The organism is Streptococcus sp. HMSC074B11, from assembly GCF_001808705.1.
Classification (GTDB): Bacteria; Bacillota; Bacilli; order Lactobacillales; family Streptococcaceae; genus Streptococcus.
Genome location: NZ_KV794270.1, coordinates 1,139 through 58,809, shown reverse-complemented (window position 1 = coordinate 58,809; position 57,671 = coordinate 1,139). Strand labels below are relative to the sequence as shown.

Sequence of the window (57,671 nt, the reverse complement as noted above, 5' to 3'; positions counted from 1 at the left end):
TACTTGAAAGGAGTCAAGTTAAGCAAATGACAGCAATTGTAGAATTAAGAAATGCCACAAAAATTGTGACAAATGGCTTTGACGAAGAAAAGATTATTTTAAACGATGTTTCACTTGATATTTATGAACATGACTTCATCACAATTTTGGGTGGAAATGGTGCAGGCAAGTCAACCCTATTTAATAGCATTGCGGGAACTTTACCTTTAACCAGTGGTAGCATTCGTATCATGGGTGAGGATGTGACTCATTTTAGCCCTGAGAAACGTGCCAAGTATCTCTCTCGTGTCTTCCAAGATCCCAAAATGGGAACTGCCCCTCGTATGACCGTTGCAGAAAACCTCTTGATTGCAAAGTTTCGTGGGGAAAAACGTGGACTTTTTCCAAGAAAATTGTCATCCTATAAGGAAGAATTTCAAGCGACCATTGAGAAGGTGGGAAATGGTCTAGAAAAACACTTGGATACACCGATTGAATTTTTGTCTGGTGGACAAAGACAGGCTTTGAGTCTATTGATGGCGACCTTGAAGCGTCCAGAACTCCTTTTGTTGGATGAACATACAGCAGCCCTTGACCCTAAAACAAGTGTGGCCTTGATGGAATTGACAAATGACTTTATCAACAAGGACCATCTAACAGCTTTGATGATTACTCACCATATGGAAGATGCTCTCAAGTATGGAAATCGCTTGATTGTTATGAAAGATGGACAAATCATCCAAGATTTGAATAAGGATGAAAAAGCCAAGATGAAAATTTCCGATTACTATCAACTTTTTGAGTAGATAATTTTTAAATCAAGCATCCTTAAAAACTTAGAAGTAGGCTTTTGCTTCTAAGTTTTTTGGTGAATTTTAAATATTACTTTTTTCCTTTTCGTCAGTTTTACTTTAGAGTATAATCAGTATAAGAATCTTAAACATTGATAAAAGTAAGGAGATAAAAATATGGCTTACACACAAGAAGATTTTCAAGAATGGATTTTTCAAATTGGATTTAAGATGGACTATTTTACTAGGGAGTTTGCAGAGGAACAAGGCCTTCATTTAGACTATAGCATGAAGTCTTTGGATGATTTGGAGGCCTGGATCTTGGCTCACTACGAAGACCACCATGTTTTGATAGCAGACCGCCAGATGTTGGATTATTTGACCGTTTATATCGGTGAAACCTTCCGTAAGCATCTAGGAGGTAAATGGTTTATTGACCTTAAAAATAAAAAGAATGCCTATTATTCTATGCCTGTATTGACTGATCCATCCTATAGAGGAGAAGTTTATATAGCACCAATGACTTTTGCAACGGCTTGTATCAGTAGAAAAGATGGTCAGTATATTAGCAGAATATTGAAAAATAATCTCGAAGATCAAGTGAAATAGATAGTAATCAGATGTTTAAAACGTTAAAATAGAATAATGAAGGTATAAATGAAATTAGAACTAGAAACTAAAAATGAAGAATGGGTAGAAGTCTTTAAAGGTTTGATTCCTGTAGATAACTATAGGTTAAAGGTCTTGTTGACAAATTTGTCAGATGGTCAAGAAATTAGGCTGATTGGAGAACAGAACCGTTTTAAATTATCATGTTTTTGTTATGATGAAGCACGATTTTTTAGCAGGGAATTGTATTTATCTGCAATTTTGGATAAAGAGATGTTTAAAAAATTTGAAAAAAATAATTTCCAAAATATCATTTATGAAGTCAAAAATAGTCAATTAGTGAATAAACTCGGATATACAGCCTATGGTAGTGCAGGAACGCTGTATTCACAACATTATATCATCATAACTCAAGATAGTGTAGTGGAGATTCTTGTGTCAGCGAATTCTGAGTTAAGTATCAGTCAATACTAGAAAATTTGCTAAATAAACATGTACACCGCTGTAGTACAATTATCAGAAAATAGAACTTGGAGAATTGATATGGAAAAATGGACGAAAATTAAACCGGGCTTTATTCCTTTTGGTGACTATGGTATCGAGATAAATATAGATGGGGATACTCTAATTGCCTACTTGGAAGATTCAGAAAAATTTAAATTTACCTTTACAAAAGTTTGGGCTTTCCGTTCAGTCTACGAAAGTTTAGAATTAATAGATAGTTACTGGGAGCAAGGATTAGCAAAGAACAGACCACTTTATCTGACCAACTATATCTATGAAGTCGAGAATGCAGAATTTGGTGACTTGGTCGCTTCTGCAAATATAGTTAATAAAAAGCTCCATCACTACAAATTAATGTCGACGCATTTTTTAGTGGATATTGTATCTGAAAATGATGTAAAAGTGGAGAAAGTGACTAGCTAGTTTTATGAAATAGTCTCATGTAAAGTGTATGAAATGGTTTACTTTTTTTCAGAAATAAGCTATACTAGTTAGAGTAAACTGTGATAAAATGGAGGTATTGTCTATGGTTGACAAGAGACTCATCGAAGAGATCAAAAACAATACCAATATTGTCGAAATCATAGGAGAAGTGATTTCCTTACAAAAATCTGGACGGAACTTTTTAGGGCTCTGTCCTTTTCATGGTGAAAAGACTCCTTCCTTTAACGTGGTCGAGGATAAGCAGTTTTACCACTGTTTTGGATGTGGTCGTTCTGGAGATGTTTTTAAGTTTATCGAGGAGTATCAGCAGGTAACCTTTGCGGATGCGGTGAGGATCTTAGCTGAGAGACTTGGGATTCAGATGGCAGCGCCTGTTCAAGGTTCTGTACAGCCTAGGTCGCCGCATCAAAATCTCTACGATATGCATGACAAGGCTGCACGGTTTTATCATGCCATCCTCATGACAACTAAGATGGGTGAGGAGGCTAGGAACTACCTCTATAAACGTGGCTTAACAGATGATGTTCTAAAGCATTTTATGATTGGTTTGGCTCCAGCAGAACGCTCGTATCTCTATCAACGTTTAGCTGATGATTATAGCGAAAATGACTTGCTGGATTCAGGTTTGTTTTATCTATCTGAAAGTAACCAATTTTTTGATACCTTTCATAATCGCATTATGTTCCCGCTCTCAAATGATCAAGGAAAGGTGATTGCCTTTTCTGGTCGAATTTGGCAAGAGACCGATTCTCAAACGGGAAAGTATAAAAATAGTCGAGCGACGGCAATTTTTAACAAAAGTTACGAATTATATCATTTGGAGAGGGTAAAAAAAGGCTCGGGCAAGGCTCCTGAAATCTACTTGATGGAAGGGTTTATGGATGTCATTGCGGCTTATCGTGCTGGTATTGAAAATGCAGTTGCTTCTATGGGTACCGCACTGACGAGTGAACATGTGGAGCATCTGAAACGCTTTACTAAAAAGGTTATCGTCACTTATGACGGAGATAAGGCTGGGCAAACTGCCACAGCGAAAGCCTTGGATGAGCTTAAAGATTTACCTGTCCAAGTCGTCCAGATTCCTGACGCAATGGATCCGGATGAATATTTGCAGAAAAACTCTCCTCAAGACTTGGCTTATCTATTAACCAATACACGCATTAGTCCTGTTGAGTTTTACATTCATCATTTCAGACCTGAAAATAGTGAAAATCTACAAGCCCAGATTGAATTTATAGAGAAAATTGCCCCCTTAATCGCCAAGGAACCCTCTATCACAGCTCAGAATTCCTACATCCACATTTTGACGGATCACTTGCCATCTTTTGACTATCAGCAAGTCGAACATATTGTCAATGAAAGTCGTGTCAGACAGAGAAAGGAGAAGGTCAAGGAGACCTATAGTCCGAGTCCTGTCACTATGTCTGTTACCAAGCAGCTGACAGCAGTGATGAGAGCGGAAGCTCATATCCTCTACCGAATGATGGAACATCCCTTGGTGCTTAATGACTATCACTTAAGAGAGGATTTTATCTTTGAAACTCCAGAGTTTCAAACCTTGTATGGACTATTGATTGATAATGGAAGTATCTCATCTGAGGATTTGGCTCATCAGACCAGAGAAGTGGAGAGTGCTTGGTATCAAGTCCTAGCCTTAGATTTGCCACCTGAGATGTCCCCTCACGAGTTAGCCGAAGTGGAAGAGTCTAGAAAAAGAGCTCTTTTGAATCAGGAAAATCTGCAAATTAAAAAGAAAGTTCAGGAAGCTAGCCATGTCGGTGATACAGACACCGCATTAGAAGAGCTAGAACGCTTAATTGCCCAAAAAAGAAGAATGGAGTAAGAATGGCAACAAAACAAAAAGAAGTAACAACCTTTGACGTCCAAGTAGCGGAATTTATTCGCAATCATAAAAAAACTGGTACAGCAACTGATGATGAAATCAATAACGCCCTCGTAATTCCCTTCACTTTAGATGTGGAAGGTATTGAGAATCTTTTGCAACGCATTCAAGATGCTGGTATCTCAATTACGGACAACGAAGGAAATCCAAGTGCGCGTGTTTTGAGCACTGAGGAAGAACCAGAGTTGACTGATGAAGATTTGATTGGTTCAACCTCTGCTAAGGTCAATGACCCTGTCCGTATGTATTTGAAAGAAATCGGAGTTGTGCCTCTGCTTACAAATGAAGAGGAAAAAGAGTTGGCCCTTGCTGTTGAAGCAGGTGATATCGAAGCTAAACAACGCCTTGCAGAAGCTAACCTTCGTTTGGTAGTATCTATTGCTAAACGTTATGTTGGACGTGGAATGCAGTTCCTTGACTTGATCCAAGAAGGAAACATGGGCTTGATGAAGGCCGTTGATAAATTTGACTACTCTAAAGGGTTCAAATTCTCAACTTATGCGACTTGGTGGATTCGTCAGGCTATTACTCGTGCCATTGCTGACCAAGCTCGTACCATCCGTATCCCAGTTCACATGGTGGAAACCATTAACAAGCTTGTTCGTGAACAACGTAATCTTCTTCAAGAGCTGGGACAAGATCCAACTCCTGAACAAATCGCTGAACGCATGGATATGACACCTGACAAGGTTCGTGAAATCCTCAAGATTGCCCAAGAGCCGGTTTCTCTTGAAACACCAATTGGTGAAGAGGATGACAGCCACCTTGGTGATTTTATCGAGGATGAAGTGATTGAAAATCCAGTGGACTATACAACTCGTATTGTTTTGCGTGAGCAGTTGGATGAAGTGTTAGACACATTGACTGACCGTGAAGAGAATGTCTTGCGTCTCCGTTTTGGTCTTGATGATGGGAAAATGCGTACCTTGGAGGATGTTGGTAAAGTCTTTAACGTAACGCGTGAACGTATCCGTCAGATTGAGGCCAAAGCTTTGAGAAAACTTCGCCAGCCTAGTCGAAGCAAACCACTTCGTGATTTCATTGAAGATTAAGTTAAGGGAGAGTGAAGATGGCTTACACAGAAGAACAGATTGAAAATATCAAAACACGTATTTTGACAGCACTAGAAGAAGTGATTGACCCAGAGTTGGGGATTGATATCGTCAATCTAGGTTTGATCTATGAGATTCGTTTTGATGGCGATACAGGTGAGACTGAAATTGATATGACCTTGACAACCATGGGTTGTCCCTTGGCAGATCTTTTAACCGACCAAATCTATGATGCTATGACGGATGTTCCAGAGGTTACTAACGTTGAAGTCAAATTAGTTTGGTATCCAGCTTGGACAGTTGAGAAAATGAGCCGTTACGCTCGTATCGCTTTAGGCATCAAGTGAGTAAATTATAAAAAGAGAAATAGTGTAGACGCCAGGAAATTCCCAGCTTTTATGCTATCTCTCTTTTTATTTGCTGATTTTATTTGAAGAAAATGGTATAATGGTTACTATGGAAAAAGAGAAATTGCGCATCAATATGCTAAGTTCAAGTGAAAAAGTGGCGGGCCAAGGTGTGTCTGGTGCTTACCGTGAACTGGTACAGCTTTTAAAACGAGATGCGAAAGACCAACTGATCGTAACAGAAAATCTTCCAATCGAAGCGGATGTTACTCATTTTCATACGATTGATTTTCCTTATTATCTCTCGACCTTTCAGAAAAAACGTTCTGGGCGTAAGATTGGCTATGTTCACTTCTTACCTGATACCTTGGAAGGTAGTTTGAAGATTCCATTCTTCTTAAAGGGGATTGTCAAACGCTATGTATTTTCTTTTTATGACCGTATGGAGCATCTGGTTGTGGTCAATCCTACCTTCATTGAAGATTTGGTGGCTGCTGGAATTCCACGTGAAAAAGTGACCTATATTCCTAACTTTGTCAACAAAGAAAAATGGCATCCGCTTCCTATAGAGCAAGTTGAACAACTTCGTAAAGATATGGGAATTGATGAGAATCAGTTTGTAGTCGTTGGTGCAGGTCAGGTTCAGAAGCGTAAAGGAATAGATGACTTTATCACTCTAGCTGAGGAATTACCGGATATCACTTTTATTTGGGCTGGTGGCTTCTCTTTTGGGGGAATAACCGATGGTTATGAGCGCTATAAAAAGATTATGGATAATCCTCCTGAAAATCTAATTTTCCCAGGGATTGTAGATCCAGAACGGATGAGAGAACTCTATGCCTTGGCTGATCTTTTCTTGCTTCCAAGTTATAACGAGCTCTTTCCAATGACTATTTTAGAAGCTGCGAGTTGTGAAGCACCCATTATGCTTCGTGATCTAGATCTTTACAAGGTCATTCTTGAAGGAAATTACAGACCAACAAGTGATGTAGAAGAGATGAAAGAGGCTATCTTGGAATATCGAGAGCATCCAGAAACACTAAAAGAATTAAAAGAAAAGGCTAAGGCCATTTCAAGAGAATATTCAGAAGAGCATCTTCTTGAAATCTGGCTAAAATTCTATCGGGAGCAAGCAGCTTTAGGAAAAAAATGAGGTAGTATATGCGAATTGGATTATTTACAGATACTTATTTCCCGCAGGTCTCGGGTGTTGCGACCAGTATTCGAACCTTAAAAACAGAACTTGAAAAGCAAGGACATGCCGTCTTTATCTTTACAACAACAGACAAGGACGTTAATCGTTATGAAGACTGGCAGATTATCCGTATCCCTAGTGTTCCTTTCTTTGCCTTTAAGGATCGTCGTTTCGCCTATCGTGGATTTACAAAAGCTCTTGAGATAGCAAAGCAATACAAGCTGGATATTATTCATACGCAGACTGAGTTTTCTCTTGGTTTATTAGGGATTTGGATAGCGCGTGAATTGAAAATTCCAGTCATTCATACCTATCATACCCAGTACGAAGATTATGTTCACTATATCGCTAAAGGGATGTTGATTCGTCCAGGTATGGTCAAGTATCTTGTGAGAGGCTTCCTTCATGATGTTGATGGAGTGATCTGTCCAAGTGAGATTGTGCGAGACCTTCTATCAGATTATAAGGTCAAAGTAGAAAAACGAGTGATTCCTACAGGGATTGAGCTAGCCAAGTTTGAACGACCTGAGATTGGACCAAAACATATCGCCGACTTACGGGTTAAACTAGGTATTAAGGAAGATGAAAAGATGCTTCTTAGCCTTTCACGTGTCTCTTACGAGAAGAATATTCAAGCCGTTCTGGCAGCATTTCCAGATGTTCTAAAAGAAGAGCAAAATGTTAAATTAGTCGTAGCTGGAGATGGTCCTTATCTGGAAAATCTCAAGGAGCAAGCATCAGATTTACGGATTCAAGATTCTGTTATCTTTACTGGTATGATTGCTCCAAGTGAGACCGCACTTTACTATAAGGCTGCTGACTTCTTTATCTCAGCTTCAACTAGTGAAACTCAAGGCTTGACCTATCTTGAAAGTCTTGCAAGTAAGACTCCGGTAATAGCTCATGGAAATCCCTATCTTGATAACCTCATCAATCATAAAATGTTTGGAACGCTTTATTATGAAGAGAGAGATCTAGCAGGGGCTATTTTAGAAGCTTTAATTGCAACTCCAAAGATGGATGAGAAACTTTTGGCTGAAAAATTGTATGAAATTTCAGCTGAGAATTTTGCTAAGAGAGTGCATGAATTCTATCTAGATGTTACTATTTCAAATAATTTTGAAAAAGAATTGACTGCAGATGAACCTGTTACGAAACGCATTTTAAAGACAGTATTCTATATACCACAACAAGCAGTGTCTATGCCGGTCAAGGGTTCAAGACGTATGTTGAAAGCTTCTAGAAAACAGTTGAGTCATTTAAGAAAATATTTGAACGATTAATCGAATCAAAGAAAGGAAATAAAAAAATGAAAAAGAAATTTATGAGAAGTGGTAGAGATCAAAAAATCGGTGGTGTATGCGCTGGTTTAGCTAATTATTTTGATATTGACCCTACAATTGTACGTGTGATTTGGGGAGTTCTAGCTTTCTGTTATGGTGCTGGACTTATTGCTTACTTGATCTTGTGGGCAATCGCTCCTGTATCAGATGAATTTTAAGATTAGAGTATTATAGTAAAGGAGAAAAAATGGCATTTGGTGATAATGGGAAACGTAAAAAAACTTTCTTTGAAAAACTAACAATGTTTGTCGTGTTAATCATGTTATTTGTAACCCTAGCAGGTATCTTTGCTACAGCCATTGGTGTATTTAGCAGATTTTAAAATGCTAGATTTTCTAGCAAGTAGTAATAGTTGGTGACTGGGATTTCCCAGCCCTTTTTAGAGTGAGAAAAGAATATGAGTATGTTTTTAGATACAGCCAAGATCAAGGTCAAGGCTGGAAATGGTGGCGATGGGATGGTTGCCTTTCGCCGTGAAAAATACGTCCCTAATGGCGGTCCATGGGGAGGTGATGGAGGCCGTGGTGGTAACGTTGTCTTTGTTGTAGATGAAGGTTTACGTACCCTGATGGACTTCCGTTACAATCGTCATTTCAAAGCCCAATCGGGTGAAAAAGGGATGACCAAAGGAATGCATGGTAGAGGAGCAGAGGACTTGATTGTTCGAGTGCCTCAGGGTACAACTGTACGTGATGCAGAAACTGGAAAAGTTATCACTGACTTGATTGAGCACGGCCAAGAGTTTATCGTTGCTCACGGTGGTCGAGGTGGCCGTGGAAATATACGTTTTGCAACACCCAAAAATCCTGCTCCTGAGATTTCTGAGAATGGAGAACCTGGTCAGGAGCGCGAGTTACAGTTAGAACTTAAAATTCTTGCTGATGTTGGTTTGGTTGGATTCCCTTCAGTTGGAAAATCAACTTTGCTCAGCGTAATTACCTCTGCAAAACCTAAAATTGGTGCCTACCACTTTACCACGATTGTACCAAATCTTGGTATGGTCCGTACTCAATCAGGTGAGTCCTTTGCAGTGGCAGACCTCCCTGGATTGATTGAAGGTGCTAGTCAAGGCGTGGGCTTGGGAACTCAGTTTCTTCGCCATATTGAGCGTACTCGCGTTATCCTTCACATCATCGATATGTCAGCCAGTGAAGGTCGCGATCCTTACGAAGATTATCTAGCTATTAACAAAGAGTTGGAATCTTACAATCTTCGTCTCATGGAACGTCCCCAAATCATTGTTGCTAATAAGATGGATATGCCAGAGAGTCAGGAAAACCTTGAAGAATTCAAGAAAAAATTGGCAACTAACTTTGATGAGTTCGAGGAATTACCAGCGATTTTCCCAATCTCAGGTTTGACCAAGCAAGGTCTTGCACCTTTATTAGATGCAACGGCAGAACTTCTTGATAAGACCCCAGAATTCCTTCTTTATGATGAGTCAGAAATGGAAGAAGAAGTTTATTATGGCTTTGATGAAGAAGAAAAACCATTTGAAATTAGTCGTGATGATGATGCAACTTGGGTACTTTCAGGTGAAAAACTCATCAAACTCTTTAACATGACTAACTTTGACCGCGATGAGTCTGTTATGAAATTTGCTCGTCAGTTGCGTGGTATGGGAGTTGATGAAGCTCTTCGTGCTCGTGGTGCCAAGGATGGAGATTTAGTTCGTATCGGTAAGTTTGAGTTTGAATTTGTAGACTAGGAGATAGCGATGGGAGATAAACCGATATCTTTCCGAGATGCTGATGGAAATTTTGTTTCTGCAGCAGATGTCTGGAATGAGAAGAAGTTAGAAGAACTGTTTAATCGCCTCAATCCAAATCGTGCTTTGAGACTAGCAAGAACTAAAAAGCAAGCTGAAAATAACAAATCATAAAATAAACCCGTGATGATTATCATCACGGGTTTTCTGGTTTACTGACTACTTTTGGAATGGAATTTCAAGACTAGACTGTGCAAGGTCGACAGTCAAGTGATAGTCTGTATTGTCACGTACAGTAATCTCAAAGTCAGTAGTATAAAGAACGAGTCGGATTGTATCGTCTTTTTCTAGTTTGTAAATTGTTGGTTGGAGTTCAAATTGGAATTCCATCCATTCATCTGGCTTGACTTCTTCAATTTTCAATAAATCATGACGATTTTGAAGATTGAGATAGCCTTTGGTGATAACACGCTGTGCATTTGGGCTAAATGGTAGTTCGCAAAGGTTTTCCAGCATATGGTAACGGCCATTATCAATAGTACGAGCAGCCAAAACTCCTGGATATGGTTGTAGGTATTTCTTTTGACCAAGTTCGAGAAGTTGGGCAGATAGTAAGCCTTTGTTTGTACTTGATTTGAGACGGAGGTTTAGTTTAACACGCCCATTGAGATGAAGTTCTTCTGTCACTGGCAGGTCAATCGTAACTTGATTGACTTTCCCTTGATAGAGTTCATTGTTAAAGGTTTGATAGGTTTTTCCAAAACGTTCAAAGTCTGAGTCTTGATAGTGGTTTTGAATGACAGCTTCTTCAGTACCTAATGTGAAAGTTTTTTGGTCAGTTTGATTTCCGAAATCATCTAATGTCATCCATGTTTGAGGAGCTGTATTATCTTGCCAAACGACTCTTGGAAGTCGGTAATCAGTTTCATGCCCCAATAATTTCTGCGTCAAAAGAGCATTCATGGATTCACGGAAATCAATAGACTGCCAATTGTTCATATATACATGGGCACCGTTATGATAAAAGAGATGTTTCTTAATATTGCTTGGAAGAGCATTGAACATTTTATAGACATGTAGTGGTTTGACATTCCAGTCTTGTGAACCGTGAGTAAAGACAACTTCAGCCTTAACCTTAGAAGCGTTAAGGAGGTAGTTTCTGTCATGCCAAAATTGGTTATAATCCCCAGTTTTACGGTCTAGATTTTTCTTCAGTTCTTCTATAGAATCTTTATGAGCCTCGTTTCCACGAATATAGTCACCAGCTAAGAGATTACGAGAATAAGTTAATTCATCTAATGAATCGAAGTCCTCCCCTGGATAGCCACCAGGGCTTGTTACCAGACCATTTTCTCGGTAATAGTTGTACCAAGAAGAAATACCGGCTTCAGCAATGATGACCTCTAAACCATCAACTCCTGTAGTAGCAAGACCATTAGACATTGTTCCTAGATAAGAAAGACCAGTAGTTGCTACCTTACCATTGGACCAGTCAGCCTTGACTTGACGTTTACGATTATGGTCTGTAAAGGCGCGACAACGGCCATTGAGCCAATCAATGACATTTTTATAGGCTTCAACTTGTCGGTAGTCACCATTAGTCATCTGACCTTGAGAATCCTTTGTACCAAGACCAGATACGTAGATATTTGCAAATCCTCTTGGAAGGAAGTAGTCGTTAAGTGTGTAGCTGCTATTGATATGAGTGAGTTTTTCTTCAGCTTCTAGAACGAGGTCTGCTTGGCCAACAGGCTCAATAAAACTAATCCTTGGCTCTTCTAAGCTAATCTCGTGTGGTTCTTTGACTTCTAGTTCAGCTTCCATTTTGTAAAGTGCCTTATCACTAGCTTTATCATTGGTTCCTTGATGGTAAGGACTTGCAGTCATGACTGCTGGAATTTTGCCATTGTAAGTCGGACGGATGATGCTAACCTTGACTAAATCAGGTAGACCATCATTATCAGAATCAATACGAGTTTCTACATAAACAACTTCACGAATAACATTGTTAGTTGAGAAAGTAGCCAAACTCTTTCCATTGAAGTAGTGGTAATCATTGTCCTCAGGGATAAGACCATCACTAACTAGCTGATCAATCAAGGTATTTCCCTTTTTAGTGCGCGTGTTAAGGAGTTGATAGAGATTGTCAATCAAATCTCCGTATACAATAGGAAATGCCGTTTCTTTATGAAAAGCTAGACCATCTTCAAAGTCTATTAAGTAGTTGAAACCAAGTAACTGAAAGGCAACAGTATAGAAAATTTCTGAAGTTAATTCACGATCAGAATTGAAGAAAGTGAGTAGATCAGTTTCTTTGTCAACCGCTAAAGTTGAGAGGGGATAATCCGTATTTTTGTAATTGAAAAAATAAGTTCTAACAAAAGCTTCAAACTGTTCTTTATCAGAATTTGATTGATCAAGCTTGAACCCAAGGTTGGATAATTCCTGTAAAGCTTCTTGCTGGCTTACAGGATAGTAACTGAATTGATTAAAACGCATAGATGCCTCCTTTGAAGAATCATTAAATTTATTATATCAAAAAAGAAGGGAAAATGATAGAATCAGCTGGTTTGGAAAGATTAAATTGCTAGTATTCTAACAGAGTTTAAGAGAGTGTTTTAACAAGCCCTATCTTGATTTTTTGAGTATCCTAAAAGGTTATGCTATACTAGAAATATGTTAGATTTGGAGAAATATGGTGTGACCATGTGGGAAGAGGACAAGATTTTCTCTTTCCGTCAAAAATTATTAGCCTGGTATGACGAAAACAAGCGTGATTTACCCTGGAGACGAAGCAAGAATCCTTATCATATCTGGGTATCTGAAATTATGTTGCAGCAGACTCGTGTTGATACCGTCATTCCCTATTATGAACGATTTTTAGAATGGTTTCCAACCGTAGAAAGCTTAGCAAATGCCCCTGAGGAACGCTTACTAAAAGCCTGGGAAGGACTTGGCTATTATTCTCGTGTCCGCAATATGCAAATAGCCGCTCAGCAGATTATGAGTGAATTTGAAGGCAAGTTTCCGTCAACTTATGAGGATATTTCGAGCTTAAAAGGGATTGGTCCTTATACAGCTGGTGCAATTTCTAGTATTGCCTTTAACCTTCCACAGCCTGCAGTAGATGGCAATGTCATGCGTGTTTTGGCACGTTTGTTTGAAGTCAATCATGATATTGGAAATCCTAGCAATCGAAAAATATTTCAAGCGATGATGGAAGTTCTAATAGATCCTGATCGTCCAGGTGATTTCAATCAGGCTTTGATGGATTTAGGTTCAGATATTGAGGCTCCTGTTAATCCAAGACCTGAGGAGAGTCCTGTTAAGGAGTTCAGTGCTGCTTACCAACATGGGACCATGGATTGCTATCCCATTAAGGCTCCAAAGAAAAAGCCAATCCCTATTTTTCTAAAGGCTCTTGTGGTGCAAAATAGTCAGGGGCAGTTCCTATTAGAGAAGAATGAGAGTGAAAAACTCTTGGCAGGATTTTGGCATTTTCCCTTGATTGAAGTTGATGAATTTTCAGACCAGACTCAGGACTTGGACCTTTTTAGTCAAGTAGCGGAATCAATTTTACAGCTTGGACCATCTCCACAGGAGAGTTTTGAACAAGACTATGATTTAGAAGTTGATTGGCAAGATCTACGTTTTGAAGAGGTCAAGCATGTTTTTAGCCATCGTAAATGGCATATCCAGATAATTGCAGGGCGAGTTGCTGAGTCGCAGGAATACGCTGATAGAGAAGTCCTTTGGTTACGTCCAGAAGAATTTAGCAATTATCCCCTAGCCAAACCTCAGCAAAAGATCTGGCAAGCCTACTTGAAAAGAAGCTGCTAGTATCGGTCTTTCGTGTCTTCTTTACATTTTTTTGGTATAATGAGATAAGGAAAAAGGTGACTAAATGAAAAAAATACTAATTGTAGATGATGAAAAACCCATCTCAGATATTATAAAATTTAATATGACCAAGGAAGGTTATGAAGTTGTAACTGCTTTTAATGGTCGTGAAGCTCTTGAACAATTTGAAGCTGAGCAACCAGATATTATTATCTTGGATTTGATGCTTCCAGAGATTGATGGACTTGAGGTCGCAAAAACTATTCGTAAGACAAGTAGTGTTCCAATTATCATGCTTTCAGCAAAGGATAGCGAGTTTGATAAGGTTATCGGACTAGAACTTGGAGCGGATGACTATGTGACTAAGCCATTTTCAAATCGTGAACTACAGGCCCGTGTTAAAGCTCTTCTCCGTCGTACAGATCTTGTTTCAGTCGATAACCAAGAACCTGAAACGAAATTACAAAGTCTGCAGATTGGAGATTTGGAGATTTTACCAGATGCCTACGTGGCTAAGAAATATGGTGAGGAGTTAGACCTAACCCACCGTGAATTCGAACTCTTACACCATTTAGCTTCTCATCTTGGTCAAGTTATTACCCGAGAACATCTTCTTGAAACTGTTTGGGGATATGACTATTTTGGAGATGTCCGTACAGTTGATGTAACCATTAGGCGTTTGCGCGAGAAAATTGAAGATACACCAAGTAGACCTGAATACATCCTAACTCGTCGTGGAGTGGGATATTACATGAGAAATAATGATTGAAGTAATTAAACAAACAATTTTGACGAGTGACTTTATCTTTATCCTCATCCTAATTGGCTTTATTATGCTAGTGACTTTTCTTCTGCTTGAGAGCCGTCGCGATAATATTCGCCTTAGACAATTAAACCAGAAGGTTAAGGATTTGATTGCTGGTGATTATTCTCAGGTTTTGGATATGCAGGGAAGTTCAGAGATTACCAATATCACAAACAATCTTAATGATTTGTCAGAAGTAATCCGTTTGACTCAGGAAAATCTGGAACAAGAGAGTAAAAGGTTGCATAGTATCTTGTCCTACATGACAGACGGGGTACTTGCGACCAATCGTCGTGGCCAGATCACCATGATCAATGACATGGCTAAGAGACAACTTGGAGTTGAAAGGGATGATGCTCTTAATCAAAATATCTTAGAGTTACTCAAAATTGAAGAAGAGTATGAGCTGAGAGATCTCATTACCCAAAGTCCTGAATTGATGATTTATTCCCAAAATGTGAATGGCGAGTATATCAGCTTGCGCGTGCGTTTTGCCTTGATTCGTAGAGAGTCCGGCTTTATCTCTGGTTTAGTAGCAGTCCTACATGATACGACTGAACAAGAGAAAGAAGAGCGTGAGAGAAGGCTTTTCGTTTCGAACGTTAGTCATGAGTTGCGTACACCTTTGACAAGTGTAAAATCTTATCTTGAGGCCTTGGACGAAGGAGCCCTGACAGAACCAGTTGCCCCTGATTTTATCAAGGTTTCTCTGGATGAAACCAACCGTATGATGCGGATGGTGACGGACCTCTTGCACCTCTCACGGATTGACAATGAGACCAGTCACTTGGATGTTGAGTTGATTAACTTTACTGCCTTTATCACTTTTATTCTCAATCGTTTTGATAAGATGAGAAGTCAGGATGATGAGAAGAAATACGAGTTGGTGAGAGATTATCCGATTAACTCCGTCTGGATTGAGATTGATACAGATAAGATGACTCAGGTGATAGATAATATCCTAAATAACGCCATCAAATATTCACCAGATGGTGGAAAAATCACTGTAAGCATGAAGACTACAGATGATCAGATGATTTTGTCTATTTCTGACCAAGGTTTAGGAATTCCAAAGCAAGATTTGCCGAAGATTTTTGACCGTTTCTATCGAGTAGACAGAGCAAGAAGTCGTGCCCAAGGTGGAACAGGACTGGGATTGGCTATCGCCAAGGAAATCATCAAGCAACATAAGGGCTTTATTTGGGCCAAGAGTGAATATGGCAAGGGCTCTACTTTTACCATCGTACTTCCATACGATAAAGATGCCGTGAAAGAAGAGATTTGGGAGGATGAACTAGAAGACTAGAATGAGTGATATCGGTTTTAAATACAGTATTTTAGCATCGGGTTCCAGTGGAAATTCATTTTACTTGGAAACGCCAAAAAAGAAAATTTTAGTAGATGCGGGACTATCAGGCAAAAAAATTACAAGCCTCTTGAGTGAAATCAATCGTAAACCAGAGGATTTGGATGCTATCTTAATAACCCATGAGCATTCAGATCATATCCACGGTGTGGGCGTCCTTGCTCGTAAGTACGGCATGGATCTTTATGCCAATGAGAAAACTTGGCAGGCTATGGAAAATAGTAAGTATCTCGGTAAGGTTGACTCGTCACAAAAGCATATCTTTGAAATGGGGAAAACTAAAACATTTGGAGATATCGACATTGAGAGTTTTGGAGTTAGCCATGATGCAGTTGCTCCCCAATTCTATCGTTTTATGAAGGATGACAAGAGCTTTGTTATGCTGACGGATACAGGCTATGTTAGTGACCGTATGGCTGGCATTGTCGAGAATGCAGATGGCTATCTGATCGAGTCAAATCATGATGTGGAAATTCTGCGAGCAGGATCCTACGCATGGCGACTCAAACAACGCATCCTGTCTGACCTTGGCCACCTCTCAAATGAAGATGGAGCAGACGCCATGATTCGCACACTAGGTAATCGTACCAAGAAGATTTACCTAGGCCATTTGTCTAAGGAGAATAATATCAAGGAGCTAGCCCACATGACCATGGTCAATCAGTTAGCTCAGGCAGATCTGGGAGTAGGAGTAGACTTTCAAGTTTACGATACTTCACCAGACACCGCAACCCCATTGACTGATATATAAAAAAAGAAGGCCTATGCCTTCTTTTTTATAGACTATCTTACAACCCAGCAAATTCTTTGATTTCTTGAGCTGACATTGAAGAGTCGCAACGGACATTGATTTGTCCATTTTTAACATGAACGAATCCTGGTACAGTTGGGATTTCGTAGCGTGAGCGGAAGTCTTGTAAAGCTTCAAGTTGGCTTGGTTCTTCACTGTTGATGAAGTAGATGTGTGCTTTAGTTTCAGCTACAACACCAGCCAATGTACCAGCAAATTTACGACAGTAAGGACAAGTTTTGCGGCCGATAAAGAAAGTTGCTGTTTCTTGATTGTCGAGCGCTTCTTGAGCACGCGCAACTGTTGTCACTTCAAGATCTTTGATATTTTCTAAAAATTGTTCCATGAGAATACCTCGTTTTTTTGATAAAACTAGTATGCCATAAAAATGCTAAAATTGCTCAGTTTTGATACGGAAATAGATGGTGGGACAGAAATCAGTAGACTAAGTCTGATTTTCTAGTCCTATATTCCTGTGTCTTTAAAGATATAGAAACTGAAGTTTTGCTCAAAAGAGCTAAAAGAAGACATAAATTACAGTCAGCTTTTACTTCATCATCAAAAATAAAGGTCAGGATTTTTCCCGACCTTTAGATAGTTGCTTTATTTTACAAAAGCATTGATTTCAGCTTCGATGTTAGCAATCTTAGCTTGTGAATCTTCGTTGCTTTCACCAACAACTGCAATGTAGAACTTGATTTTTGGTTCTGTACCTGAAGGACGAACTGCGATCCAAGAACCATCAGCAAGTGTGTATTTCAAGACATCACTTGGAGGAGTAGTCAAGGCTGTTACAGTACCATCAGCGGCAGTAGAAGTTTGTGCTTTGAAGTCTTCTACGACAGTGATTTCTGTTGCGTTCCATTCTTTTGGACCATTTTCACGGAATTTAGCCATGATCGCTTTAATTTGCTCAGCACCGTCAACACCAGAAAGAGTAACAGAGATTGTCTTTTCAGCATAGTAGCCGTATTCTTTATAGATTTCTTCGATACCGTCAGCAAGGGTCAAACCGCGTGAACGGTAGTAGGCAGCAAGTTCAGCAACGACAAGAACGGCTTGGATAGCATCTTTATCACGTACAAATGGTTTAATCAAGTAACCGAAGCTTTCTTCAAATCCCATCATGTAAGTGTGATTGTGTTTTTCTTCGAATTCTTGGATTTTTTCAGCGATAAATTTGAAACCTGTCAAAACGTTGAACATGGTTGCGCCGTAGCTTTCAGCAATCTTCGTTACCAAGTCAGTTGATACGATAGATTTACATAGGGCTGCATTTTCAGGAAGAGTTCCAGCGTTTTTGTGGGCTTCCAAGATGTATTTTGCCATGATAGCACCGATTTGGTTACCTGAAAGGTTGAGGTAGCTACCATCTTTTTGAAGAACTTCAACACCAACACGGTCAGCGTCAGGGTCAGTTGCTACAAGAACATCTGCACCAACTTGACGACCAAGCTCTTCAGCAAGGGCAAAGGCTGCTTGGCTTTCTGGGTTTGGAGATTTAACAGTTGAGAAGTCAGGGTCAGCAGTTGCTTGTGCTTCAACGACTTGAACAGAGTCAAATCCTGCTTGGGCAAGAGCACGACGAGCCAACATTTCACCAGTACCATGAAGTGGTGTGTAAACAATCTTCATGTCTTTACCGAATTCTTCAATCAAGGCTGGGTTGATGTTCACATCTTTGACTTCTTTGAGGTATTCTACATCGACAGCTTCGCCGATAACTTCAATCAAGCCAGAAGCTTTTTCAGCTTCCACATCAGCAACTTCTACCGCAAATGGGTTTTCGATTGCACGGATATAAGTAGTCAAAGCGTCTGCGTCGTGTGGAGGCATTTGTCCACCGTCTTCACCGTAAACCTTATAACCATTAAATGGAGCAGGGTTGTGGCTAGCAGTAATCATGATACCTGCAAAGCAGTTGAGATGACGAACGGCAAATGAAAGTTCTGGAGTTGGACGAAGACTTTCAAAAACATAAGATTTAATACCGTGTTTAGCAAGAACTGCTGCAGATTCAAAGGCAAATTCTGGAGAGAAGTGACGGCTATCATAAGCGATGGCTACACCACGTTCTTTTTCGTTTCCACCTTTTGACTCAATCAAACGAGCCAAACCTTCAGTTGCTTGACGGACAACGTAGATGTTAATGCGGTTAGTACCAGCACCAATCAATCCACGCATACCTGCAGTACCAAACTCAAGATTGGTATAGAATGCGTCTTCTTTAGTTTTCTCGTCCATGTTTTCCAAATCTTGACGAAGGTAGTCTGGAAGTTCTGCGAAATCAACCCATTTTTGGTAGTTTTCTTGGTAAGACATAGGAAATCTCCTTTAATATATAATCTGATCGCCTTCATTATACCATGATTTGAAGTTTTAGTAAAACGTTAGCATGAGTTAAAATGTAAGAAATTTACTTTTATTTAGGTACTTCAAAATTTGATTATATTTTTAAGTTTATATTATTTTTTTACAAAATTCATTAGTCGTAGACAGAGGCAAAATATAAATTTGTAATGAATAAATGAATATTTTGTTAAAAAGCAAGTGTTAAGAATATTTCTGTTTATCACTTGATACATAAGGGAATTCTTTAATGTATCAAATGAATTTCTTTAAAAAAAGTAGAAAATATTACATAAATTTAAGATATTTTTAATAATTTCGGTTTCTATTTTGACTTTTATATTGTGTATGGTAGAATATAATAAATCATTAAAGGAGATTTTCTATTTATGAACAAAATTCTTAAGCATTCTGCTTTAGTTTTATCAGCATTAGCGCTAGTTGCTTGTGGATCAAACAAAAAAGCAAGCGATAACGGTACTGCATCAAACTCCAACTTTGAAGTTTCGGTTAAAGATGGAATGTATGTTTTGCCCAAAGATGAAGATTCCTCTTCTCATTACCTTGCTCTTCAAGTAGAAATTAAAAATAATCGTGATAAAAAGTTTAGTTTTACAAACAGAGATATCACACTCTACAATGAAAAAGATGAAAAGGTTGAACCAATCCAAGTTTATGAATCAGATAGTAAAACTAAATTTATGGACTATGGTGATAGCCTCTCTAAAGGTAAGAGTGTAGCTGGTTATGTTGTTTACGAAGTTGATAAGGATGCTAAATATGAGCTTCACTTTGCACCAAGCTTTTATGAAGATGTAAAAGAAAATGCAAAAGAGAATAATGACGTAGCTATCAAGGTTGATCCAAGTAAATATGAAGATCATATCGATGAAGCTAAAGAAGCAATGAAAAAATATGTTGATGCTGTTTTTCTTGATGGAGAAAATACTGGAGGAGCATCAAACGTAAGTTTCACTAATGATAAAACTCAAATTGTCGCACTCGAGGACAAAAAATCAGATAAGTCCGAAGACAAGAAATCTGAAGATAAAAAATCTGATGAAAAGAGTTCTTCTAACGAAAACGATGGTATCTCAAATGATGTGAAGACTGACAGAGAAGAATTCATTAAGAAATTTATCGAGTCATTTGGTAAAGGATTCTACAACTACAAACCATCTGATTCTGAACTTCGTACATTTGCAGAAGCCTATATCAAAGCCAATGCTAAAAGAGCAAAAGTTGATTATAAAGTAAAAACTTACCTACCTGATTATGCAGTTATTTATGTAAGACCTGAAACAATCGACTTAGATAATTTGAACGTTCATGAATTAAGCCGTAAATTCTATGAAGAAAATAAAGGAAAATATAGCAACTACTCAGAAGCTATGAAAGCTGGTGAGAAATACATTTTAGAGAATGCACCAAGTCAATTTGAGTCAACTCCTCTTGATACTAGTGATAATATGAAAAGAGAAGGGTATGAAATTAAAATGACTAAGAAAGATGGTAAATGGACTATCGATACATCTTCTAAGAACTATGATTTAAAAGATATGGCTCGCACATTCCGTGGAGGTATCGGTTACTAATATAAAAAGTTCGGGTGAAAAGCTCGAACTTTTTTAGTTAGAATTGTTAAAAATGAAAAAAGATAGTAAAATAGTTACATGATTATTTTACAAGCTAATAAAATTGAACGTTCTTTTGCAGGAGAGGTTCTTTTTGATAATATAAACCTACAAGTAGATGAAAGAGACCGAATTGCCCTCGTTGGAAAAAATGGTGCAGGAAAGTCTACATTACTCAAGATATTGGTTGGAGAAGAGGAGCCAACCACTGGTGAAATCAATAAGAAAAAAGATATTTCCCTCTCTTATCTAGCACAGGATAGTCGCTTTGAGTCTGAAAATACAATTTACGATGAAATGCTACATGTATTTGATGACTTGCGTTGTACTGAAAGACAACTTCGACAGATGGAGTTGGAGATGGGGGAAAAAACTGGGGCAGAATTAGACAAACTTATGTCTGTCTATGATCGCCTATCAGAAAATTTCCGTCAGGCTGGAGGATTTACCTATGAAGCCGATATTCGCTCTATCTTAAATGGATTCAAGTTTGACGAGTCCATGTGGCAGATGCGAATCGCTGAGCTTTCCGGTGGTCAAAATACCCGTTTAGCCCTTGCCAAAATGCTCCTTGAAAAGCCTAATCTCTTGGTCTTGGACGAGCCGACTAACCACCTAGATATTGAAACGATTGCCTGGTTAGAAAACTATTTGGTCAACTACAGTGGTGCCTTGATTATCGTCAGCCATGACCGTTATTTCCTCGATAAGGTTGCAACCATAACACTTGACTTAACTAAGCATTCTTTGGACAGATATGTAGGAAACTACTCAAGTTTTGTGGAGCAGAAGGAGCAAAAACTCGCGACTGAAGCTAAGAACTATGAAAAACAACAGAAGGAAATCGCTGCCTTAGAAGACTTTGTTAACCGAAATCTTGTTCGAGCATCGACAACTAAACGTGCTCAATCTCGACGCAAGCAACTGGAGAAAATGGAGCGCTTGGACAAGCCTGAAGCTGGCAAGGAATCAGCTAATATGACCTTCCATTCTGATAGAGTATCTGGTAATGTTGTTTTGACAGTTGAAAATGCTGCCATTGGCTATGATGGTGAAATTTTATCAGAACCCATCAACCTCGACCTTCGTAAGATGAACGCTATTGCCATTGTTGGTCCTAATGGTATTGGTAAGTCAACCTTTATTAAATCCATTGTGGACCAAATTCCCTTTATCAAGGGTAAAAAGCGCTTTGGTGCCAATGTTGAGGTTGGTTACTATGACCAGACTCAGAGCAAACTGACACCGAGCAATACAGTCTTAGACGAACTCTGGAATGATTTCAAATTGACACCTGAACTTGAAATCCGTAATCGCCTAGGTGCCTTCCTTTTTTCTGGTGACGATGTTAAGAAATCTGTTGGAATGCTCTCAGGTGGTGAGCGAGCTCGTTTGCTTCTTGCTAAACTGTCTATGGAAAACAACAACTTCTTGATTCTGGATGAGCCGACCAACCACTTGGACATTGATAGCAAAGAAGTTCTGGAAAATGCATTGATCGACTTTGATGGAACTCTTCTCTTTGTCAGCCACGACCGTTATTTCATCAACCGTGTTGCCACTCATGTGCTGGAATTATCTGAGAATGGATCAACACTTTATCTTGGTGATTATGACTATTATGTTGATAAAAAAGTAGAGCTAGCAGCTAGCCAAGCAGAAGAAGCGGCAGCTGTTGACCAAGAAAAAGAAGTTTCTCCAGTTAATGACTACCATGCCCAAAAAGAGAGTCAAAAACAACTGCGTAAATTGATGAGACAAATCGAAAGTCTTGAGACAGAAATAGAAGAATTGGAAACGCAAGCCCAAGCTATCTCTGAACAAATGCATACCACCAATGATGCAGATGAACTCATGCAATTACAAGCAGAACTTGATGAGATCACCCAGCGTCAGGAAGAAGCTATGTTAGAGTGGGAAGAATTATCGGAGCAGGTGTAAAGATGGAACATCTTGGAAAAGTCTTTCGTGAATTTCGAATCAGTAAAAATTACTCTCTAAAAGAAGCTGCAGGAGAGGCCTGTTCGACCTCTCAATTATCCCGCTTTGAATTGGGGGAGTCGGATCTGGTTGCATCTCGTTTCTTTGAAATATTAGATAATATTCATGTGACGATTGAGAATTTTATGGATAAGACTAGAAATTTTCAACATCATGAGCATGTCGGCTTGATGGCTCAGATTATTCCACTTTACTACTCAAATGATATTGCAGGTTTTCAAAAGCTTCAAGAAGAACAACTTGAAAAGGCTAAGAGTTCAACAAATCCCCTCTATTTTGAGCTGAACTGGATTTTGTTACAAGGTCTGATTTGTCAAAGAGATGCTAGCTTCACTATGAAGCAAGGTGATCTGGATAAGGTGGCAGATTATCTTTTCCAAACAGATGAATGGACCATGTATGAGTTGATCCTCTTTGGCAATCTCTATAGCTTTTATGATGTGAAATATGTTACTCGCCTTGGTAGAGAAGTGATGGAGAGGGAGGATTTCTACAAAGAAATTGGACGCCATCGAAAACTGGTCTTGATTTTAGCTCTTAATTGTTACCAGCATTGTTTAGAACATCTTGCTTTTGAAAATGCCAACTACTTTGAAGCTTATATAGAGAAGATCATAGGTAAGAGCATCAAACTCTATGAGCGTAATGTTTTCCACTTTCTTAAGGGATTTGCTCTTTATCAGAAGGGGCAAAAAGAAGAAGGTTGTAAACAAATGCAGGAAGCCATGCATATTTTTGATGTGCTAGGTCTTCCGGAGCAGGTAGCTTACTATCAGGAACATTACGATAAATTTGTAAAAGATTAATTTCCCAAATATGGGAAAAATGAGAAACTCCTTCAAGTTTTGATACAATAGTTTCAAAATTTGAGAGGAGTTTTTATGAATCGATATGCAGTACAGTTGATTAGTCGTGGAGCTATTAACAAACTAGGAAATATGCTCTATGATTATGGAAATAGTGTTTGGTTGGCATCGATGGGAACGATTGGGCAAACCGTTCTAGGGATTTATCAGATTTCTGAACTCGTTACATCCATTCTAGTCAATCCTTTTGGTGGAGTGATTTCAGATCGTTTTTCCCGTCGCAAGATTTTGATGACGACCGACTTGGTTTGTGGAATTCTTTGTCTGGCTATTTCTTTTATAAGGAACGACAGCTGGATGATTGGAGCATTGATCTTTGCTAATATTGTTCAAGCGATTGCCTTTGCATTTTCTCGCACTGCTAATAAAGCTATTATAACGGAGGTTGTAGAGAAAGACGAGATAGTGACCTATAACTCTCGTTTGGAGTTAGTTTTGCAGGTTATTGGTGTTAGTTCTCCTGTGCTTTCTTTCCTTGTTTTACAATTTGCAAGTCTTCACATGACGCTCTTACTAGATGCACTGACTTTTTTCATTGCTTTTGCTCTAGTTGCTTTACTTCCAAAAGAAGAACCAAAGGTTCAAGAGCAGAAGAGTTTCACTGGGAAAGATATTTTTGCGGATATCAAAGATGGCTTGCACTATATCAGGCATCAAAAAGAAATTTTCTTTCTCTTGTTAGTGGCTTCCAGTGTGAATTTCTTTTTTGCAGCTTTTGAGTTTTTGCTCCCTTTTTCAAATAAACTCTATGGTGTAGAAGGAGCCTATGCGACTATCTTAACCATGGGTGCAATTGGCTCAATCATCGGAGCACTGATAGCAAATAAATTTAAATCGAGCATGAATACACTTTTATTCTTATTGATTTTAACAGGAGTAGGAGTTTTCATGATGGGCTTGCCACTACCTAATTTTCTCACTTTTTCAGGAAACCTAGTTTGTGAATTATTTATGACAATTTTTAATATTCACTTCTTTACTCAGGTACAAACCAAGGTTGATGGAGACTATCTTGGGAGGGTATTGAGTACCATTTTTACACTGGCAATTCTCTTTATGCCGATTGCGAAAGGTGTAATGACATTTTTACCAAGTGTGCAATTAGTTTCCTTTTTAATCATCGGACTCGGAGTTATTCTTCTTTCGTTGGTATCAATGATCTATATTCAAAGACAAGGGTAACACAGAAAAAAAGCAACGGTACCGTTGCTTTTTTTGTTTTCATCAATCCACCCTGAGGGAATCGAACCCCCATCTCAAGAACCGGAATCTTACGTGATATCCATTACACTAAGGGTGGAAACTTTAATTATTATATCAAAAAAGAGAGCTGAACTCAAGTTTTTTCTAAGCTCAGTAAAAGGAGAATAAAAAAAGATTCAGTATTGAACCGAATCCTCTATATTATTATTTTTTCTCAAGAAGAGCTTTGATTTCTTGAAGAACTTCCAACTCAGTTGGACCAGCAGGTGCCTCTTCAGCGACTTCTTCTTTTTTACGAAGATTTTGAGCTTTTTCCATTGCTTTAATCACAAAGAATAGAACAGTACCAACAACTAGGAAGTTGATAATAGCACTCAAGAATTTACCATATGTAACCCCATTCCATGCAAGCTCAGCGATGTTTTGTACTTTCGCAGCTTCCAAGGCTGGGTTCAATAGGAGTGGAGTGATGATATCATTAACAAATGAAGTAACGATAGCACCAAAAGCAGAAGCGATGATCACACCGACAGCAAGGTCTACAACATTACCGCGGAGCAAAAATTCTTTAAGATCTTTTAACATTTTCTTTTTCCTTTCGAAATTTTTACAATCTAAATTATAACTTAATCATCTGTTGAATGCAAGAAGTATGCTTATTGTTTTTTAAAAACAAAAACTTTACTGAAGATGTAATTGAGGACTATGATAGTAACTTGTGCAAAAATAGTCTCAATTGTATTGATAGTATTGAGATTATCACCTACAAACTGACCGATAATATTGGGGAAACTCGTCACAAAAATAAAGGTCAGAAGTAGGTCTAAGAGGAAGGTTACGAATCTTGCAGTCGTAAACTTTATCAGACGCTTGAACCAATTTTTTCGTTTCTGTTTAAAAACAATGGTATCGTTGGTGAAAAAAGCAAACAAAATTCCAGTTATATTTCCCAGAGCAGTCGCCCATAATTCTTGTTGGAAAAAGTAAAAAATAGTGATACGAACAATGATAGAAACAAGTGTAGTTGCAACTCCAAAAAATAAGTAGGAGAGGATTTCATTGTCGAAAAATTTTTTTATGGATATTTTCATAAAAACAGTATAGCATAAAGGACATAAATGTGCTATACTTGTAAGGTTGGCTTGCTCAACCCTTGGTGCTTAGCTTCTTTCACCAAGCATATTTTACGCGGGTTAATCGCTAAAGGAGAAAACATGAAAAAACTAACTATCCGTGATATGGCAGATATTGCCATTGTCGCAGCAATTTATGTGGTTTTGACAATCACACCACCCCTTAATGCTATCAGTTACGGTGCTTATCAGTTCCGTATTTCTGAAATGATGAATTTCCTTGCCTTATACAATCCTAAGTACATTATCGGTGTTACTCTTGGATGTATGATTGCAAATTTCTTCAGTTTTGGAATCATCGATGTCGCAGTTGGTGGAGGCTCTACGCTTGTCTTCCTAAGTTTAGGAGTATGGTTGTTTAGCAAATATAGTAAAGATTATCTTTTTAATGGATTGATCCGAAAAGATCATTTCTTCTTTTCAATTCTTTTTTCGATTTCAATGATCACCATTGCTGCTGAATTGAACATCGTAGCAGAAGCACCTTTCTTCTTTACTTGGTTTACAACTGCTATCGGAGAATTCGCTTCACTCATTGTTGGTGCTATTCTTATCGGAAAAATCGGTAAACGTCTTGATTTGACCAGATAAAGATATCACATCAAATATTATTAAAAAGGGCTGAACTTTGTTCAGTCTTTTTCCTTGTCCACCAACCTAGAAGCTCAAAAAAAGTGGTATAATAAAGAAAAAAGGGATTATTTTAATATGTATAGTTATCGTATTTCAGTTTTTGAAGTCCTTTGGAAAAATCAGGTCATTAGATTTTTGTTAATTTTTTTAGCACTATTTTATTTCTATCTTTTTTTCCAAAGAGTTAAGACATCCTTAAAAAGTGGTGGGAGTATGTTGGATCCTTTTCATATTGCAAAGGGAAGATTATACATTCACACGATTATTCTTTTTAGAAAAAGGATTGTTCCTCTAGCTGAAATTAGACAGATTGATATTGATTACATTCGAGGGAGAAGAATGAATGGGGACAGGTATCATCTGTATTTTACAAGGAAAGATGGAAAATCTTTTACTTTTCATTTTGGGAAAAGCAAAAGAAACGAGGAGTTAGTGAAAAATCTTGCCAATGTGGCCAAGAAGTGCCATATTAAAATCTATTATTATTAAGAGTCGATTGCTAAAATTGAATTGTTGTCACTTGTGACAATTGTCAAAGCCAGGAGAGTAGCTAATATGAATCAACTACAAGTAATAAGAGAAGATAAACAACTAAGATTTTTATTGATGCAAGAATGCGATATTCTCTTTTATGACCAGTTGAAAGAGGTTGAATTTTCTCAGAACAATGAAGTTTATTCTCTTTCGCCCATAGCCTTTGCTAAAGACGGTAGTGGGGGAGAATATGTAATTCTTGAGGATGAGAGTATCGGCTTTATAGGGAGTGAAGGCCAAGTTGGGAGAGTGGCAGAAAGCCTTGATGACCTGCTTACCTTCTTACTTCATGCTGATTCTATCTCAGACTTTTCCTGTCGTTTGCTCTATCAAAACAAGGATTTATTGGTAAAATTCAGTCAGGGATTTATCGACAAAGCACGAGAAAATTATCAGTCAAAAGGTGAAGATTGGGATAAAGTGAGAACTGGACTTGCACAAAAGTTGGGACTCGAATTTCACCCTGAGAAACTGCAAGAGTTAGCCCTAAAATTTTATCAATCAGCGATAAGAACTCCACTATTTACTTGTAAATATGGTCATGGTGAGAATGAATATATTTGTGATTCTGTTTTGTCAGATATTGTGGGCTTGTGGCTTTCAGAGCTGGTTGGGTTGACTGCAGAAGAAATTGAATCTTTTGCTGCTAGTAAAAACATTCAAATGTAAAGGACAAAAATTTATTTCCACTTAAAATATTTTATATTATAATATTAACAATGATATTTTAAGGGGTTTATATGAGTTCGTCAGAATTTATTTCAAAGATTGATTATTATTGCCATAAGAAAGAAAGTTTATTTGACCAAAGTAAGTTTAAATATGCCATTCGCTCGATGTTTGCCGGTGCTTTCTTAACCTTTAGTACAGCCGCTGGTGCCATAGGTGCTGATCTACTCAATAGCATCGTTCCAAGTGCTGGATATTTCCTATTTCCCTTTGTATTTGCATGGGGACTTGCTTATATCGTTTTCTTGAATGCAGAGTTGGTTACCTCAAATATGATGTACTTGACAGCTGGAACATTTTTGAAGAAGATTGATTGGAAAAAAGCCTTTATCATTTTACTTTATTGTGCTTTTTTCAACTTAGTTGGCGCTCTGTTAGCAGGTTGGTGCTTTGCTAATTCATCGGCTTTCTCACACCTGACACACGACAGTTATCTTTCAAAGATTGTAGCCAAGAAGCTGGCACGACCTAGTGAGTTGGTCTTGTTGGAAGGGATTTTGGCAAATATGTTCGTAAATATTGCCATTCTATATTCAATTTTGGTTAAGGATAGCAATGCCAAGCTCTGGATTATCTTGTCAGCTATTTCTATGTTTGTCTTCTTATCTAACGAGCATATTGCAGCCAACTTTTCATCTTTTAGCATTATCAAATTCAGCATTGTAGCTGATCAGATTGCTAACTTTGATATTCCAAATATCCTACGTCATTGGAGTGTTACCTTCATTGCTAACTTGATTGGTGGAGGATTCCTGATAGGTTTACCATACGCTTATCTTAATAGAAATGAAGAGACCTATGTTGATTAGGACAAGCTTTTGAAAATAAAATGAATATTAATAATTGAGGAGGTCGGGACTAAAAATCCAGACCTCGATTTTTTTGTCCAAAGAACCTTTTGATAAAAACGTTATTTTCACTGTCTATAAATTCAAACATATTATTAGTACATGGACTTTAGCTGAAAACTAAAGAGACTCTTTTGTAAATTCAGTATAAAACAAAACGAAAACATATATTAAATATATAGAGTAGAGAATTTGAAAATAAAGAGTTGAAAACATTAAAGATGCTGATACAAAGCAAATGGAAACGATTGCTAAAAGTGATAAAAATTTTGTAAATAGAATTAAGAAAGCCTTCCCATAATTTCGATTTTATGTTATAATATTCACAAATAAAAGTTTTAGGAGTTTATATGGTTTCTTCAGAATTTATCTCAAAAATTGAGTTTGCTTGTAAGAAAAAGGAAAGTCTTTACAGTCAAAGTAAATTCAAGTATGCTATTCGTTCAATGTTTGCTGGTGCATTCTTAACATTTAGTACAGCAGCTGGTGCAGTTGGAGCTGACTTGATTAATAAGATTGCTCCAGGTAGTGGACGTTTCCTCTTCCCATTTGTTTTCGCTTGGGGATTGGCTTACACTGTCTTCTTGAATGCTGAATTGGTAACATCTAACATGATGTTCTTGACAGCTGGTAGCTTTTTGAAAAAGATTAGCTGGAGAAAAACAGCTGAAATCCTTTTATATTGTACACTCTTTAATTTGATCGGTGCTCTTATAGCAGGATGGGGCTTTGCCCATTCAGCGGCTTATGCAAACCTAACACATGATAGCTTTATTTCTGGAGTTGTGGAAATGAAGTTGGGCCGTTCAAATGAACTAGTCTTGCTTGAAGCTATCTTGGCTAATGTCTTTGTAAATATCGCAATTCTTTCATTTGTTTTAGTAAAAGATGGTGGTGCTAAACTTTGGTTGGTTCTTTCAGCAATTTACATGTTTGTATTCTTAACAAACGAGCACATTGCCGCAAACTTTGCATCATTTGCTATCGTGAAATTCAGTGTTGCTGCTGATTCAATTGCAAACTTCGGTATTGGAAATATTCTTCGTCACTGGGGTGTAACCTTTATTGGTAACTTTATTGGTGGTGGTCTACTGATGGGATTACCTTACGCCTTCTTAAATAAAAACGAAGATACATACGTAGATTAAAAGTTGGATTCATTCCAACTTTTTCTTTTTGTTTATCCATGCTATAATGAATGTAGAATAGATAAATATAGAGGAATAACATGAACGAGATTAAATGTCCCAATTGTGGCGAAGTATTTACAGTCAATGAAAGCCAATATGCAGAACTACTTTCTCAAGTTCGCACTGCAGAGTTTGATAAGGAATTGCATGAACGAATCAAGCAAGAATTGACTTTAGTAGAGCAAAAAGCTTTAAATGAACAACAGGCAAAACTGGCTCAAAAAGACCAAGAAATTGCCCAGCTTCAAAGTCAAATTAACAACTTTGATACAGAAAAAGAATTGGCTAAGAAAGAGGTAGAGCAAAGTGCTAGTCAAAGCTTGCTAGAGAAAGAAAAAGAAGTCCAAGCTCTCGAAAATCAATTGGCTACCTTGCGCTTGGAGCATGAAAATCAACTACAAAAGACTCTATCTGACTTAGAGAAAGAACGCGATCAGGTTAAAAATCAGCTCCTCTTACAAGAAAAAGAAAACGAGCTTTCTCTTGCTTCGGTGAAACAAAATTATGAAGCGCAGCTCAAGGCAGCTAGTGAGCAGGTTGAATTTTACAAGAATTTCAAGGCGCAACAATCAACCAAGGCAATCGGTGAAAGTTTGGAACACTATGCAGAAAGTGAGTTTAACAAGGTTCGAAGCTTTGCCTTTCCAAATGCCTACTTTGAAAAAGACAACAAGGTTTCAGCACGTGGTTCTAAGGGCGATTTTATCTTCCGTGATTTTGATGAAAATGGACTAGAATTCATTTCCATCATGTTTGAGATGAAAAATGAAGCAGACGGGACAGAGAAGAAACATAAGAATGCGGATTTTTACAAAGAGTTGGATAAGGACCGCCGTGAGAAAAACTGTGAGTATGCAGTTTTGGTAAGTATGCTTGAGGCTGATAACGACTACTTCAATACAGGGATTGTCGATGTCAGCCACGAGTATGAGAAGATGTATGTCATTCGTCCCCAGTTCTTTATCCATTTGATTGGACTCTTGCGCAATGCTGCACTGAATTCTCTCAAATACAAGCAGGAATTGGCTTTGGTTCGCGAGCAAAATATTGACATTACGCATTTCGAGGAAGACTTGGATGCCTTTAAGGTAGCCTTTGCAAAGAACTATAATTCAGCTTCTGTTAACTTTGGTAAGGCCATTGACGAAATTGACAAGGCTATCAAACGGATGGAAGAAGTCAAGAAATTCCTAACAACATCAGAAAACCAACTCCGCTTGGCTAATAACAAATTGGATGATGTTTCTGTCAAAAAATTGACTCGGAAGAATCCGACTATGAAAGCGAAATTTGAAGCACTTGAGAGGGAGTGAGGAAATAAGTTATGGAAGATGATCTTAATTATGAAAATTTGATAGATGATGTAACCGAGGCTATAAAAAAGTTTAATTTAGTAATTTTTATTGGCGCAGGAGTTTCAATTGCTCAAGGTTATCCTAATTGGAACAATTATATTGAACATCTTATTAAGTATTGGCAAGGACAAGTTTTATCGGTAAGTGGTGAAAAAAGGCTTGGAAGAGAACATCACGTAGTTTTTGATTTAATTAGCAAATCTAGTATTAGTAATAAACGTAAAGTGGATCTAGTAAACTATGAATTAAAAAAAGTTTTTGGTGAAGATTTTGAAAAGCGACGACTAGATTTTGAAAAAGGATATTTTAAAAATTTATTACCATATTCAATAGTTAATCAAACAGTAGAAGCTTTAGCAAGTTTGAATGCAATATTTATTACTTCTAACTACGACTATGAAATTGAAAATCATATTAAACGTTTAAAGAATTCTGTAGTTACTATTAATGATCTCAATGAATTTACTAAGAACAAGAATGGGAAGCTACAATTTGGTGATGTTCTACATATCCATGGAACACCAGATTGTGATGTAAAGTATTTTGTAAGTTCATCCGCAGATTATTCAAAAACCTATTTAAAAAATAGGAAAAATTTTGAAAATTTAGTAACATGGTTTAAAGAGACAAAACCTACTGTTTTATTTATTGGAGCAGGTCTTGAAGAAGATGAAATTTTATCTTTACTTTGTAAAGATAGTAAGAACTATGCCTTGATGAAGTCAGAGAACACAGGTAATCAGAGAGTTGATGAACATTATAGAGGTGTTGTTGAAGGAGTTTTTAGCTCAGAGAATCATACTCAGATTATTTGGTACGGAGATGAATTTGAGAAATTACCTCTTTTTGTAAAAAAATTAGTTGCTGATATTAATGAAAAATTGGGTACACATGATTTTTATAATCAGTGGAACAATCTTTTGAATCCTTCTATAAATCAAGAAGAGTATAATAAAAATCTAGATAGTATTTCTAATGATTTTAAGTATCTATCATCTGTTTTAGATAAGGTTATTGAAAATGATAATGATCAACTAGATCAGCTAATGTTAACGGCTCTGCTTCAGGGTAATACTCTAAAAGTAGTTAAAAAAAGTTTTGTTCTTCCATTCTGGAAGTTTATTGTTAAGAATATTGAAAAGTTAAGTGATAATGAGTGGGATGTGATTTATAAAATAATTTATGAAGGCTCTCAAAATTACTTTATAGATGATGTATTCTTTGTCTATAATTATGCGATAGATAATAAAATTTCTAGTTTTACAAATAATAATAAGCTTAATGAACTGAGAGAAATTATATCCAAAGATGGATATATCGTTAACTCTAACTTTAATAAAGATAAAACTCTTTTGGGTTACTGGCTAGTAAGTGCTTTTGAACAGCAAAATCGTGATTTATATATAGAGGAAGATAGTGAAGTAGAAGTTAACTTAAATTACGAATGTGTTAACAAATTAATGTCCATACTAAATAATCCAGAATTTTTAAGTTATAATTACTACTCTATAGAGTATCAATTAAAAGAGTATGATGTTGTTAAATTTCTTTATGAGCTTGTAAAGTCCAAAAAATTATTTATTGAAGAGGAAGAGTTTTTAGAAAGTGATTCTGAAGACTTAATAAGTACTATATTAATTCAAAAATTGCTTGTTCAATTGGATAATGAAATTAATTTGGATTTAGAATTTATCAAGAGGTTAATTGATAAAATTGATTTTTCAAATATTCACTTTGGAGAGGAATTAAACACTTTTATCAAAGAACACAGAAGTATTATTAGAGAAAAAAATATTGAAATACCAAAAAAAACTTATAGAAATTGGATATCTTCACTAGAAGGAGGTTTTGTTTCACAATTTTCATATATAACTCAAGAAAATCTTGTAGAGTACGATGAATCTAGAGTATTAGAGATATTAGTCAACGCCGAAAAGGAACAAAGAGGTTCTTCATTTTTGGAAGAAAAGACGATAAATGAAACGGAAAATTTCTTGATTACTGTTTTAAAAGAATCAAATGAAATATCTAATAAAGTTTCTGATTTATTGAAAAATCGTATAGATGACTTATATCCAAAATATAAGAGATTATATGTAAAAATTATCAGTTTTCCTGAAATAGAAGAAAATTTGAGAAAGATTGTTAGAGAAAAATATTTAAAAAGATTTAACAAAGAAAGTTTTGATTCTAACGATCGGAAATTCTTTGAATATCATATAAAACAACAAAATACGGATATAGATATTTTTGAAAAATTACTTAGTATCAATGTGAATGAACTCTCAACACCAAAAGGTGATAATAAACAATTAGATATACTTCATTTTATAAATAGTGAAATGGGATCATATTTTCAATGTTTAATATCATTATTTATAAATCATTCAAGTTATAGAGATGTAATTATTCAAATAATAAATTCAGTAACAGATACCGATTATAGGGAGTTTGCTCAAGGTATTTTATTAAATGAATACAATCCAAACAGAATCAATGTAACTTACAACACCTTTTTAGGATTTGCGTATTATCATTCTACAATTACTATCGAAGCTGCGGATGTTTTCACAGATGTAGTAAGGGATATTCTAAACAAAAAAATTGAGGACAATCAAATTCTTGATAAAGTTTATCTAGTTGCTTTAGAGAGGGTAGATCCAACTATTGAATCATTTTCTTTATCAAAGAATAACTATAGTCAAATGATAAACATCATTTTTACAGAAGACTATGAATTTAGATATTTTAAAGAATGGTTGGGAGCATTATTCAAATTTGACTCAAGTGCAAATTATTTAGTGACAATTTTTTATTTATTATATAATGAAAATCTTAAAAAAAATAGGTTTGCTTTATTTATAGAGGGATTAAGTGATTACATAACAACTTATAACCAGAAATTATCTTTACGAGGGATGAATTATAAATTGAATCATGAAGAACTTAACAATTTTGATTTGTTGAAAAAAATGTTTCTGAAATTAATGGAGACCGATAAAATAGAGAATGATATTTTTTATTTAGACGGCATCAAAAGTATACTCCCATTATTATCTTTAGATGAAAGACGAAATGTATTACAACATATTCAAAAACAGAACAATTGTCCTCCTCCAGAGATTGAGGAATTACAAAGAATTATAGTTAATTAAAATTTGTAAAAAAGAGAATAAAAGGTAGACGATGCCTCAGTAAAAATTGACTCGGAAGAATCCAACCATGAAAGCTAAGTTTGAAGCATTGAAGGGGGAGTAGAAAGCAACACATGAACGGTATTATCAACTTAAAAAAGGAAGCGGGGATGACCTCGCATGATGCGGTTTTTAAACTGCGAAAGATTTTAGGAACTAAGAAGATTGGTCACGGTGGGACCTTGGATCCTGATGTGGTGGGTGTTTTACCCATTGCTGTAGGGAAGGCGACTCGTATGGTGGAGTTTATGCAGGACGAAGGTAAGGTCTATGAGGGTGAAATTACTCTGGGATATTCTACAACAACCGAGGATGCTAGTGGTGAGGTGGTTGCTGAGACCCCTGTTTTGTCTCCACTGGATGATAAGCTTGTCGATGAAGCCATTGCTAGTCTGACTGGATCTATTATTCAGATTCCCCCAATGTATTCCGCTGTCAAGGTCAATGGGCGCAAGCTCTATGAGTATGCGCGTGCTGGTCAGGAAGTCGAACGTCCAGAACGTCAGGTGACGATTTATAGTTTCGAACGAACAAGTACCATTTCCTATGAAAATAATCTGGCTCGATTTAGTTTCCGTGTAAAATGTAGCAAAGGGACTTATATCCGTACCTTGTCAGTTGACTTGGGAGAAAAACTTGGCTATGCAGCTCATATGTCTCATTTAACACGAACAAGCGCTGCGGACTTGCAGTTAGATAATGCTTTGACCTTGAATGAAATTGAGGAAAAGGTTCAAGCTGGTGAGTTAGACTTTCTTCATCCCTTAGAGATTGGTACAGGCGACTTAGTTAAGGTTTATTTGACCCCAGAACAGGCAGAAGAAGTGCGTTTTGGTCGCTTTATTGAATTGGAACAAACTGAGAAGGAATTGGCTGGTTTTGAAGGTGATAAGTTATTAGCCATTTTAGAGAAACGGGATACTCTTTATAAACCAAGAAAGGTTTTCAATTGATTAGAGCTGGTGGTAAAATTGCAAACGGATGTTTAGTTTAAAAAAGCTGAAAGACAATTTAGTTTAGAAGAGAAATTGTTTTGAAAAAGGGTTGAAAACACGGTGATATTTGACAGTTTTGCTTGCTTATGATAATATTTAAATAAAGAAAAGCTAGAAAACTTTCAGAGGATATTATGAGTATTGAGATGACTGTTAGTGAGATTGCTGAGGTCTTGGGCTTGTCTCGCCAAGCAATCAATAACCGTGTCAAGGAATTACCTGAAGAAGATACGACTAAAAATGATAAAGGAGTTACTGTGGTAACTCGCAGTGGCTTGATTAAGCTTGAAGAAATCTACAAAAAAACTATTTTTGAAGATGAACCTGTTAGTGATGATGTGAAGCAACGGGAGTTAATGGAGATTCTTGTTGATGAAAAGAACGCTGAAATCATCCGTCTTTATGAGCAGTTAAAGGCTAAAGACAAACAGTTAGCTGAAAAAGATGAACAGATGCGTGTCAAAGACCGTCAAATCGCAGAAAAAGATAAGCAATTGGATCAACAACAACAGTTAACCCTACAAGCCATGAAGGACCAAGAAAACCTTCAGTTGGAGTTGGATCAGGCTAAGCAAGAAGTACAAGCAACGAAGAAAGGCTTCTTTGCCCGCTTATTTGGAGGATAAGAAAAAACTGCTTGGTTTCTAGGTATAACCAAGTAGTTTCTTTTTACACATACAGTAAGGAATGGATAAGATGGAAAAATTAAGAGATTATATTTCATTTGATTTGGAATTTAACAAACATCAAGACAAAACCCACTTGATTCAGGTATCTGCAGTCCGTTTTAAAGATGGTGAAGAAGTAGGAGCATTTGACTCATATGTTCATACGGATGTACCATTGAAAAGTTTTATAAACGGCTTAACGGGTATAACGTCTAAAACCTTGAAAGATGCACCGATGGTGGAGGAAGTTCTTAAGAATTTTCAAGACTTTGTTGGTGAATTATCCCTTGTTGGATACAATGCAGCCAAGAGTGATTTACCAATCTTACTAGAGTATGGATTGGATTATAGTCGTCAATATCTAGTCGATCTCTATGATGAAGCTTTTGAGCGACGGAGTTCGGATCTTCACGGCATTGCAAATCTAAAGTTACAGACTGTTGCTGAATTTCTAGGATTCAAGGGGCAGTCTCATAATAGTTTAGAGGATGCGCGAATGACTGCGCGTGTTTATGAAGCTTTTCTAGAATCTGATGAAAGCAGAATTTTACTGGACTCCAAGAGTAGCCTGAACTCTAATCCTTTTGGTGGACTAGATTTGTCACAGTTTTTTGATTAGGAGGTTTTATGAAACCTGAAAAACCTAAAAAATTGGGTTTTAAAAAGATTTACTTAAATCTGGATAAAATCCTCTTTCTATTCTTTCTAATCTTCATGCTAGTAGATTATATTTGGTTGCCACTGAACTCATTGATAGCAGGTTTTTTACTAAGTCAGACGGGCTATTTGTTTATTTCCTATAACAATGTTTTTGAAATTTTAAAACATGCGCCTTTAGTCAGCCTTGGGTTTTTAATCTTAATAGCCATTAACCTTTTAGTAGCCTATTTTCAACTAAGTCTCCTCTTTATTGGGGCTCGACACCTTCTCTATCACGAAAAACGAACCTTGATTGAGTATAGTCGCAAGGTCTTTCGTGAAAGTATAGCCTTTATGAAACGTCTGACTCTTTCCAAGGCCTTGTTTATCTTCGTTTATATTGCTATGATTTTTCCGTTTATCAGGAAGATTTTTAAAATTTATTATTTTAATAAAATAGTGATACCTGAGTTTATTCAGACCTACATGGAAGACAAATACTGGATGTGGTGGATTGGTTTTATCATTTTGTCAATCCTCTTCCTATACGTTTCTGTTAAGTTGGTTTTTGTTCTACCAAAAATCTTTTTTGAAAAAATGACGGTTAAGGAAGCAGTGCTTTACAGTTTAGAAAAAACCAGAAATCATTTTTGGTTTTACGCTTGGCATCTCTTTCTAATCCTTGTCAAAACGAATCTTTTCTTTTACTTACCTTTAATTCCTCTATTGATGATCCAGTCTTTAGCAGATGGTCTCACACACCGAGAATCATTGATTCTAGCTATTTCAAACTATATTTTGATTAAAAATATCCACTATATGTCTTTAACCTACTTCTTGGTTAAGTTTACCTCCTTTTTAACTGGTGAGGAGTTGGATATTATGCCAAGACGGAAAAAAGACCATATTATGAGATGGGGTGTAATGGGATGCGCAAGTATCTTCTTTGCGATTGAAGGCTATATTTATCTCGAAGCACCCGTAGTCAATCCTCCACTTGTCATCTCTCACAGAGGAGTTTCTAATGGGAATGGTGTCCAAAATACAGTTGAATCCTTAGAAAAAACAGCTCAGTTAAAACCAGATTTAGTTGAGATGGATGTGCAAGAAACAAAGGATGGTCAGTTTGTCATGATGCATGATGCTAACCTAAAAAGTTTAGCGGGATTAAATGTAACACCACAAGACTTAACTTTAGATGAGTTGAAGCAATTAGATATTTATGAAAATGGTTATCAGACTAAAATATCTAGCTTTGATGATTATATAAATCGTGCCAATGACCTTCATCAGAAATTGCTGATCGAAATAAAAACGAGTCGAAAAGATAGTGCTCAAATGATGGATCATTTTCTAGATCAATATGGAGCAAAAATTAAAGTCTATGGGCATCAGATGCAATCTTTGGATTATCATGTTATTGAAAAAGTTACCCAGTATGATAAAGAGATTCCAGTCTATTTCATACTGCCCTATAATTCCGTTTTTCCAAGAACAAATGCTACAGGTTATACCATGGAATATTCTACTTTAGATGAATATTTTGTAACCAAGCTTTGGAATACAAAACAAAAACTCTATGTTTGGACAATCAATGGTTCGGAATCCTTTGATAAGTCCCTACGTTTGGGAGTTGATGGTATGATAACAGATGATTTGGAAAAAATTAAAGAAGAGCTTGAGATCGCTCAGGAAGATCCTGAATATACGGACTTGCTTCTCAAGAAAGCAACAGAAATATTTACTTTCTAGGTAAGACAAAAGAGGCTGAATTGAACATCAGCCTCTTTTTATGCTATTAGAATGGTAATTTACCAGCAAAAGCCCCTAGTTTCTTTTTAGTTGCTTCATCAATTTGCTCAAGAGCAGCATTGACTGCTTGAACAGTCATATCTGACAGAGTTTCAATATCTTCTGGGTCAACAACTGCTGGATTGAAGTCAATCTTAATGACTTTCTTGTCCCCTGTTAGTGTAGCAGTTACAAGGTTTTGGGCAGAAGTTCCAACAAATTCTGTAGCAGCAAGTTCAGCTTGACTTTGCTCCATTTGTTTTTGAAGTTTTTGAGCTTGACGCATCATGTTTTGCATATTCATCATGGTGGTATATAGCTTCCTTTTCTTTTATTTTCCCTATTATTTTAACAATTTTAACTAGAAAAGTCTATTCTAATTTTAAAGGAGTAAACATTAAATTTTCTGACAATTTATTGAATAATTAGAAAAACTATGATATAATTTATTAAAAAATGGGATTCCCATGATTTAATAGGAGCGTTATATGAAAAAACTTGGTTTTATCCTTTTATCTTCGGCATTGTTGTTATCTGCTTGTGCAGTTCGTTTTGAACAATCGTCAACTACAAGTGATTCATCTCAGGTTGCAAAATTGTCAGAAGATAACCAAAAACTATTGGATAAGGCAACTAGTGACTACAAAACATTTGTAGAAGAACAGATTGATAAACTTTTAACGGATACAGAAGGTTTTGTTCAACTTTTGAAGGATGGTAAGTTAGAAGAAGCTAAAAAAGCCTACCCTTTAATTCGTATGTCTTATGAACGTTCAGAGCCGATTGCAGAGAGCTTCGGTGAATCCGATGTGAAGATTGACTTTCGTTTGGCAGATTATCTAGATGAAAATAAGACTGAAGAAGGTTGGTCTGGTTTCCACCGTATCGAGCGCATTCTTTGGGAAGAAAATACAACTAAAGGAACTGAGTCTTATGGTGACCAACTGGTAAATGACATCAAGGAATTGAAGGCTAAGATCGCAACTGTAGATGTTGATTACAAGATTATGCTAACTGGAGCTGTCGACCTTCTAAATGAAGTAGCGACAAGTAAGATTACTGGTGAAGAGGAGATTTATTCTCATACAGATTTGTATGATTTCCGTGCCAATATCCAAGGTGCTGAGAAGATTTTCCAACTCTTTAAACCTTTGCTTGAAAAATCAGATGCGGCCTTGGTCAAGGAGTTAGAGGAAGATTTCAAATCTGTCAATAGTTTGTTAGACAAACACATGACGGACAAGGAACACTATAAGCTCTATACAGACTTAACGAAAGAGGATACCAAGGAATTGTCTGAAGCAGTCACAAAACTTGGTGAACCATTATCACAAATGGGTAAATTTCTTGGTGGAGAATAAGTAATATGACAAACAAAGGCGAAAAATTTTTTGAACGAAAAATGGATCGTCGAGAATTTCTAAAAAAAGCAGGTATTGGAGGTGCTGGTCTCGCACTTGGTCTTTCAGGTGCTTCTGCTTTTTTCGCACCTAAGCTTGATGGTCAGGAGAAAATCTCGTACGGGGATGAAAAGATAGACTTCTATGGCAAACACCAAGCTGGCATTACAACTGTCATGCAGAAAAACATTTATTTTGTGGTTTTAGATTTGCATACAACTGACAAAGAGAAAATCATCCAGTTATTTAAAGATTGGACGGATTATAGTGCCAAACTTGTAGAAGGAGAATTGGTTAAAAAAGATGGTAACAATAACCTTCTGCCTCCAAGTGATACTGGAGAAACAGTTGGGCTTAATCCTTATCGTTTGACCCTGACCTTTGGAGTTTCGGCTAGTTTCCTAGAAAAGATGAAACTAGAGAACAAACGTCCAACACTCTTTAGAGATTTGCCTCCTTTTCCAAAGGAACAGTTACGAGAAAAGTACACGGGTGGAGATATTGTCATTCAAGCTTGTGCTGATGACGAGCAAGTTGCCTTTCATGCTGTTCGTAACCTTATTCGTAAGGGTAGAAATGCCGTTACTCTCCGTTGGAGTCAATCAGGTTTTGCAGCTATCGGTAATCGTATGGAAACTCCTCGTAATCTCTTTGGTTTTAAAGACGGAACTGCTAATGTTACCACTGAGAAAGAATTTGATCAGGTTGTGTGGGCAGATAGTAAGGATTGGATGGAAAATGGTTCCTATATGGCAGTTCGTCGCATCCAGATGTTTCTAGATACTTGGGACCGAACCAATCTGGAGGAGCAAGAAAATACCTTTGGGCGCTATAAGGAAAGTGGAGCTCCTTTTGGTAAGAAAAACGAATTTGATGAGGTGGACTTGAGTCTTCTTCCTGACGATTCTCATGTACGCTTAGCAAAAGAAGTGGATAAACCTCTCCTGCGTCGCTCTTATTCTTATTCTGATGGCATAGATGAAAAGACTGGTCAGTTTGACACTGGTTTACTCTTTATTTCTTTTCAAAAGGATCCAGATAGCTTTGTTAAAGTTCAGACCAATCTAGGTGCTACGGATAAAATGAATGAGTACGTTACCCATATAGGCAGTGGTCTTTTTGCCTGCTTTGGTGGAGTAGAGAAGGGAGGTTACATTGGGCAGAAATTATTGGAACCTTAAAAGTATTATCCTCCTATGTGTTTGTTTCTTCCTGTTGATTTTTCCGGTAGGAGCTAAGGAAAATTTGAGTCCCTACTTTGTCAAAATAACTGATGCAACTAAAGCTGTTAAAGAAGGTAAACAAGATCAGGCAAGAAAACTAATCGATGAAATGACCAAAGATTTCGAGAAAGTCGAGAATTCTGACTCTGAAGCAGGACGTCAAGTTCAAGAAAAGTTAGCCTTAACTGGTGATATTACTGAAGACCAGCTAACTCAGATTTCTTTAGCCATTTTGACATTTGAGAAAGAGCAAAATCCAGTCGACCTAGATGCAGAAAAAGAGAAACTTGTTTCACGATTAGAACCTCGTTTTGAAGCCTTAGACAAGGCAATCGCTTCTCAAGATCTGGAAGCAGTAAGAGAAGCCTATAAAAAAATGAATTCAACCTGGACCATCAATGAAGCAGTGGTTCGCGACCATAGTACAGCTCATTATGGGCAAGTGGAAACAGCAATTTCCTTTTTGCGTAGTAGCATTGAGACTGAACCAACTAACTTTGATACTATTCAGGCATCGTTTGATGATTTGAAAAAAGCCATTACTAACTTTGTTGAAGGTACAGAAGTTGCGACGACATCTTCGAATCTGACCCTAAAGGATGGAATTGATCTTTTAAAAAAGGCCTTGGCTCAATTTCAAGCTGGTCAAGATAGCGAAGCAGCTGCAACCATGAAGGAGTTTATTACTATTTGGCCAACTATCGAGGGTTCTGTAAGTACAACCAATCCTTCGCTTTATACCAAGGTTGAAAGTGAAAGTCCTGTCATCATGGTTAAGGGAAAGGAAAGGGAATATCAAGAAAAGCTTTCTAGCTTGATTGCAGAGCTATCTCAAATTGATACTAGCGCTTCCTATAATGCATTTGACGCCATGCTCATCTTGCTCCGAGAAGGTATAGAAGCCCTCTTGATTGTCATGGCGCTTGTGACAACTTTGAAAGCTGCCAAGATGAGAAAGGGCCTCAAGTGGGTCTATGGTGGTGCGTTTGCGGGTATCGTAGCCAGTCTTTTAATTGCCTATATCCTACAGATTGCCTTTCCAGCAGTCACCTCAGGAACTAACCGTGAAATCATCGAAGGTGCAGTCGGGATTTTTGCGGTTATCATGATGATTTTAATCGGTATTTGGCTACATAGCAAATCTTCTGTTAAAAAATGGAATGCTTTTATGGAATCACAAATGCAAACTGTCACGAAAACAGGATCTTTCCTTTCTATGTTCGCTTTAAGTTTTCTAGCCGTATTCCGTGAAGGTGCTGAGACGATTTTATTCTATGTGGGGATTCTGCCAAGGATTTCTAGTTTTGATTTTGTCCTAGGAATTTCTCTAGCCCTCTCAGTTTTAGTCATGATTGCCTTTGTGATGAACAAGGCTAGTCAATTTTTCCTACCTCACAAGGTTTTCTTTATCCTGACTTGGATGATTTATGCCTTAGCCTTTAAGATGACGGGAGTCAGTATCCATGCCTTACAGTTGACAAATATGATTCCAAACCATCTGATCTCAGGAATACCAAGTATTGATATATTGGGAATTTACCCTAGTTGGGAAGGGTTAGCAGGTCAGACTCTCTTTATCCTCGTAGTTTTTCTAATTACCATTAGACAGGATGAAAAATGATGGATCAAAAGGAATTGACAATTATTGAACATTTGGTAGAATTTAGAAAGAGATTGCTAGCAGTAGTTGTTTGCTTCTTTCTGGTTTTCTGCATTTCACTATTATTTGCCGATCAGGTTTATCAGTATATCACACAAGGCTTTAGTCAGAAGTTGATCGTCTTGGGGCCGAATGATATTTTATGGATTTATCTTCGTTTGGCAAGTTTGATGGCCTTTAGCCTTACCTTGCCCTTTACCGTTTATCAAGTCTGGAGTTTCGTCCGACCAGCCCTTAAAACTGAAGAAGCAGGGGCGATTTTTGCTTATATCCCTGCAACTTTCCTTTGTTTTATCTTGGGGTTAGCTTTTGGCTTTTATTTTGTCACACCAGCTATACTTCAGGTCTTACTGGGACTAGGTGAAAACTTATTTGAAACGCAGTTAACGGCACAAAATTATCTAGCTTTTGTCTTTCAAACTACTGTACCACTAGCATTTATCTTTGAATTGCCAGTTATCATTGCTTTCTCAACCTCAATTGGTTTGATTGGGCCTGGCCTACTCATTGCTTATAGACGTTATGCATACTTCATTTTATTGGTATTGGCTGTTATATTGACACCTGCTGATTTTATTAGCGATTTAGCGATGACTGTTCCTTTAATCTTATTGTATGAGGTTAGTATCGCTATTAGTAAATGGATTATTAAGAGAAAAAGGAAAGGAGAAAAAAATGGGAATCTTACGTGATATTGGTGCGCCAGGCTTAATAGTCATTGTCCTTGGAGCATTGTTGATTTTTGGACCAAAACGCTTACCAGAGCTAGGCGAATCAGTAGGAAAAATGCTTGCCGAGTTTAAGAAGGCCGTTAAGGGCATCGGTGAGCAAGAAGAAAAATAAACGAAAAATGATTGAATAGAGTTGAGAATTGTTAGTTTGGAATTATCTCTGGCTACAATCTCAACTTTTTTATTTAGTTTAAGGTTTTTTTAAGTTTTCTATAATATTCTGAAGAACTCTATATTTGTTGAAAATAGAGTTGAGATTTTTTTATCATTCTAGTTACTTTCCCTGAAAGGTATGCCTAGGCTCTTTCTGACTAGAGAATTCTAGTATTTATTTCGATAAAGGGCTAGGTTGTGATATAATGGTAAAGAATGAGTTTTTTAGAACAGACTAAAGGAGTATTAAAATGATCTACGCTGGAATTTTAGCAGGTGGAACTGGCACGCGCATGGGGATTAGTAATTTACCCAAACAATTTCTTGAGTTGGGAGATCGCCCAATCTTGATTCATACTATCGAAAAATTTGTCTTGGAACCAACTATTGAAAAGATTGTAGTTGGAGTTCATGGTGACTGGGTTACACACGCAGAAGATTTAGTTGAAAAATTCCTACCACTCCACAAGGATCGTATTATCATCACCAAAGGTGGTGCGGATCGTAATTCTAGTATTGAAAAAATTATTGAAGCTATTGATGCTTACCGTCCACTGACCGCAGATGATATTGTGGTGACGCATGATTCTGTTCGTCCTTTTATCACACTTCGAATGATTCAAGATAACATTGCTCTTGCACAAAATCATGATGCTGTCGATACAGTGGTTGAAGCGGTGGATACCATCGTTGAAAGTACCAATGGTCAGTTCATTACAGATATTCCAAACCGAGCCCATCTCTATCAAGGACAAACTCCCCAAACCTTCCGTTGTAAAGACTTTATTGATTTGTATGGTTCTTTATCAGCAGAAGAAAAAGAAATTTTGACAGATGCATGTAAAATCTTTGTCATTAAGGGTAAAGATGTTGCCTTGGCAAAAGGTGAATACTCAAATCTAAAAATCACAACAGTTACAGACTTGAAGATTGCTAAAAGCATGATTGAGAAAGACTAAAAACATGATTAATCAAATTTATCAACTGACAAAACCAAAGTTTATCAATATCAAATATCAAGAAGAGAAGATTGATCAAGAGAATCATATCCTTATTCGACCAAACTTTATGGCGGTTTGTCATGCGGATCAACGTTACTATCAAGGAAAACGTGATCCCAAAATATTATCTAAAAAGCTTCCAATGGCTATGATTCATGAATCTTGTGGTACAGTCATTTCTGATCCCACAGGGACCTACAAAGTTGGCCAGAAGGTTGTCATGATTCCCAATCAACCACCTATGCAGAGTGACGAGGAATTTTATGAAAACTACATGACTGGAACATATTTCTTGTCTAGTGGTCATGATGGTTTTATGCGAGAATTTGTTTCTCTACCTAAGGATCGTGTGGTAGCTTATGAGGACGTCGAAGACACAGTTGCTGCCATTACTGAATTTGTCAGTGTGGGGATGCACGCTATGAATCGTTTCTTGACAGTTTCTCACAGCAGACGTCAGCGTATTGCAGTTATTGGAGATGGTAGTCTAGCTTTTGTCATGGCTAATATTATCAACTATACCTTGCCTGAAGCTGAGATTATTGTTATTGGTCGTCACTGGGAAAAATTAGAACTCTTCTCTTTTGCTAAGGAGCTTTACATTACGGATAGTATTCCAGAAGATCTTAGTTTTGACCATGGTTTTGAATGCTGTGGTGGTGATGGATGCGGACCTGCAATTAATGATCTCATTCGTTACATCAAACCACAAGGAACTATTTTGATGATGGGTGTTAGTGAGTACAAGGTAAATATCAATACTCGAGATTCATTGGAAAAAGGTTTGTTACTGGTAGGTTCTTCACGTTCAGGACGTGTTGACTTTGAAAAAGCTATCCAAATGATGGAGATTAAGAGATTTGCCAATCGTTTGAAAAATATCATTTATTTAGAAGAACCAGTCAGAGAAATCAAAGATATTCACCGAGTTTTTGCAACTGACTTAAATACCGCATTTAAGACAGTCTTTAAGTGGGAAGTCTAATGGAGGAAGATTGTGGAAAAAATCATTAAGGAAAAACTTACCTCTTTACTATCAACTGATGAGGATATTCTGAGTGTTAAACAATTAGGTGGTATGACCAATCAAAACTACCTGGTTAAAACAACCTCAAATCAGTATATCGTTAAGTTTTTCGGAAAAGGTACAGATAAATTAATCGACCGCCAGAATGAGAAGTTCAATCTTGAATTGTTGAAAGATTTGAAATTAGATGTAGAAAATTATCTTTTCGATATTGAAGCAGGAATTAAGGTTAATCAATACATTGAAAATGCTGAGACACTTGATTCAGCTACCATTAAAACCAAATTTGAAAAGATTGCACCAATTCTACAAACCATTCACGCTTCTGGTAAAGAATTAAAAGGAGAGTTTGCTCCTTTTGAGGAAATCAAAAAATATGAAACCTTGATTCAAGGGGAGATTTCCTATCCAAACTATGAAGTTGTCAGAAAGTCTGTATTTTCTTTGAAAGATCAACTTGAACAAATTGGAATTGATCAAAAATCATGTCATATTGATTTGGTTCCAGAAAACTTTATAGAAGGACCAGATGGTCACCTTTATCTCATTGATTGGGAATATTCTTCTATGAATGACCCTATGTGGGATCTGGCAGCTCTCTTCCTAGAATCAGAGTTTACTAGTGAAGAGGAAGAAGACTTTTTAAGTCATTATGAGAGTGACAAGACTCCAGTTTCGAGGGAGAAAATTCGTATCTACAAAATCTTGCAAGATATTATTTGGAGCCTATGGACCATTTACAAAGAAGAAAATGGTGCAGATTTTGGAGATTATGGAATCTCTCGCTACAATAGAGCTGTAAAAGAATTAGAGTCTGAAGGAGATTTAGATGAAAACTAAAAATGGAGTTTCTTTTGGTCTACTTTCAGGTGTCTTCTGGGGATTAGGCTTAACGATTAGCGCCTATATCTTTTCAATCTTTACAGAGCTTTCGCCTTTTGTAGTAGCAGCAGCGCACGACTTTCTTAGTATTTTTATCTTGCTAGGATATCTTCTAGTTAAAGAAGGGAAAGTACGTTTTTCAATCTTCTTGAACATTCGAAACGTCAGTGTCATCATTGGAGCGCTATTAGCTGGACCTATTGGCATGCAAGCCAATCTCTATGCGGTCAAGTATATCGGTAGTTCTTTGGCATCATCGGTTTCAGCTATCTATCCTGCAGTTTCTGTCCTTCTTGCCTTCTTTATTCTTAAGCATAAGGTTTCGAAGAATACAGTATTTGGAATTTTATTAATCATTGCAGGAATTATTGCTCAGACCTACAAGGTTGAACAAGTTAATTCCTTCTATATCGGAATACTCTGTGCCTTGATTTGTGCGCTTGCTTGGGGAAGTGAAAGTGTTCTGAGCTCATTCGCTATGGAAAGTGAACTCAGTGAACTCGAAGCACTCTTGATACGACAAGTCACATCTTTCTTGTCCTATCTTGTCATTGTTCTCTTCTCGCACCATTCATTTGCGGAAGTGGCAAATGGTCAATTGTTAGGTCTTTTGATTATCTTTGCAGCATCAAATATGATTTCTTATCTTGCCTATTATATGGCTATTAATCGATTGCAGCCGGCAAAAGCTACTGGTCTTAATGTGAGTTATGTAGTATGGACTGTTTTGTTTGCAGCGATTTTCTTGGGTTCGCCTCTTAATTTACTGACCATTATTACTTCCCTTATCGTAATGGCTGGTGTTTATATTATTATTAAAGAATAAAGGAGAAAATGCGTGAAAGCGATTATTTTAGCAGCCGGATTGGGAACTCGTTTGAGACCCATGACAGAAAATACTCCCAAAGCCTTGGTTAAAGTCAATCAAAAACCATTGGTTGAATATCAAATTGAATTTTTGAAAGAACGTGGAATTGATGACATTATCATCGTTGTCGGTTATTTAAAAGAACAATTCGACTATCTTAAAGAAAAGTACGGGGTTCGTTTGGTCTTCAACGATAAGTATGCTGATTACAATAATTTTTACTCACTTTACTTGGTAAAAGAAGAGTTGGCTAATAGCTACGTTATCGATGCGGATAACTATCTTTTCAAAAATATGTTCCGTAATGATATCGAGCGTTCAACATATTTCAGTGTTTATCGTGAAGACTGTGACAATGAATGGTTCCTAGTTTACGGAGAAGATTACAAAGTTCAAGATATCATCGTTGATAGTAAGAATGGTCGCATCCTGAGTGGAGTTTCATTCTGGGATGCTCCAACAGCTGAAAAGATTGTTGGATTTATCGATGAGGCTTATGCAAGCGGTGAATTTGTAGATCTCTACTGGGATAACATGGTCAAAGATAACATCAAAGAACTAGATGTTTACGTAGAGGAATTGGAAGAAAATTCTATCTACGAAATCGACAGTGTCAAAGATTATCAAAAATTGGAGAAGATTCTCTCTTCACAAAAATAGGTAAACTAAAATACGTCAGACACCTTACCTATTTTTGCTTGACTTTTTAGGGTTGATACAGTATACTAGTAAAAATTTAACCTTTAAGGGAAGTCCAGAGAGGCTCACAAGGTGTCAGATAGAAAATAGATTACACAAACTTCGAATAAACACAGTTTATTTGATTCTTTTCTGTAAGTATCTTACTGAAACCTTGCGATTGCAAGGTTTTTCTTTTTCTGAACCCCTTAAAATTTAAGGAGGAAACGGTATGAATCCAAATTGTAAAAAACGCATGGGTGCTATTCGCTTGGAAACCATGAAAGTAGTGTCTCAAAAGGAAATCGCACCAGCAATCTTTGAACTAGTACTTCAAGGAGAAATGGTTGAAGCTATGAAAGCTGGACAATTTCTACATTTGCGTGTACCTGATGATGCCCATCTCTTGCGTCGTCCGATTTCAATATCGTCTATAGATAAGGCTAATAAACAATGCCATCTTATTTATCGTATCGAAGGTTCTGGTACGGCAATTTTTTCAACCTTAAAAACAGGTGATAGCTTAGATGTTATGGGACCTCAAGGAAATGGCTTTGACTTATCTGATTTAGATAAGCAGAGTCATGTTCTCCTAGTCGGTGGAGGAATTGGTGTACCTCCTTTACTTGAAGTAGCTAAACAATTAGATGAACGTGGTGTAGATGTCACAACAGTTCTAGGATTTGCTACTAAAGATGCAGTTATTTTGGAAGATGAATTATCCCAATATAGCAAAGTCTTTGTAACGACTGATGATGGTTCTTATAGAACCCAAGGAAATGTATCAGTAGTGATAAAGGAATTTGATAACGAATTCGATGCAATTTACTCATGCGGAGCACCTGGTATGATGAAATACATCAATCAAACATTTTACGACCATCCAAGAGCTTATCTATCACTAGAATCCCGCATGGCCTGTGGTATGGGAGCTTGCTACGCTTGCGTCTTGAAAGTACCTGATAGTGAAACAGTTAGTCAACGTGTGTGTGAAGATGGCCCTGTATTTAAAACAGGCACAGTAGTTTTATAAGGAGAGTGTCATGACTGCAAATCGATTACAAGTTTCTCTACCAGGTTTAGAATTAAAGAATCCTATCATTCCTGCTTCAGGCTGTTTTGGCTTTGGTCAAGAATATGCCAAATACTATGATTTAGACCTTTTAGGCTCTATCATGATTAAGGCTACTACACTTGAACCTAGGTTTGGAAATCCAACTCCACGAGTGGCAGAAACACCAGCAGGTATGTTAAACGCCATTGGTTTACAAAATCCTGGTTTAGAAGTCGTTCTCTCTGAAAAATTACCTTGGTTGCAAAGAGAGTATCCCAATCTCCCTATAATCGCAAACGTTGCTGGCTTTTCAAAACAAGAATACGCTGCCGTATCTCATGGAATTTCTAAGGCAACTAACGTGAAAGCTATTGAGCTCAATATCTCTTGTCCTAACGTTGATCATGGGAATCATGGACTTTTAATTGGACAAGATCCTGAGTTGGCCTATGATGTGGTGAAGGCTGCCGTAGAAGCATCAGAAGTGCCCGTTTACGTCAAATTGACTCCAAGTGTTACTGACATCGTAACCATTGCTAAGGCTGCAGAAGATGCTGGAGCTAGTGGACTCACCATGATCAATACCCTTGTAGGGATGCGTTTTGATCTCAAAACTAGAAAGCCGATTATTGCAAATGGGACAGGTGGCATGTCTGGACCTGCAGTATTTCCTGTAGCCCTAAAACTAATCCGGCAAGTAGCTCAAACAACTAAGATTCCAATCATTGGTATGGGAGGAGTGGATTCAGCTGAAGCTGCCTTAGAAATGTATCTGGCTGGTGCATCAGCTATCGGAGTCGGTACAGCAAACTTTACCAATCCATATGCTTGTCCAGATATTATCGAAAATCTACCAAAAGTCATGGACAAATATGGTATTGATAGTCTAGAGCAACTCCGTAAAGAAGTCAAAGAAGGTTTACTTTAAGTTTTATATGCTGAATTCAGTCTAAATTGTTTTGAAAGCGCCATTTTTTTGGTATAATAAATACTATGATTATTACAGTACCTATTAAAACAGAAAAAGATATTGCAACACCAGGACCAAACGTCCTTGTACTTGGTTATTTTGATGGAGTTCACCTCGGCCATCAAAAATTATTTGATATAGCTTCTAACATTGCTGCTGAAAAGCGCCAGGGAGTAGCTCTAGTAACTTTTAACGAATCACCAAAGCTAACTCTGAATCAATACTCACCTGAACACTTATTGCATATTTTGAATGCTAGTGAACGTGAACGTAGACTGAAGCGAGCTGGAGTTGAGAGCTTGTATTTGATGGATTTCACTAGTCGAGTAGCAAATATGACTGCCAAAGAATTCATTGATACCTATGTCAAGGAAGCAAAGGCAGATACGATTGTAGTTGGTTTTGACTATACTCTTGGTTCAGATAGAAAAACAGCTGAGGATTTAAAAGAACTTTTCCATGGTGAAGTGGTTATTGTTCCACCAGTTGAGGACGAAAAGGGGAAAATTAGTTCAACGCGCATTCGCCAAGCCATTCTAGAAGGAGATGTAAAAGAAGCAGGTAAACTTTTGGGATTCCCTTTACCAACGAGAGGTGTAGTGGTTCACGGAAATGCTCGAGGTCGAACTATTGGCTTCCCGACAGCTAATCTAGTCAACTTGGATCGGACATATATGCCAGCTGATGGTGTTTATGCCGTTGACGTTGAAATTCAAAGAAAAGTCTATCGTGGTATGGCGAGTCTAGGTAAAAATGAAACCTTTGATGGCGAAGAAGAGCGTTTTGAAGTTCATATCTTTGATTTTTCTGACGATATCTATGGGGAAACTGTCATTGTTTCCTGGTTGGACCGTATCCGTGATATGGTAAAATTTGATAGCGTTGATCAATTGGTTAAGCAACTTAAGCAAGATGAACAGATGGCAAGAAAATAGAATTTGAAATAATAGTAGAGTTTGGGATTTTCTCAAACTCTTTTTTTGAAATATCATATATATTTTTTGATAAGCGCTTTCTTTCCCAATTTAATAGTATTTGTGTTTGAGATGATTATTGAAATTTATAGGAATTTTTGCTTTAATTTAATCATCAAACTAAAGGAGATTATGATGTTTAAAGAAAAAAGAAATAAAGGCTTTATTTCTGGGCTTATTCTTTCACTAGTTTTCTTTGCTTTTTCTGCAGGAACTGTCTTCATGTGGAATCATCATCAACATCCAATGGATCCATTTTCAGACGACACACGGTCAGGTAAAGAAGTTACTATGACTGTCTATGATATCTATCCAGAAGTGGTAGGTGAAGTTGAAGGCGGTAGTGTAGTTTATCTTGTCCAATATAGTAAGGACGGAGATGGAAAATATGCAGTGATTGAAGCTAGCGAGAATGATGCCACAATTAAGAGTATCATGGATCAGGCTACGGCTGGAACTCTTTACGATCATCCAGCAACCATAATTGGAACGCAACTACAACCACTTGCAACCAAAAAAAATAAGTCAAGAAATAATCGTATTGTCGATTTATCGGGCTTTTTAAAGTCTATCCTTGAACCATCATCAGTTGTTTATCAAAATATGAATAGCAATCTTTATTTAAGTACGACTGAACATGCCAATGATGGCTGGATATTCATCATTGGGGTGATTTTCTTTGGAGGAACAGGAGTATTTTTAGTAGTGAGTGCCTTTCTTATTCGAAAAAAAACGATTGCTTCTCTGGAAGAAATTTATCAAGCCTATCCTGAATTGCAAGGAAATGTTGAAAATATGGCTGGTTTAGCAGAATTTTATGATGAAAATCTAAAAGTAATTCTTTATAAAAACCATCTCATCACTTACTATAAAGGAACGCAAGCTTTAGACCTAAGAGATGTAGACCATCTTTATCTTGTAGAAACGAAGATTAATAAGTCTTTGTTTTCGAAAAAAATTTATCAATTTTGTTATATCCGTAAGAATGGCAAGAAAAAACAAGATATGGTTTTGAAATCAACAAAAACAGTTCGAGAGCAACTGGAAGAACTTTGGGATTTAATCTCAGATAAATTTCCAGATATTCATATAGGAATTTAATAGCAAGCATCGAATTTTCGATGCTTTTTTAATATTTATGCTAGTCTTATTTTAATTTTTTAAAATTTTGAAGATAATTCTTTAATCTAGCGAGTAGGGGTTTGTTTTGTTATAAAATTTAGGAATCTTCAGTACACTTGCAAAAACATGTAACTATCATTTGAAATTTTCATAGAAATTCTATAATTTCTATTAATTATGTATAGTTGGAAACAACAATAGAAAGCATATTTTTGATAATTTAAATTGTTCAAATTGTTCAAATTGTTAATAGGATATCATCTCGTAAAAATAGTTTCATATTCTTTATGAAAATTAAATAAAATGACTAAATAAATAACGTTTTCTTTCTAATTTTTATCTGAAATCAATAGAAAAAATAGTTAAGAAATGGTAGAATAAAAGTTAACATCAATTTTTAAGATTGATAGAAAAACGGAAGGTGTATACATGTTTTTTAAAAGAAATGAAGGTCAATTTAGAGAAACAGATCGTGTTACAAGATTTAAGTTAATCAAGTCTGGTAAACACTGGTTACGTGCCTCTACATCCCTTTTTGGTTTATTTAAAGTCATTCGTGGCGGAGTGGATACAGCTCAAGTATCAACAGAGATTGTTGAGGAGTGTTCTTCTACACCATTGACAGGAATCGATGTCCTTAAGGGGATAGTAGCGGCTGGTTCGGTTATCGGAGGAGGAGCTATCGTTCAGACGCAGGTTTATGCTAATGAACAAACAGCAGTAGAAAAAGTAATTGATACAGATAGCACGCTCGTCAATACGGACAAAGTTGTTCTAGGGACAGTTGGGAAAGAAAATCAAGAAACTCCAGCTTCAGATGTGACTTCTCAGTCTATTAGTGAGAGTGTTTCAGTCTCTGAAAGTCAATCCCTATCAGAGTCCTTGTCTTCATCAGTGTCTGCAAGTACATCTGCGTCAGAGTCAGCTTCAATATCTGTCTCTACGTCAACTTCAGCATCTACCTCAGCTTCAACTTCAACCAGTACCTCTGAGTCACTTACAAGATCAGAAAGCCTCTCAGAAACGAGTTCTACTAGTTCTGTAGTTACAAGCTCAACAAGTAAGAGTGCTACTGATGAAACTTCGAAGGTTGAGGAAGTAGTGGCGGATAAAGATAGTGCTACAATTACCTATAAGTCAACTCCAGCTAACTTGAATACTACTTCAGTAAGCGCAGGTGTTTCTGATAAAGTCAATGGCAATTCTGCTGATATGTTGACAACTGTTGCAACAGGGGTTGTAACTGCGACTGAAACTGACAAAAAACGTGCAGAGCAAGAGAAAAAACTTAAGAGTCTTTCAGATGAGATAGGAACCTATCTCGGTCGTTTGGGAAATCGTGAGGGTGCTGAAACTGCGCTTCTAAAAGGAAATGCTACGATTGAAGCGATTCAAAATGCTTTGACAGATCCTAACGCTGATCTCAACACCCTTATCTCTGAAGCTACTAGAACACGTAATACTGTGGTCAACACAGTTCTTCGTGCTAGTTCTGGGGCGCGTGACTACCGTAATGGTCAAGCTTTGACTTCTTCAAATGACTTGCGGATCCCTTATAATACAAATGCTTCTTTAGGAAATGCGACTTACAACCCAAGAGCTAAGTTGGTTGTAACCAATAAAAATCAAGCAAACTACTTTAAAACATCAGGAACTGCAAATCTGAGTGGTGGTACAGTAACCTTGACACAAAATATAGGTGGGCAGGCTGGTTCCTATACATTGAAAACTAAGATAGATATGACTGAGAGCTTCACCCTAACAGGTAAGATCAATCTTGGAAATGCATATGAAGGGTTTAAACCAGGACATGCAGGTGGTGATGGAATTGCGGCGGTGTTTTCAACTGCTGAACCTGGTGTTATCGGAAATGCAGGAACGGGAAATAATGGTTCTGGTGGGTCTCTCGGTATGGGAGGAAATAATCTAAAAGGTTCCTTTGGTTTTAAACTGGATACTTGGCATAATACCAGCCGTCCTCAATCGATTGATAAAGTGTCTGCCGATCCAGGGTCTGTGGGAGGAGGCGGTGCCTTCGGTGGTTTTATCTATAATTACAATGGTTCTAATGCTGCAGCTCAAGGGAGTGTATACCCTGTAATCAGAACCTTTAGTAAACTGAATCAAAACCCAACAGATAACTCTCTGAAAGACTATACGGTAACCTATGATGGTAGAACCAAAGAAATGACAGTTACCTACAATGGTCAAACTTGGTATATGGACTTGAGACTTGATAGAATTGCTCTTTCTAGTGACCAAAATGTGCAAGGACGGCCGGATACCAATAACCTTAAGAATGAGAATAAAAACAGAACCTTATTATCGAATGCTGGTAATCCTGAAGAGCTAGCCTTGGCTATTTTTGCTTCGACTGGTTCTGGAACTAACTTACAACAGTTCAGACTAGAAAGATTTGAATACTCTGCTCGTGGTGCTTATGTCACAGTTAATTTCATCGATGCAGATACTGGAGAGGAAATACCTGGTAAGGATGAGGTACTCATCCAAGAACTTCCGGGAACTACGGTCGATCTTAGCCAATATCTGAACATTGACGGTTACCAATTGAAAGCAACAAACGTTGCTACTGCCCGAGGATTTGTATCAGGAAATAAAGTCAGAGTTCTTGAAGGAAATCAAGGTATTACCTATGCCTTCCATAAAATCAAACAAAATGAACTTTATAATGCTACAACTAAAGTTCCAACTGTCTACGCTGTTCAAGGGGAAACTACTGCAGATCTTGCTAATGTCAATAACTTTCTGACTATCAATCCAGTTGATAGTTCAACATCAGCTGTAACTGGACATAGGATTTCTTGGCTAACGCCAATCTCTACTAGTGCAACTGGGGCTCAAACAGCTCAAGCGCGTGTGACTTACTCTGATAACTCAACCTCGGATGTAACTATCAACTATACTGTTTATCCAAAAGTTGAAACCAAGACATACAATGGTGTGACAGGTAAGTTCTATGCCTTTAAGTCAAACCTACCTGGTGATAGAGTTACAGGAAATGGCTGGGCCAACAACATCGGTGGTACGATTGAACAGTATACAAATCTAGGAGACTCAGCATTAGCTGGAACAAAATGGTCCTATAAGTATAAAATCAATAACCAAGGGGCTGAGATCGTTACTCCTGTTGGTACGCAACGTTTTAAAGAAGTGTGGAATACTACTGATTCAGATGCCAAGAGCCATAGTACGACCTATACTGTCGTGGCTACCTATCCAAATGGACGTTATGGTGCTGTATCTTCTAGCAACCCAGCCTTGACAAGTGAGACTAGTTTTGACTATACAGTAGTTGATCCAGTGGTTAAGCAAGACTATGTGACTACTGCGGGTGATAAGGCTCCACTAGCTGATATCATTGCTAATCCTGGAAATACACTGAAGAATTCAACTACTAATGTTACTTTCCCTTCTGGTACAACCTATAGTTGGGATCAAACTCCTGATGATGCTACAGTAGCAAATCCAGGATTTTACACTAGAAATGTGAGAATTACACTTCCACAAGGTTCATACAGTGGAGCTTTGGGAAACAACAGACCAGTTCCTGTAATTATCAAGGTCAATCCTCAAGCACCACAAATCGCAGATAATCAGGTTACTAACACAGGTGGTCTTCCAAATAAAGGAATTACAGTCACCAATGTGACGCCGGGTGCTCTTGTTACCCTGACATTAAACGGACATACATTCCCTAAGACAGCGGGGAATAATGACACAAGCGTAACTTTTACTGCGACAGATTTAAAGGCTGCCTATGATGGAAACAACGGTCTCCTGCCAACGGGTGACGTAACGGTTAAACAAAGCAAGACTTTCACAAATCCTAGCACAAACGTAAATGAGACATTAGAATCAACTACAATCACTAAGACGATCACTAAGGAAACTGTGGCGCCAGAAGTTAACTTTGAGCTTTACATAAAGAATAACAAGACAAACTCATGGGAAAAACAAACCATTAAGGATAATGTCCGCCAAGGCATCCGTGGTTATGAAGTCTTTGCAGGAGATGAGATTAAAGTTGTTTTAACTGCTAAAGATAATAGTGGTAAGATTAAAACTCTGAAATTAAACGATGGTACTTCAGATATCAGTCGTATCTTCCAAGATGGCTACTCATCAGATGATACTGCCTCAGGTATTAAGGACACGATTACTACCGCTTCAACCACAAATCCGAAAGTTCTAGAGTACACGGCTACTTATGGTGAAAATGTCCAATATAAAGATGGGAATAAATGGACTCGTGGGACTAATGCTACGGATTTATCCGATAATACGGGTAGAGTAGCAGCAGTAGTAGCACAAGGGAAACTGAACGAAAAATTCCCAGGAGCTCAACCTGATAATGCGATCCCTGTTGTTAATCCAACTGCGTTGACAAATGATGAACGTACTAAGATTCTTGCTGCAGTGAAAATAGCAAACCCTCAGGCGGCAAACCGCATTAGTGATTATAGTATTGCTACCGATGGTACTGTAACGATTACCTACAAAGATGGCACAACGAATACTGTTGCGCCAAAAGTGAAGTATGGAGTTGAGAAAGTAGCGGATACTTTCTATGCGGTTAGCAATGAAACTTTAGCAAACCTCACCCCAGCAAACTTTGTACGTGCAGTTGGAGCTCAACCTCTTCCTACAGGAACTACGGTCAGCTGGAAGAAGGCACCGACATTTGAAGCTGGAGACCATAATGGCAGCGGTGCAGCTGTATTGACTGTCACTCATCCAGATGGTTCTACAACGGATCTATCCTATAACTACAAAGTTTATCCAAAAGTTGAAACCAAAACTCACAATGGTGTTACAGGTAAGTTCTATGCCTTCAAGTCAGATCTCCCTGGTGATAAAGTTACTGGAGGAGAATGGGCGAATAATATTGGTGGAACAATCCAACAGTATACAAATCTAGGCGAACGAGGATTATCAGGGATAGCAAAATGGTCTTATAAGTATAGAGTTAATAACCAAGGAGCTGAGATAGTTACTCCTGTTGGTACGCAACTTTTCCATGATGTATGGAATACGACGGGCTCAGATGCCAAGAGTCACAGTACAACCTATACAGTCATTGCTTCTTATCCTAATGGTCGTTTTGGTACGGTATCTTCTAGTAATCCAGCCTTGACAAGTGAGACAAGTTTTGATTACACAGTTGTTGATCCAGTTGCGAAACAAGAATATGTGACCACTGTAGGTAATAAGACACCATTAGCTGATATTATTGCGAATCCAGGAGAGGCACTTAAAAATTCGAATACAAGTGTATCCTTCCCGACAGGAACTACCTTTAGTTGGGTTCAGGCTCCTGATGATGCTATGGTTGCAAACGCAGGAGTTTACACGCGAAAGGTGAAAGTCACTCTTCCACAAGGATCCTACAATGGAGATGCTAATAGTAGAACAGTAGACGTGACTATTAAGGTCAATCCGCAAGCGCCAGCTATCTCAGTTGATTCTACT

Annotated in this window: 54 protein-coding genes, 1 tRNA gene, 1 pseudogene and 1 riboswitch (1 of these 57 cut by a window edge); of the genes and pseudogenes, 49 read left to right on the top strand and 7 right to left on the bottom strand. The window is 37.4% G+C overall.

What is annotated here, in order from left to right:
• The 14 genes from HMPREF2619_RS04615 to HMPREF2619_RS04550 all read left to right on the top strand — a co-directional run.
• On the top strand, nt 1-30 hold the end of the coding sequence (locus HMPREF2619_RS04615) for an ABC transporter permease (RefSeq protein ID WP_070459431.1). 837 nt of this gene lie to the left of the window's left edge; only the last 30 of its 867 coding nucleotides appear in the window; the start codon falls outside the window, past its left edge; the stop codon is at nt 28-30.
• Nucleotides 27-785: an ABC transporter ATP-binding protein gene (locus HMPREF2619_RS04610; RefSeq protein WP_070459428.1), complete on the top strand. Its 759-nt coding sequence runs from the start codon at nt 27-29 to the stop codon at nt 783-785. The genes HMPREF2619_RS04615 and HMPREF2619_RS04610 overlap by 4 nt, the downstream gene beginning before the upstream one ends.
• Before the next feature lie 162 nt (nt 786-947).
• Nucleotides 948-1,379, top strand: coding sequence for a hypothetical protein (locus tag HMPREF2619_RS04605; RefSeq protein WP_070459425.1), 432 nt, complete (start codon nt 948-950; stop codon nt 1,377-1,379).
• A gap of 48 nt (nt 1,380-1,427) precedes the next feature.
• A complete protein-coding gene (locus HMPREF2619_RS04600; RefSeq protein WP_070459422.1) occupies nt 1,428-1,853 on the top strand; it encodes a hypothetical protein in 426 nt (141 codons plus the stop codon).
• Between the two features lie 69 nt (nt 1,854-1,922).
• Complete coding sequence (locus HMPREF2619_RS04595) at nt 1,923-2,306, top strand: hypothetical protein (RefSeq protein ID WP_070459417.1); 384 nt, start codon at nt 1,923-1,925, stop codon at nt 2,304-2,306.
• Nucleotides 2,307-2,409: 103 nt separating this feature from the next.
• On the top strand, nt 2,410-4,170 hold the full coding sequence (dnaG, locus tag HMPREF2619_RS04590) for a DNA primase (protein ID WP_070459414.1): 1,761 nt from the start codon (nt 2,410-2,412) through the stop codon (nt 4,168-4,170).
• 2 nt (nt 4,171-4,172) lie between these two features.
• Nucleotides 4,173-5,282, top strand: coding sequence for an RNA polymerase sigma factor RpoD (gene rpoD, locus HMPREF2619_RS04585; protein WP_000201894.1), 1,110 nt, complete (start codon nt 4,173-4,175; stop codon nt 5,280-5,282).
• A 17-nt stretch (nt 5,283-5,299) separates the two neighbouring features.
• Nucleotides 5,300-5,629 (top strand): metal-sulfur cluster assembly factor, encoded by a 330-nt coding sequence (locus tag HMPREF2619_RS04580; RefSeq protein WP_000331926.1) that lies wholly within the window; start codon nt 5,300-5,302, stop codon nt 5,627-5,629.
• A gap of 100 nt (nt 5,630-5,729) precedes the next feature.
• Nucleotides 5,730-6,782 (top strand): glycosyltransferase family 4 protein, encoded by a 1,053-nt coding sequence (locus HMPREF2619_RS04575; RefSeq protein WP_261673717.1) that lies wholly within the window; start codon nt 5,730-5,732, stop codon nt 6,780-6,782.
• 8 nt (nt 6,783-6,790) lie between these two features.
• On the top strand, nt 6,791-8,107 hold the full coding sequence (locus HMPREF2619_RS04570; RefSeq protein ID WP_070459411.1) for a glycosyltransferase family 4 protein: 1,317 nt from the start codon (nt 6,791-6,793) through the stop codon (nt 8,105-8,107).
• A gap of 26 nt (nt 8,108-8,133) precedes the next feature.
• Nucleotides 8,134-8,325: a PspC domain-containing protein gene (locus tag HMPREF2619_RS04565; RefSeq protein WP_000726417.1), complete on the top strand. Its 192-nt coding sequence runs from the start codon at nt 8,134-8,136 to the stop codon at nt 8,323-8,325.
• A gap of 29 nt (nt 8,326-8,354) precedes the next feature.
• Nucleotides 8,355-8,489, top strand: coding sequence for a DUF4044 domain-containing protein (locus HMPREF2619_RS04560; RefSeq protein ID WP_000863850.1), 135 nt, complete (start codon nt 8,355-8,357; stop codon nt 8,487-8,489).
• A 75-nt stretch (nt 8,490-8,564) separates the two neighbouring features.
• A complete protein-coding gene (obgE, locus tag HMPREF2619_RS04555) occupies nt 8,565-9,875 on the top strand; it encodes a GTPase ObgE (protein WP_045763293.1) in 1,311 nt (436 codons plus the stop codon).
• Between the two features lie 9 nt (nt 9,876-9,884).
• Nucleotides 9,885-10,049 carry a hypothetical protein gene (locus HMPREF2619_RS04550; RefSeq protein WP_049502767.1) on the top strand — a complete coding sequence of 55 codons (165 nt, stop codon included), beginning with the start codon at nt 9,885-9,887 and terminating at the stop codon, nt 10,047-10,049.
• A gap of 45 nt (nt 10,050-10,094) precedes the next feature.
• On the opposite strand, the gene HMPREF2619_RS04545 is transcribed toward HMPREF2619_RS04550, so the two are convergent.
• Entirely contained in the window at nt 10,095-12,374 is a 2,280-nt protein-coding gene (locus tag HMPREF2619_RS04545; protein ID WP_070459408.1) for a Xaa-Pro dipeptidyl-peptidase, read from the bottom strand.
• 177 nt (nt 12,375-12,551) lie between these two features.
• On the opposite strand from HMPREF2619_RS04545, the gene mutY reads away from it, so the two are divergent.
• The 4 genes from mutY (at nt 12,552) to HMPREF2619_RS04525 (ending at nt 16,637) form a co-directional block, all read left to right on the top strand.
• Nucleotides 12,552-13,715: an A/G-specific adenine glycosylase gene (gene mutY, locus HMPREF2619_RS04540; RefSeq protein WP_070459405.1), complete on the top strand. Its 1,164-nt coding sequence runs from the start codon at nt 12,552-12,554 to the stop codon at nt 13,713-13,715.
• 64 nt (nt 13,716-13,779) lie between these two features.
• A complete protein-coding gene (gene yycF, locus HMPREF2619_RS04535; RefSeq protein ID WP_049508493.1) occupies nt 13,780-14,484 on the top strand; it encodes a response regulator YycF in 705 nt (234 codons plus the stop codon).
• Nucleotides 14,477-15,826, top strand: coding sequence for a cell wall metabolism sensor histidine kinase VicK (gene vicK / locus HMPREF2619_RS04530; RefSeq protein ID WP_070459402.1), 1,350 nt, complete (start codon nt 14,477-14,479; stop codon nt 15,824-15,826). The genes yycF and vicK overlap by 8 nt, the downstream gene beginning before the upstream one ends.
• 1 nt (nt 15,827) lies before the next feature.
• A complete protein-coding gene (locus HMPREF2619_RS04525) occupies nt 15,828-16,637 on the top strand; it encodes an MBL fold metallo-hydrolase (protein ID WP_001279898.1) in 810 nt (269 codons plus the stop codon).
• A gap of 37 nt (nt 16,638-16,674) precedes the next feature.
• On the opposite strand, the gene HMPREF2619_RS04520 is transcribed toward HMPREF2619_RS04525, so the two are convergent.
• Together HMPREF2619_RS04520 and HMPREF2619_RS04515 are read right to left on the bottom strand one after the other, a co-directional pair.
• A complete protein-coding gene (locus HMPREF2619_RS04520; protein WP_060955649.1) occupies nt 16,675-17,022 on the bottom strand; it encodes a DUF6568 family protein in 348 nt (115 codons plus the stop codon).
• A gap of 257 nt (nt 17,023-17,279) precedes the next feature.
• Nucleotides 17,280-18,998 (bottom strand): phospho-sugar mutase, encoded by a 1,719-nt coding sequence (locus tag HMPREF2619_RS04515; protein WP_070459399.1) that lies wholly within the window; start codon nt 18,996-18,998, stop codon nt 17,280-17,282.
• Between the two features lie 416 nt (nt 18,999-19,414).
• On the opposite strand from HMPREF2619_RS04515, the gene HMPREF2619_RS04510 reads away from it, so the two are divergent.
• From HMPREF2619_RS04510 to HMPREF2619_RS04495, 4 genes are all read left to right on the top strand, one after another.
• The gene (locus HMPREF2619_RS04510; RefSeq protein WP_070459396.1) at nt 19,415-20,620 is read left to right on the top strand and encodes a DUF4352 domain-containing protein; all 1,206 of its coding nucleotides are present in this window, start codon (nt 19,415-19,417) and stop codon (nt 20,618-20,620) included.
• A gap of 78 nt (nt 20,621-20,698) precedes the next feature.
• On the top strand, nt 20,699-22,600 hold the full coding sequence (locus HMPREF2619_RS04505) for an ABC-F family ATP-binding cassette domain-containing protein (RefSeq protein WP_070459393.1): 1,902 nt from the start codon (nt 20,699-20,701) through the stop codon (nt 22,598-22,600).
• A gap of 2 nt (nt 22,601-22,602) precedes the next feature.
• Nucleotides 22,603-23,466, top strand: a complete 864-nt coding sequence (locus HMPREF2619_RS04500; RefSeq protein WP_070459390.1) for an XRE/MutR family transcriptional regulator — start codon at nt 22,603-22,605, stop codon at nt 23,464-23,466.
• 75 nt (nt 23,467-23,541) lie between these two features.
• Nucleotides 23,542-24,708, top strand: coding sequence for an MFS transporter (locus tag HMPREF2619_RS04495; RefSeq protein WP_070459387.1), 1,167 nt, complete (start codon nt 23,542-23,544; stop codon nt 24,706-24,708).
• Nucleotides 24,709-24,754: 46 nt separating this feature from the next.
• Here HMPREF2619_RS04495 and HMPREF2619_RS04490 read toward each other — a convergent pair.
• The 3 genes from HMPREF2619_RS04490 to HMPREF2619_RS04480 all read right to left on the bottom strand — a co-directional run bounded on the left by HMPREF2619_RS04490 (nt 24,755) and on the right by HMPREF2619_RS04480 (nt 25,820).
• Nucleotides 24,755-24,826 (bottom strand) — tRNA-Arg (locus tag HMPREF2619_RS04490).
• A 107-nt stretch (nt 24,827-24,933) separates the two neighbouring features.
• Nucleotides 24,934-25,314, bottom strand: a complete 381-nt coding sequence (mscL, locus tag HMPREF2619_RS04485; RefSeq protein WP_049502776.1) for a large conductance mechanosensitive channel protein MscL — start codon at nt 25,312-25,314, stop codon at nt 24,934-24,936.
• A gap of 71 nt (nt 25,315-25,385) precedes the next feature.
• Nucleotides 25,386-25,820, bottom strand: coding sequence for a GtrA family protein (locus HMPREF2619_RS04480; protein WP_070459384.1), 435 nt, complete (start codon nt 25,818-25,820; stop codon nt 25,386-25,388).
• 28 nt (nt 25,821-25,848) lie between these two features.
• A riboswitch (PreQ1 riboswitch) is annotated at nt 25,849-25,946 on the top strand.
• On the opposite strand from HMPREF2619_RS04480, the gene HMPREF2619_RS04475 reads away from it, so the two are divergent.
• The 12 genes and pseudogenes from HMPREF2619_RS04475 (at nt 25,944) to HMPREF2619_RS04425 (ending at nt 38,399) form a co-directional block, all read left to right on the top strand.
• On the top strand, nt 25,944-26,453 hold the full coding sequence (locus HMPREF2619_RS04475) for a QueT transporter family protein (RefSeq protein WP_049526583.1): 510 nt from the start codon (nt 25,944-25,946) through the stop codon (nt 26,451-26,453). (Overlaps the previous riboswitch by 3 nt.)
• A gap of 117 nt (nt 26,454-26,570) precedes the next feature.
• Complete coding sequence (locus tag HMPREF2619_RS04470; RefSeq protein WP_070459602.1) at nt 26,571-26,984, top strand: hypothetical protein; 414 nt, start codon at nt 26,571-26,573, stop codon at nt 26,982-26,984.
• 66 nt (nt 26,985-27,050) lie between these two features.
• Nucleotides 27,051-27,698, top strand: a complete 648-nt coding sequence (locus HMPREF2619_RS04465) for a hypothetical protein (RefSeq protein ID WP_070459381.1) — start codon at nt 27,051-27,053, stop codon at nt 27,696-27,698.
• A 71-nt stretch (nt 27,699-27,769) separates the two neighbouring features.
• The gene (locus tag HMPREF2619_RS04460; protein ID WP_070459378.1) at nt 27,770-28,567 is read left to right on the top strand and encodes a formate/nitrite transporter family protein; all 798 of its coding nucleotides are present in this window, start codon (nt 27,770-27,772) and stop codon (nt 28,565-28,567) included.
• 389 nt (nt 28,568-28,956) lie between these two features.
• The gene (locus HMPREF2619_RS04455) at nt 28,957-29,754 is read left to right on the top strand and encodes a formate/nitrite transporter family protein (RefSeq protein WP_070459375.1); all 798 of its coding nucleotides are present in this window, start codon (nt 28,957-28,959) and stop codon (nt 29,752-29,754) included.
• A gap of 80 nt (nt 29,755-29,834) precedes the next feature.
• Nucleotides 29,835-31,109, top strand: a complete 1,275-nt coding sequence (locus HMPREF2619_RS04450) for a DUF2130 domain-containing protein (protein ID WP_070459372.1) — start codon at nt 29,835-29,837, stop codon at nt 31,107-31,109.
• A gap of 11 nt (nt 31,110-31,120) precedes the next feature.
• Nucleotides 31,121-34,306, top strand: coding sequence for an SIR2 family protein (locus tag HMPREF2619_RS04445; protein WP_070459369.1), 3,186 nt, complete (start codon nt 31,121-31,123; stop codon nt 34,304-34,306).
• Between the two features lie 21 nt (nt 34,307-34,327).
• A pseudogene (locus HMPREF2619_RS11790) lies at nt 34,328-34,409 on the top strand (DUF2130 domain-containing protein); the annotation flags it as partial.
• Between the two features lie 10 nt (nt 34,410-34,419).
• Entirely contained in the window at nt 34,420-35,298 is an 879-nt protein-coding gene (truB, locus tag HMPREF2619_RS04440; protein ID WP_070459366.1) for a tRNA pseudouridine(55) synthase TruB, read from the top strand.
• Nucleotides 35,299-35,474: 176 nt separating this feature from the next.
• On the top strand, nt 35,475-35,966 hold the full coding sequence (rocS, locus tag HMPREF2619_RS04435; protein ID WP_000021254.1) for a chromosome segregation protein RocS: 492 nt from the start codon (nt 35,475-35,477) through the stop codon (nt 35,964-35,966).
• A 70-nt stretch (nt 35,967-36,036) separates the two neighbouring features.
• Entirely contained in the window at nt 36,037-36,627 is a 591-nt protein-coding gene (locus HMPREF2619_RS04430) for a 3'-5' exonuclease (protein ID WP_070459363.1), read from the top strand.
• Between the two features lie 8 nt (nt 36,628-36,635).
• Entirely contained in the window at nt 36,636-38,399 is a 1,764-nt protein-coding gene (locus tag HMPREF2619_RS04425) for a glycerophosphoryl diester phosphodiesterase membrane domain-containing protein (protein WP_070459360.1), read from the top strand.
• 46 nt (nt 38,400-38,445) lie between these two features.
• On the opposite strand, the gene HMPREF2619_RS04420 is transcribed toward HMPREF2619_RS04425, so the two are convergent.
• The gene (locus HMPREF2619_RS04420; RefSeq protein WP_070459357.1) at nt 38,446-38,745 is read right to left on the bottom strand and encodes a YbaB/EbfC family nucleoid-associated protein; all 300 of its coding nucleotides are present in this window, start codon (nt 38,743-38,745) and stop codon (nt 38,446-38,448) included.
• Between the two features lie 181 nt (nt 38,746-38,926).
• On the opposite strand from HMPREF2619_RS04420, the gene efeO reads away from it, so the two are divergent.
• From efeO to HMPREF2619_RS04345, 15 genes are all read left to right on the top strand, one after another.
• The gene (efeO, locus tag HMPREF2619_RS04415; protein WP_000732970.1) at nt 38,927-39,799 is read left to right on the top strand and encodes an iron uptake system protein EfeO; all 873 of its coding nucleotides are present in this window, start codon (nt 38,927-38,929) and stop codon (nt 39,797-39,799) included.
• 5 nt (nt 39,800-39,804) lie between these two features.
• Nucleotides 39,805-41,019 carry an iron uptake transporter deferrochelatase/peroxidase subunit gene (gene efeB, locus HMPREF2619_RS04410; RefSeq protein ID WP_070459353.1) on the top strand — a complete coding sequence of 405 codons (1,215 nt, stop codon included), beginning with the start codon at nt 39,805-39,807 and terminating at the stop codon, nt 41,017-41,019.
• Entirely contained in the window at nt 40,994-42,682 is a 1,689-nt protein-coding gene (locus tag HMPREF2619_RS04405) for an FTR1 family iron permease (protein WP_070459350.1), read from the top strand. Before efeB ends, HMPREF2619_RS04405 begins: the two co-directional genes overlap by 26 nt.
• Nucleotides 42,682-43,413 carry a twin-arginine translocase subunit TatC gene (gene tatC / locus HMPREF2619_RS04400; RefSeq protein WP_070459599.1) on the top strand — a complete coding sequence of 244 codons (732 nt, stop codon included), beginning with the start codon at nt 42,682-42,684 and terminating at the stop codon, nt 43,411-43,413. The genes HMPREF2619_RS04405 and tatC overlap by 1 nt, the downstream gene beginning before the upstream one ends.
• Nucleotides 43,397-43,564, top strand: a complete 168-nt coding sequence (locus HMPREF2619_RS04395; RefSeq protein ID WP_000512114.1) for a twin-arginine translocase TatA/TatE family subunit — start codon at nt 43,397-43,399, stop codon at nt 43,562-43,564. Before tatC ends, HMPREF2619_RS04395 begins: the two co-directional genes overlap by 17 nt.
• 292 nt (nt 43,565-43,856) lie before the next feature.
• Nucleotides 43,857-44,564: an IspD/TarI family cytidylyltransferase gene (locus HMPREF2619_RS04390; protein WP_070459348.1), complete on the top strand. Its 708-nt coding sequence runs from the start codon at nt 43,857-43,859 to the stop codon at nt 44,562-44,564.
• Between the two features lie 4 nt (nt 44,565-44,568).
• Nucleotides 44,569-45,591, top strand: a complete 1,023-nt coding sequence (locus tag HMPREF2619_RS04385; RefSeq protein ID WP_070459345.1) for a ribitol-5-phosphate dehydrogenase — start codon at nt 44,569-44,571, stop codon at nt 45,589-45,591.
• 12 nt (nt 45,592-45,603) lie between these two features.
• Nucleotides 45,604-46,473, top strand: coding sequence for a choline/ethanolamine kinase family protein (locus tag HMPREF2619_RS04380; protein ID WP_070459342.1), 870 nt, complete (start codon nt 45,604-45,606; stop codon nt 46,471-46,473).
• Nucleotides 46,463-47,341: a DMT family transporter gene (locus HMPREF2619_RS04375; RefSeq protein WP_070459339.1), complete on the top strand. Its 879-nt coding sequence runs from the start codon at nt 46,463-46,465 to the stop codon at nt 47,339-47,341. Before HMPREF2619_RS04380 ends, HMPREF2619_RS04375 begins: the two co-directional genes overlap by 11 nt.
• A 12-nt stretch (nt 47,342-47,353) precedes the next feature.
• Complete coding sequence (locus HMPREF2619_RS04370; RefSeq protein WP_070459337.1) at nt 47,354-48,043, top strand: sugar phosphate nucleotidyltransferase; 690 nt, start codon at nt 47,354-47,356, stop codon at nt 48,041-48,043.
• Between the two features lie 250 nt (nt 48,044-48,293).
• Complete coding sequence (locus tag HMPREF2619_RS04365) at nt 48,294-49,094, top strand: dihydroorotate dehydrogenase electron transfer subunit (protein ID WP_070459334.1); 801 nt, start codon at nt 48,294-48,296, stop codon at nt 49,092-49,094.
• A 10-nt stretch (nt 49,095-49,104) separates the two neighbouring features.
• Nucleotides 49,105-50,043 (top strand): dihydroorotate dehydrogenase, encoded by a 939-nt coding sequence (locus tag HMPREF2619_RS04360; RefSeq protein WP_070459331.1) that lies wholly within the window; start codon nt 49,105-49,107, stop codon nt 50,041-50,043.
• A 65-nt stretch (nt 50,044-50,108) separates the two neighbouring features.
• Entirely contained in the window at nt 50,109-51,020 is a 912-nt protein-coding gene (locus HMPREF2619_RS04355) for a bifunctional riboflavin kinase/FAD synthetase (RefSeq protein WP_070459328.1), read from the top strand.
• Nucleotides 51,021-51,194: 174 nt separating this feature from the next.
• On the top strand, nt 51,195-52,160 hold the full coding sequence (locus HMPREF2619_RS04350; protein ID WP_070459325.1) for a hypothetical protein: 966 nt from the start codon (nt 51,195-51,197) through the stop codon (nt 52,158-52,160).
• Nucleotides 52,161-52,610: 450 nt separating this feature from the next.
• Nucleotides 52,611-57,671 (top strand): accessory Sec-dependent serine-rich glycoprotein adhesin (locus HMPREF2619_RS04345; RefSeq protein ID WP_148130366.1); only part of this gene is annotated, 5,061 nt, incomplete at its 3' end.

Bases quoted from the DNA above. Each gene is read 5' to 3' on its own strand.
- HMPREF2619_RS04610 (WP_070459428.1), top strand. From the start codon at position 27: ATGACAGCAATTGTAGAATTAAGAAATGCCACAAAAATTGTGACAAAT.
- HMPREF2619_RS04605 (WP_070459425.1), top strand. From the start codon at position 948: ATGGCTTACACACAAGAAGATTTTCAAGAATGGATTTTTCAAATTGGA.
- HMPREF2619_RS04600 (WP_070459422.1), top strand. From the start codon at position 1,428: ATGAAATTAGAACTAGAAACTAAAAATGAAGAATGGGTAGAAGTCTTT.
- HMPREF2619_RS04595 (WP_070459417.1), top strand. From the start codon at position 1,923: ATGGAAAAATGGACGAAAATTAAACCGGGCTTTATTCCTTTTGGTGAC.
- dnaG (WP_070459414.1), top strand. From the start codon at position 2,410: ATGGTTGACAAGAGACTCATCGAAGAGATCAAAAACAATACCAATATT.
- rpoD (WP_000201894.1), top strand. From the start codon at position 4,173: ATGGCAACAAAACAAAAAGAAGTAACAACCTTTGACGTCCAAGTAGCG.
- HMPREF2619_RS04580 (WP_000331926.1), top strand. From the start codon at position 5,300: ATGGCTTACACAGAAGAACAGATTGAAAATATCAAAACACGTATTTTG.
- HMPREF2619_RS04575 (WP_261673717.1), top strand. From the start codon at position 5,730: ATGGTTACTATGGAAAAAGAGAAATTGCGCATCAATATGCTAAGTTCA.
- HMPREF2619_RS04570 (WP_070459411.1), top strand. From the start codon at position 6,791: ATGCGAATTGGATTATTTACAGATACTTATTTCCCGCAGGTCTCGGGT.
- HMPREF2619_RS04565 (WP_000726417.1), top strand. From the start codon at position 8,134: ATGAAAAAGAAATTTATGAGAAGTGGTAGAGATCAAAAAATCGGTGGT.
- HMPREF2619_RS04560 (WP_000863850.1), top strand. From the start codon at position 8,355: ATGGCATTTGGTGATAATGGGAAACGTAAAAAAACTTTCTTTGAAAAA.
- obgE (WP_045763293.1), top strand. From the start codon at position 8,565: ATGAGTATGTTTTTAGATACAGCCAAGATCAAGGTCAAGGCTGGAAAT.
- HMPREF2619_RS04550 (WP_049502767.1), top strand. From the start codon at position 9,885: ATGGGAGATAAACCGATATCTTTCCGAGATGCTGATGGAAATTTTGTT.
- HMPREF2619_RS04545 (WP_070459408.1), bottom strand. From the start codon at position 12,374: ATGCGTTTTAATCAATTCAGTTACTATCCTGTAAGCCAGCAAGAAGCT.
- mutY (WP_070459405.1), top strand. From the start codon at position 12,552: ATGTTAGATTTGGAGAAATATGGTGTGACCATGTGGGAAGAGGACAAG.
- yycF (WP_049508493.1), top strand. From the start codon at position 13,780: ATGAAAAAAATACTAATTGTAGATGATGAAAAACCCATCTCAGATATT.
- vicK (WP_070459402.1), top strand. From the start codon at position 14,477: ATGATTGAAGTAATTAAACAAACAATTTTGACGAGTGACTTTATCTTT.
- HMPREF2619_RS04525 (WP_001279898.1), top strand. From the start codon at position 15,828: ATGAGTGATATCGGTTTTAAATACAGTATTTTAGCATCGGGTTCCAGT.
- HMPREF2619_RS04520 (WP_060955649.1), bottom strand. From the start codon at position 17,022: ATGGAACAATTTTTAGAAAATATCAAAGATCTTGAAGTGACAACAGTT.
- HMPREF2619_RS04515 (WP_070459399.1), bottom strand. From the start codon at position 18,998: ATGTCTTACCAAGAAAACTACCAAAAATGGGTTGATTTCGCAGAACTT.
- HMPREF2619_RS04510 (WP_070459396.1), top strand. From the start codon at position 19,415: ATGAACAAAATTCTTAAGCATTCTGCTTTAGTTTTATCAGCATTAGCG.
- HMPREF2619_RS04505 (WP_070459393.1), top strand. From the start codon at position 20,699: ATGATTATTTTACAAGCTAATAAAATTGAACGTTCTTTTGCAGGAGAG.
- HMPREF2619_RS04500 (WP_070459390.1), top strand. From the start codon at position 22,603: ATGGAACATCTTGGAAAAGTCTTTCGTGAATTTCGAATCAGTAAAAAT.
- HMPREF2619_RS04495 (WP_070459387.1), top strand. From the start codon at position 23,542: ATGAATCGATATGCAGTACAGTTGATTAGTCGTGGAGCTATTAACAAA.
- mscL (WP_049502776.1), bottom strand. From the start codon at position 25,314: ATGTTAAAAGATCTTAAAGAATTTTTGCTCCGCGGTAATGTTGTAGAC.
- HMPREF2619_RS04480 (WP_070459384.1), bottom strand. From the start codon at position 25,820: ATGAAAATATCCATAAAAAAATTTTTCGACAATGAAATCCTCTCCTAC.
- HMPREF2619_RS04475 (WP_049526583.1), top strand. From the start codon at position 25,944: ATGAAAAAACTAACTATCCGTGATATGGCAGATATTGCCATTGTCGCA.
- HMPREF2619_RS04470 (WP_070459602.1), top strand. From the start codon at position 26,571: ATGTATAGTTATCGTATTTCAGTTTTTGAAGTCCTTTGGAAAAATCAG.
- HMPREF2619_RS04465 (WP_070459381.1), top strand. From the start codon at position 27,051: ATGAATCAACTACAAGTAATAAGAGAAGATAAACAACTAAGATTTTTA.
- HMPREF2619_RS04460 (WP_070459378.1), top strand. From the start codon at position 27,770: ATGAGTTCGTCAGAATTTATTTCAAAGATTGATTATTATTGCCATAAG.
- HMPREF2619_RS04455 (WP_070459375.1), top strand. From the start codon at position 28,957: ATGGTTTCTTCAGAATTTATCTCAAAAATTGAGTTTGCTTGTAAGAAA.
- HMPREF2619_RS04450 (WP_070459372.1), top strand. From the start codon at position 29,835: ATGAACGAGATTAAATGTCCCAATTGTGGCGAAGTATTTACAGTCAAT.
- HMPREF2619_RS04445 (WP_070459369.1), top strand. From the start codon at position 31,121: ATGGAAGATGATCTTAATTATGAAAATTTGATAGATGATGTAACCGAG.
- truB (WP_070459366.1), top strand. From the start codon at position 34,420: ATGAACGGTATTATCAACTTAAAAAAGGAAGCGGGGATGACCTCGCAT.
- rocS (WP_000021254.1), top strand. From the start codon at position 35,475: ATGAGTATTGAGATGACTGTTAGTGAGATTGCTGAGGTCTTGGGCTTG.
- HMPREF2619_RS04430 (WP_070459363.1), top strand. From the start codon at position 36,037: ATGGAAAAATTAAGAGATTATATTTCATTTGATTTGGAATTTAACAAA.
- HMPREF2619_RS04425 (WP_070459360.1), top strand. From the start codon at position 36,636: ATGAAACCTGAAAAACCTAAAAAATTGGGTTTTAAAAAGATTTACTTA.
- HMPREF2619_RS04420 (WP_070459357.1), bottom strand. From the start codon at position 38,745: ATGATGAATATGCAAAACATGATGCGTCAAGCTCAAAAACTTCAAAAA.
- efeO (WP_000732970.1), top strand. From the start codon at position 38,927: ATGAAAAAACTTGGTTTTATCCTTTTATCTTCGGCATTGTTGTTATCT.
- efeB (WP_070459353.1), top strand. From the start codon at position 39,805: ATGACAAACAAAGGCGAAAAATTTTTTGAACGAAAAATGGATCGTCGA.
- tatC (WP_070459599.1), top strand. From the start codon at position 42,682: ATGGATCAAAAGGAATTGACAATTATTGAACATTTGGTAGAATTTAGA.
- HMPREF2619_RS04395 (WP_000512114.1), top strand. From the start codon at position 43,397: ATGGGAATCTTACGTGATATTGGTGCGCCAGGCTTAATAGTCATTGTC.
- HMPREF2619_RS04390 (WP_070459348.1), top strand. From the start codon at position 43,857: ATGATCTACGCTGGAATTTTAGCAGGTGGAACTGGCACGCGCATGGGG.
- HMPREF2619_RS04385 (WP_070459345.1), top strand. From the start codon at position 44,569: ATGATTAATCAAATTTATCAACTGACAAAACCAAAGTTTATCAATATC.
- HMPREF2619_RS04375 (WP_070459339.1), top strand. From the start codon at position 46,463: ATGAAAACTAAAAATGGAGTTTCTTTTGGTCTACTTTCAGGTGTCTTC.
- HMPREF2619_RS04365 (WP_070459334.1), top strand. From the start codon at position 48,294: ATGAATCCAAATTGTAAAAAACGCATGGGTGCTATTCGCTTGGAAACC.
- HMPREF2619_RS04360 (WP_070459331.1), top strand. From the start codon at position 49,105: ATGACTGCAAATCGATTACAAGTTTCTCTACCAGGTTTAGAATTAAAG.
- HMPREF2619_RS04355 (WP_070459328.1), top strand. From the start codon at position 50,109: ATGATTATTACAGTACCTATTAAAACAGAAAAAGATATTGCAACACCA.
- HMPREF2619_RS04350 (WP_070459325.1), top strand. From the start codon at position 51,195: ATGTTTAAAGAAAAAAGAAATAAAGGCTTTATTTCTGGGCTTATTCTT.